Raw genomic sequence first — 46,555 nt, forward strand, 5'->3', positions numbered from 1 at the left:
CGCGCATCCGGCGATCTATCGCGATCTGGTCTCCGACGACCTGCGCACGCACCTGCAGGCGGTGCAGGACTTCCTGCGGCTGTGTTTTGCCACCCAGCCTCCGGCGCCGGTGTTTGAAACCTTGCTGGCCAACGCGTCGCTGGCCTCGTGGGATATGCAACGGGCCGTGCAGGGCATGTCGATCGACGTTGCCGGCCTGCAACGCACACAGCTGCCGGTGCTGTTGATGTACGGCGCGCGCGATGCACTGGTGACCACCGGGCCGACGCTGGCGCGTGCACGGCAGCTGCAGCCGCGTGCGCAGACGGTGCTGTATCCCGATGCCGGGCATGCCCCGTTTCTGGAAGACAGCCCGCGCTTCAATCAGGATCTGCTGCGCTTTGTCGAACAGGCCGTCAACACCCACTGACGCGGCGTGACGGCACGCGCGATCCGTATGGTGCGCTGCGCTGTGCCGTCGACCCGCGCAGCGCCCGTTGCCGCCGCGCAGGTCGGCACGCCGATGGCGGCACACCCTGTCGCCATCGGCGGTTACAGCGTGGGCGACCTGCCGGCAGGTGCAGATCCGGTCGCCGGGTCGTACTGCGGATGGCCGGGGTCCATGCTGGGTGGCGTGGAGGCGTCGGGCCGCAGCGCGCTTTCGCGCCAGGCGCGCACCAGCAGGTCGCGCAGCATCGCCGCGCCGTCGCCGGCGGTGCGATAGACCATCGCGCGGCCATCGCTGCTGGACGCATCGTCGAAGGCGCCGGCCTTTTCCAGGCGATAGACCTGCTCGACACGGCCGGTGCCGATGTCGAGAAAGCCCAGGATCTGCTCGAACACATCGCCATCCTGGTGCGCCAGGGCCGGCATGCGGCTCAGCAGGTCCTGCGGGGTCAGCGCAATCTTCTCCACGTAATCGCTCTCGAACTTGCCGTGCACCTTTGGGTCGGTGCTGTAGCCGTGCGGGTTCGGCCCCTGCCAGCCGTCGTGATGGATGCTGTCGTGCTGCGGCTGCGCGCCATCGCCGATGTAGTGCGCAAACCAGCTGACGTAGAACGCGCAGTTGCGTTCGAGCTCTCGGGTGTCCTGGCCCTTGGCGCGCAGCGTGCGCAGCTGCCGCATGGTCGCCACGATGCGTTGGTAGCCTTCGGTGGCGGCGTACGGCAAGGTGCCGGCCCAACGCACGTTCATGCGCTGCGCCAGTTGCGGGTCGCTGCCGGCGATGCGCCGTTGTTCGTCGTACAGCGCCAGCACGAAGGCGTAGCGCGATCGCGGCGGGTGCTGCATGAAGGCGAACTGCTCGCGGAACCAGCCGTGATTGGGGTCTTCTTCGATCTTGAGGAAGGGTTCGCTTTCGCTGCGCCAGCCGTCCGGCAGCGTGGCGCCGTCGGCGATCACCTGCGCGTACTGCTTGAGGAAGACCGGGCCGTCGTCGGGCAGGGCCTGCACGGCGGCGCTGTCGATGGCGGCATGCGCGCGGTGGCCCCAGGCGGCGGCATCGCCGGAACACGTCGCTGCTGCAACCAGCAGCGCACAGGCAAGACGGGAAGCTGTCATGGCAGTCCTTGTGGCCTGCAGCGCGTCTGCGGCGCTACAGGCGATGGATCGGGAAATGGAGCGCTGGCATCGAGGCTGCGACACCCCGGACGCCGGCGCACTCAGAAGTGGTAGGTCACCACCAGCCGCGAGTTGCGCTCGTAGATCGGCCGGCCGTAGATCGGTGCGCGCGTGCCCTGGCCGGAGATGGTGTCGGTGCGCGGGTTGCCTTCGGTCAGCGCAAAGGTGTTGGTCAGGTTGTCCACCGACAGCTGCACGTCCCACGGCCCGTTGCGCACCAGGATGTTGGCCGCCAGGGTGTCGTAGGCGGCCAGCTCGGTGGTGTTTTCCAGGTCGGCGTAGCGCTTGCCCACATAGGCGTAGCGCAACGAGGTTTCCCAATCGAACGCACCGGTGGTGAACAACAGCGTCGGGCCGGCATTGCCGTACAGCTTCGGCTGGCGGTTGGGCATGTTGCCATCCACGTCGACCACGGCCACTGCGCCATTGGCCACCACTTCGGTCAGGTCGGACACCTTGGTGTCGTTGTAGGTCAGGTTGGCATCAAGACGTAGCCACTGCGCCGGCGTCCACACCGCCGCCAGTTCGATGCCGGGGTTGGTGACGCTGCCGCGGTAGTCCTTGGATTCGGCCGCGCCGGTCTGCGGATTCACCGCGCTGGTGCCGATGTTGTACGGGTCGTACTTGGTGTAGAAGGCGGTGGCGAACACGTCCAGCGTGTCGAAGTTGAGCTTGGTGCCGAGCTCGAACTGGTCGGCGGTGGGGATGTTGACGTTGCCTTCGTTGGCGCCCTCGCTGGGCGCGCGGTGCGCACGCGAGGCGCGGCCGTAGATGCCGACGGTGGGATTGATGTCGTAGTTGAAGCCCGCGGTCCAGTTGGTCACGCCCACGTCCAGCGCGGTGTGTGCGCGGGCCCCGGTGAACAGGCGCGCGGCATCGTCGGCCAGGGTGTCGGCCATGCCCAGGTTGCCGGTGCTGCGCAGCATGCTCCAGGCGCGGTAGCGGTAGCGCTCGTGACGCACGCCGGCTTCCAGGCGCAGCTTGTCGGTCACCTGCCAGGTGTCGGCGATGTAGGGCGCCAGCATGCTGGTATAGGCCTTGCCCTGGGTGCGGTCGGCGCCGTAGATCACCACGCCGTCCTTGGTCACGCCACCGACCACGTTGCCGGCCGCGTCGTAGCCGAGCAGGTCGATCGTGCGCGGGTTCTGCCGCATTTCCAGCAGATAGCTCTGGTAACGCGAATTGTAGGAACGCGCGTAGTAGGCGCCGTACACGCCGAGCGTGATGTCGTGGCTGTCGCCGCCCCAGTCGAAGCGGCGGTGCAGGCGCAGGTCGTCGGCGAACGAATCGGCGCGCACGTTCATGGCGCGGTACTGGCCCTGGATCACCAGGCCGTCGGTGCTGGCCGGATCGAAGCGGCTGCCGTCGTCGGTGTAGACGTAGCCCAGCGAGCTCAGGCCGGGAAACGCGGCGCTGGCGGCGGCGCGGCGGCTGTTGGCATACGCGGCGGCATCCTGCGGCGCATTGCTGGAATACAGCGCGTCGAAGGTCATGTTCAGGCGATTGACGATGGCCTTGTTGGACAGGCTCCAGCCGTTGTCGAAGGCCAGGTCCAGGTTGGCGCCCAGATGATTGAACTTCATGTGGCGGCCATTGGACAGGTCGCGCAACTCGCGCTGCGGCGCGCCGTTGGCATCGCTGGAGACGATGCTGGCGCGCTTCAGCTGCGCGCTGCTCAAGGTGCCGGTGAAGCGGTCGATCAACGGGTCCAGCGAACGCGCGGTGTCGCGCGGGTCGTACAGCGGGATCGGCATGTAGAACGCGTTCTTGTCGTCCAGATGCTTGGCGGTGAAGGTCAGCTTGCCGTGCTCCAGCGTGTGCGTGAGGTTCATGCGGAACTGCCCGCCCTCGTCGGCCGGAAAGCCCACGTCGCGGTAGCCATCGTTGCGCCGCACGAAGCCGCCGGCAGCCAGGTACCAGCCGTCGGCAAGCTTGCCCGACCAGTAGCCATCGAGCCGATACAGCCCGGTGTCGCCGACGGTGGTGCGCACTGCGCCTTCGGGGGTGTCGCCGCCCTGGCGGGTGACGAAATTGACGATGGCCGCGGCATTGGAAGCGAAGATCGGCGACGGCCCGCCGCGTACGGTTTCCACCGATTCGACCATCAGGTCCGGGCGCACCAGGCCTTCGGTCTTGTAGAAGTAGCCGTTGTTGTCCGGGTAGGGGCTGATGCCGTCTTCCTGGATCACCGCAAACGAGCCTTCGTCGGGAATGCCGCGGATGCGGTAGACGTTCTGCACTTCGCCGCCGGTGGATTCGGCATAGATGCCGGGCATGGAGCCGATCAGGCTGGCCAGGTTGAGCGGGGCCAGCTTGTCGATCTGCTCGGCGGTCAGCGCGGTGATCGCATACGAGGCGTCGAACTGGTTCTGGGCCTGGCCGGCACCGGTGACGATCATCCGGTCCAGCGAGAAGATGCCGTCCTCGCCCTTGCGGGTGGCAGGCGTGGCGGGTGCGGCCTCCTGCGCGAGCGCGGGGGTGGCCAGGGTCAGTGCAAGCAGGACGGCGAGCGGACGACGCGACACGGCACGACGCACTCCGGAGCGCGTCCGGATGTGGGTGTAGGGCATGGCAGGAGTGGGGTCAGCGGGGGAGCTGCCCACTGTCGCGGTGCCATGTTTCCGCAGCATTGCGTGTGCGCCCGATCACGCTAAGTTGGCGGACCCGCGTGCCGATCTGTGACGTGGCACGTGTTTTCAAGCGGTTTCAACCGTGTGCAGCAGGTTGCCGGCTGTGCGTCATTCGGTGCGCATCACCAAGCCAATCATTCCGCCCTCGGTGTCATCGCGCCGGTGCCAGCTCGGACATCGCAAGCTGCGCCACGCTGGCAGCCCCTTGTCGACGCTGTCTGGACCGGCGTGATCGTTGAGATCGGTGGCGATGCGATCGTGATTGACCGCAAAGCCTGCGTTACGCAGTGCCTTCGCCAGCGACACGGTGAAGCAATCGGGCGCTCGGCGCCGTCGCGCAGCGCCAGGGATGCGGAGCTGGAGAGGGGCGCTTGCTTGGAATCACCAAGAAGGCCCCCAGACTATGTGCCACCCATCCGTGTGTACAGTCGCCTTCGTGAGCACCTCATTCCCCCTGCCAGCACCGCGCAAGGCCCCGCAGCAAGCGCGCTCGCGCGCCACCGTGGAGGTCATCCGCCAGGCCAGCATCCAGGTGCTGGTAGCCGACGGACTACAGGGCTGCACCACCACGCGGGTGGCCGAGCGTGCCGGCGTGTCGGTCGGCAGCGTGTACCAGTACTACCCCAATCGGCAGGCGATGTTGATCGCATTGCTGCAGTGGCACCTGCAGGCGGTGATCGACGCGGTGGAACGGGCCTGCGCGCAACAGCACGGGCGCACGCTGGCGCAGCAGTGCGAGGCCTTGGTGCATGCCTTCGTGCAGGCCAAGCTGCAGCATGTGGACGTCTCGCGCGCGCTGTACGCCATTGCCGAACTGCATGGTGGCGCCGCGCTGGGGTCGCAGGCGCGCAAGCGCTCGCAGCAGGCGTTTGCCGCGGCGCTGGCCACCGCTGCGGATGTGCGCTTCGACGATTGCGAGGCGGTGGCCGAGATCGGCATGGCGGCCATCACCGGGCCGGTCAAGAGCCTGCTCGAGGAGGGTGCGCCTGCGGTGCGGATTGCGCCGCTGCAGGCGCAACTGGTGGTGTTGCTGCACAGTTACCTCACGGCCACCGGAGTTGCGCGATGACGGCGGTAGCAGTTCAGGACAGCAACGCGTTGCAGGACTTCATCGAGCGCCATCGGCGCCTGTTCGTGCTCACCGGCGCCGGTTGCAGCACCGATTCGGGCATTCCCGATTACCGCGATCTGCAAGGCGGCTGGAAGCGTCCGCAACCGGTGACGTTCCAGGCCTTCATGGGCGAGCTGTCCACGCGGCAGCGTTATTGGGCACGCAGTCTGGTCGGCTGGCCGCGCTTCGGGCTGGCGCAACCCAATGCCACCCATCACGCGCTGGCCGCACTGGAAGCGCGCGGCCAGCTGGAACTGCTGCTGACGCAAAACGTGGACCGCCTGCATCAGGCCGCCGGCAGTCAGGCGGTGATCGATCTGCATGGCCGGCTCGATGTGGTGCGCTGCATGGGCTGCGAGCGGCGCATGCCCCGTACCGAATTCCAGCTGCTGCTCGAGCACGCCAACCCCGGCTGGGCCGACCTGGACGCCGCGCAGGCGCCCGATGGCGATGCGGACCTGGACGATGTGGCCTTCGACAGTTTTGTGGTGCCGCCGTGCCCGGTGTGCGGCGGCGTGCTGAAGCCGGATGTGGTGTTCTTTGGCGAGAACGTGCCGCGCGAGCGTGTGGAGCGCGCATTTGCGCATCTGCAGGCGGCCGATGCGGTGCTGGTGGTGGGCTCGTCGCTGATGGTGTATTCGGGCTTTCGTTTCGTACAGGCCGCGGCCAAGGCCGGCCTGCCGATCGCCGCGCTCAACTTCGGGCGCACCCGCGCGGACGAGCTGCTCAGCCTGAAGGTCGAACAGTCGTGCGCGCAGGCGTTGGCGTTCCTGCACACCCCGTTCGATCCGCTGCGTGCACGCAGCGTCAACGACGCCAGTGCGCGCTCGGCATGACGCAGTGATCCATTGCAGCGGTTGTGCCCACGCGCGCGGCGCAGTGCAATGGGCATCCCCGTGTCATCTGTGGATGCCCCCTTGAGCCAGCTGTTCTCCCCCATTCGCTTCGGTCCGCTTGCGCTCGCCAACCGTATCGTCATCGCCCCGATGTGCCAGTACTCTGCACAGGACGGCCGCGCCAGCGACTGGCACCGCATCCATCTGGGCACCTTGTCGCAATCCGGTGCCGGCCTGCTGATCCTGGAAGCGGCCGCGGTGCAGCCGCAGGGGCGCATCTCCTACGCCGACCTCGGCTTGTACGACGATGCCACCGAGCAGGCGCTGGGCGAGGTGCTGGACTCGGTGCGACGGTGGTCGCCGATGCCGATCGGCATTCAACTGGCGCATGCCGGGCGCAAGGCCTCCACCGATCTGCCGTGGAACGGCGGCGAGGCGATCGCGCCGGATCACGCGCATGGCTGGCAGACCGTGTCCGCATCGGCGCTGGCGTTCCGTGACGGTCAGCCGTTGCCGCAGGCACTGGACGAGGCCGGCATCGATGCGGTGGTACAGGCCTTTGTCGATGCGGCACGGCGCGCCGAACGCCTGGGCCTGGCGCTGATCGAACTGCATGCCGCGCATGGCTATCTGATGCATCAGTTCCTGTCACCGCTGAGCAATCAGCGCAGCGATGCGTATGGCGGTTCGCTGGAAAACCGCATGCGGCTGACGCTGCGCATCTTCGACGCGGTGCGCGTGGCGGTGTCGGACAAGATTGCCATCGGCGTGCGCATCTCGGCCACCGATTGGGTGGAGGGCGGCTGGGATCTCGAGCAGAGCCTCGCCTTGTCCAAGGCGCTGGATGCGCGCGGTGCGCACTACATCCATGTCTCCAGCGGCGGGCTGGATCCGCGTCAGCAGATTCCGGTGCAGGCGGGCTATCAGATTCCGTTTGCGCAGCAGATCAAGGCGCAGGTCAGCACACCGGTGATCGGCGTGGGCCTGATCACCGAGCCGGCGCAGGCCGAGGCGATCCTGCAGGACGGCCAGGCCGATGCGATCGCGCTGGCGCGCGGCATCCTGTACGACCCACGCTGGCCGTGGCATGCCGCTGCCGCACTCGGCGCGTCGGTCACGCCCTCGCCGCAATACCTGCGCTGCGAGCCACGCGATGCGCGTGGCGTATTCGCCAGCTGATCCATCCGATAGACGTCATAACGAACAAGGACAACGCATGCCGATAGGATTTCTGGGCTTGGGGACGATGGGCCTGCCGATGGCGCACAACCTGCTGCGCGGCGGTTTCGAACTGTGTGTGTGGAATCGCTCGCCGGAGCGCGCGCAGTCGCTGCGCGAGGCCGGTGCCACGGTGGTGGATGCGCCGCGCGACGCCGCGCACGGCCCGTTGCTGTTTTCGATGCTGGCCGACGACAACGCGGTGCGTGCCACCGTGCTGGAGCAAGGCGTGCTGGACGCGCTGCCGGCCGGCAGCGTGCACGTCAACATGGCCACCATCTCGGTGGCACTGGCGCACGAGCTGACCGCCCTGCATGCCGAACGCGGCGTGGCCTATGTGGCCGCACCGGTGCTCGGCCGGGTCGATGTGGCCGAAGCCGGCAAGCTCAACATTCTGGCCGCCGGCGACGAGGCGGCGCTGGCGCGCGTGCAGCCGATGTTCGATGTGCTCGGTCAACGCACCTGGGAGATCGGCCGCACCCCCGAGCAGGCCAATGCGGTCAAGCTGGCAGCCAACTTCTGCCTGGCCAGCGCGATCGGCGCCATGGCCGAAGCCAGCGCGCTGGCACGCGGCCACGGCGTGGATGCCACTCAGTTCCTGGGCATGCTCACCAGCACCTTGTTCGCCGCGCCCGCGTACCAGGGCTACGGCCGCCTGATCATGCAGCGCGAGTACCTGCCCGCCGGCTTCACCGCCACCCTGGGCCGCAAGGATGTGGATCTGGCGATCCAGGCCGGCGCCGACAAGCAGGTACCGATGCCGCTGGGCGAGTTGCTGCGCGCCGGCCTGGACGAGGCCATCGCGCATGGCGACGGCAACGCCGACTGGGCGGTGCTGGCAGAAGTATCGGCGCGGCGGGCCGGGCAGGCCTGATCGCAACCCAGGCGCGCGCGTGGGTTCTGCGCAGCGTGCCTGGCCTTGCAGGTGACGCGCGATGCGTTTTGCTCACCTCAACATGCAGCAGACCTTCTAAAATGCCGGCTCGTGACAGCCGCCGCTCCAGGGAGGATGCGATGCGACACCTGCATATCACGCTCGGTTCGACCGAGCGCACACCGCGCGCAACGACCTGCGCCGGTGGGACACGATGACCGCCGTACCGGTCGTCGACCAGGGCCCGGTGGGCCCAGACCACCCCGAGCATCCGGACCACTATCTGTTCGCGCAGATCCGCGAAGCGGTGGCCGCGCTCGATGCCGAGTTGAACAAACCCACCGACGAGGCCAGCGTGCGCATGGCCGCGCGCCTGCTGCCGCTGGCCAAGCAACATGGCTTCGACCAGGTGGATTACGTGGTGCTCAGCCGGCACGTCGGCGAGGTGGGCGAGAACGTGTTTCTGGTGCGTGGCGAGCTCGCCGATCCGGCGCATCTGCGTGCGCACATCACCACCCAGGAAGCGATGGAGACCTCGGTGGAGGCATCGATGGCGCAACTGGACGAGATCAATCGGCGGCTGATGCTGCGCCTGCCGCCGCGCTGAGTCGCAGCGGAAAGTTACGGGCGCAAGCACTGCGCCCGCAGCCGGGCGCATTGGCTATCATTGTGCCGATGCGCTCCGACTACATCCTCACCCTGTCCTGCCCCGACCGCACCGGCATCGTCTATCGCGTGACCGGGCTGCTGTTCGATCTGGCCTGCAACATCCTCGACGCACAGCAGTTTGGCGATGACGAAAGTGGCCGCTTCTTCCTGCGCGTGCACTTCGACAAACCGCCGGGCACCGACATTGCCGGGCTGGAACGCCGCTTTGCGCAGCTGGCCGATGAATTCCAGATGGACTGGCAGCTGCACGATGCGCGCCGCCGCGCGCGGCTGCTGGTGCTGGTGAGCAAGCAGGGGCATTGCCTCAACGATCTGCTGTTCCGCATGCATAGCCGGCAATTGCCGGTGGATATCGCGGCGGTGGTGTCCAACCACGCCGACTTCGCGCCGCTGGCCGCCTCCTATGGCATCGCCTTCCACCATCTGCCGGTGAGCGCCGACACGCGCGCCGCGCAGGAAGCGCAGCTGCTTGCGCTGGTCGAGGCGCTGCAGATCGATCTGGTGGTGCTGGCGCGCTACATGCAGATTCTTTCGCCCGCGTTGTGCCACGCATTGGCGGGGCGGGCGATCAATATCCATCACAGCTTCCTGCCCAGCTTCAAGGGCGCGCAACCGTATCACCAGGCGCACGCACGCGGGGTCAAGATCATCGGTGCCACCGCGCATTACGTCACCGAAGATCTGGACGAAGGCCCGATCATCGAACAGGACGTGGCGCGCGTGGATCACGCGATGACGCCGCGTGATCTGGTGCGGCTGGGCAGCGATACCGAATCGCTGGTGCTTGCGCGTGCGGTGCGTCGCCATGTCGAGCACCGCATCGTGCTCAATGGCCATCGCACGGTGGTGTTTCGCTAGCAGCGTCGCATATCCCCACGGACGGTTGCAGTACGCGCAAGGGAGCGGTGGTCGGGCAAGGTCCGGCCAGCGAGCGCGCGGGACTGGTGCCACCGTCGCACTCTCCTCGCCGCTTCCTTTTGGAATTTTTTGCATGTCGCTAATCCCCGGCTCCAGCGCTCGCGCGCAACAGCACGCCACCCGCGCGGCGTTCTTCATTCCCGGCTTTGCTGCCGCGGTCTGGGCGGTGCTGGTGCCATTCGCCAAGGCCAGGACCGGCGTGGACGATGGCGCGCTTGGCCTGATCCTGCTGTGCCTGGGGGCAGGCTCGTTCCTGGCGATGCCGCTGGCCGGCGCGGTGTCGGCACGCTTCGGTTTCCGTGCGGTCATGGCGGTGACGTCGGCGCTGATCTGTCTCAGTCTGCCGTTGCTGGCGGTTGTCGCCGATCCGTGGTTGCTGGGCGCGGTACTGTTCGTGTTCGGCGCCGGCGTGGGCGCGATGGATTGCGCGATGAACATGCAGGCGGTGGTGGTCGAGCGCGATGCCGGGCGCGCGATGATGTCGGGATTCCATGCGTTTTTCAGCATCGGCGGGTTTGTCGGGGCCGGCGCGATGACCTTGCTGCTGTCGGCGCAGCTCTCCCCGCCGAGCGCGGCGGTTGCCGGGGTGATCGCCATGCTGCTTGTCGGCGCGCTGGCGGTACGCCACTGGCGGACCGAGCGCGTGGCGCAACAGGGGCCGTTGCTGGCGCTGCCCAGGGGCATCGTGTTGTTCATCGGCATCCTGGCGTTTGTGGTGTTCCTGGCCGAAGGCACCATTCTGGACTGGAGCTCGGTGTTCCTGGCCGATGTGCACCAGGTCGCCCCGAGCACCGCCGGCGTGGGCTATGCGGTGTTTGCATTGACCATGACGGTGACGCGCCTGCTGGGCGATGCGGTGGTGGAGCGCCTGGGGCGCATCCGCTCGATCGTGGTGGGCGCGCTGCTGGCCAGCGCGGGCTTCTGCGTGCTCACGCTGGTGAGCCCATGGCAGGCCTCGTTGGCCGGTTACGTATTGGTCGGCCTGGGCTGCGCCAATATCGTGCCGGCCCTGTTCTCGTTGGCCGGCAACCAGACGCGCATGCCGGAGAGCATCGCCATCACTGCGGTCACCACACTGGGCTATGCGGGCATCCTGGCCGGGCCGGCCATGATCGGTTTCGCCGCGCATGGCATCGGCCTGGTCGGCGCCTTGCTCGGTGTTGCGGTGCTGATGGTCGGTGTGGCGATGTCGACGCGTTGGTTGAAGATGTGAGTGTTGAGGGTCGCGCGCCTGTGGTCGCTGGAGTATCGGGAGTGCGTCGCGCGCAGGCACGCTCCTACGAGGGGGGATATTGATTACGCTTCGGTGGCTAGGTACTCGAAGCGATAGCCCACGCCGTAGACCGAGCGCACCCATTCTTCGCCGCCCACCTCGGCCAGCTTGCGGCGCAGGTTCTTGATGTGGCTGTCCACAGTGCGATCGGTGACGATGCGGTGGTCCACATACACGTGGTCCATCAACTGTTCGCGCGAGTAGACACGCCCCGGCGCTGCGCACAGCGTGCGCAGCAGGCGGAACTCGACCTGGGTCAGATCCAGGTCGCGCCCGGCCACGCTGGCGCGGCAGGCGGCCTCATCGATCAGCAATCCATGCGTGGGCACCGCATTGGGATCGTGCCGGTGGCGGCGCAGCACCGCGCGCACCCGTGCAATCACCTCGCGCGGGCTGAACGGCTTGCAGATGTAGTCGTCGGCACCGATCTCCAGCCCGAGCAGGCGGTCGATCTCTTCGGCGCGCGCGGTCACCATGATCACCGGCACAGCGCCGAGGCTGCGCAGCTCGCGGCAGATCTCCATGCCATCGCGATTGGGCAGCATCAGGTCCAGCAGGACCAGATCCGGCGACTGCGCGCGAAACGCGGCAATCGCCTGCGCACCATCGGCCACCCAATGATGCGAATAGCCGGCCGCGTGCAGATACTCGCCCAGCACTGCAGCCAGGCGCGGTTCGTCTTCGACGATGAGCACGTGTGCGTGCGGTGCTGTGGTGGTGTCGTCCATCAGTCCTCCAGGGCCGGCAGCCGCAGCGTCACGCGCAGGCCGCCCAGGGGCGAAGCGGTGGCGTGGATCTCGCCGTCGTGCGCGCCGACGATATTGCGGCAGATCGCCAGGCCCAGCCCGCTGCCGCCGCTGGCGCGATTGCGCGAGCCTTCCACGCGATAGAAGCGCTCGAACAGGCGATCGAGCTTGTCTGCCGGCACGCCGGGCGCGCTGTCTTCAATCACGATCTCCACCAGGTGCGTGCGCCGTGCGCACTGCACCCGCAACTGGCCGCCGGCATCGGTGTAGCGCAAGGCGTTTTCCAGCAGGTTGGATAGCAGCTGCTGCAGGCGACGCTCGTCGCCGTCGACATGCAACGGCGCAGTGATGCCGTGGGCCTGCAGCGTGAGCCCGGCTGCGGCAATGCGCGTGTGCATGCCGGCCAACGTGGACTGCAGCACCACGCTCAGATCGATCGGCGCGCGCCGGTAGGCCAGCGCGCCGACATCGGTGAGCGACAGGTCGTAGAGATCCTCGATCAGCTTGCCGAGCTGGCCGACCTCCTGGTGCAACGAGGTCAGCGATTCACGCGTCATCGGCCGGATGCCGTCCTGCAGCGCTTCCAGCTCGGCGCGCAGCACCGCCAGCGGCGTGCGCAACTCGTGCGAGACATCGGCCATGAAATCGCGACGCGCACGTTCGTTGTTGTCCAGTGCCTGCGCCAGCTGGTTGAAGTCGCGCGCGAGCTGGTCGAGCTCATCGCGCATGCGCGCCTCCAGTCGCGTGCCGTAGTCGCCGGCCGCCAGGCGATGGGTTGCCGCGGTCAGGCTGCGCACGCGCCGCAGCAAGGTGCGCGACAGCAGCCAGCCGAACAGCGCGGCCACCACGATGGACGCCGCGCCGACAGTCCACCACAGACGTTGCTGGGCCTGGTAGAAGCGCGCGTCGTTGGCGGTCAGCACCTTCTCGAAGGGCAGCATGCCCATCCAGCCCACCGTCTGCCCGTGCACCACGACCGGGCGCAGCGTGTCGGTGCGGCTGACGTCGGGGTTGCCGATGATCACCCGGTAGTCGCGATCCAGCAGCGCGAAACGAAACACCGCGCCGGTCTGATCGGAGATCGGTGGTGCGCGTGGCGGCAGGTTCTGCGGCAGCTCCGGGCGCATCAGCACGAACCAGGCGTCGGGATTGTCGCGGATGAAGTTCCAGTCGCCGTGCTTGGCGTAGTCGGCCTGCACGCGCGGCAACACTTCCAGCATCCGCTCGATGCCCTGCTCGCTGAGATAGTCGAGGAACTGCTTCCTGAGCAACAGCTGCCCGGCCAGGCCATTGATCAGCAGCACTGCAATGCAGGCGCTGAGGATGGCGAGGAAGAGTTTGGCGGTGATTCCGAGTTTCATCGAGGCTGGGACAACCTTGTTGCGAACGAGGTCAGGCGTGGGTGCTTGCTGCAGTCACGCCAGGTTGCAGCAGCGGCGCCTGCCGCTGCCGGTGTAGCGCATGTCGTGCACAACCGTATTGGGACTTCATTAAACCCCGAAAGCAAGCGCCTGCTGTCTGCCGATGCAAATCTTCAAATTTGCTCCATATTCGCAGCGTAGCGTGCGCATCCTCCGATCACTCCCGAGTGCGCCGTATGCGTTGCGTTGCTTCCTCCCGTTCTGCCGTGGTGCCGCGTCAGTGGCTGCTGACCGCCATGATCACCGTCGCGCTGGCGGCGTGTTCGCCTGCGCAAGCGCCGCAGCAGCGGCAAGTGGAAGTGGGCGTGCAACGCGTGGACGTGCAGCGCCTGGCGCTGGACCAGACGCTTCCCGGGCGCACCGTGGCCTATCAAAGCGCGCAGGTGCGCCCGCAAGTGGGCGGCATCCTGCGCAAGCGGCTGTTCACCGAAGGCGAGCAGGTGCAGGCCGGGCAGGTGCTGTACCAGATCGAGCCGGCGCCGTTCCAGGCTGCGTATGCGTCCGCGCAAGGCGAACTGGCGCAGGCCGAAGCGGCGGTGCTCTCGGCCAGGCCCAAGGCGCAGCGGTATCAGACGCTGGTCAAGCTGGATGCGGTCAGCCAGCAGGACGGCGACGACGCCACCGCCACCTTGCGTCAGAACGAAGCCGCAGTCACCGCGGCCAGGGCGGCGTTGCAGACCGCAAAGCTCAATCTGGATTTCACCCGCATCACCGCGCCGATCAGCGGCCGTATCGGCACCTCGAGCTTCACCCCGGGCGCGCTGGTCACCGCCGACCAGACCGATGTGCTCACCACCATCAACCAGCTCGATCCGATCTATGTGGATGTCAGTCAGTCCAGCGCGCAGCTGCTGCAGCTGCGGCGCAAGCTCGATGCCGGCCAGCTCAAGGCGGTCGATGGCAAGGCCGAGGTCAAGCTGTTGCTGGAAGACGGCACTGCCTACGCGCGCACCGGCACGCTGGAAGTGGTGGATACCGCGGTGGATGCCACCACCGGCACGGTGAAGCTGCGTGCGGTGATTCCGAACCCCGACCATTTGCTGTTGCCCGGCATGTACGTCAAGGCGGTGCTGTCGATGGCGGTCAACGAGCAGGCGATCCTGGTGCCGCAACAGGCCGTCACCCGCAACAGCAAGGGCGAGGCGGTGGCGATGGTGGTCGGCGCCGATGGCAAGGTGGCGCAGCGCGTGCTCAAGACCGGCGATGCGGTGGGCGATCGCTGGGTGGTCAGCGAAGGGCTGTCTGCGGGCGAGAGCGTGATCGTGCAGGGCCTGCAGAAGATCCAGGTCGGCATGCCGGTGAAGACGCGCGAGGTGAGCGCCACTGCGGCCGCGCCTGCAGCGGCGCCGAATGCAGCCGCTGCAGCCGTACCGGGCGCACCTGCTGCCGCTGCGCGTGCGGCCACGCCGACGCCTGCAGCGCCGGCCAGCGCCACGCCCAAGGCCGACTGAGGAACTCCCATGGCTCGTTTCTTCATCGACCGTCCCATCTTCGCGTGGGTCATCGCCATCGTCATCACGCTGGCCGGCGCGATCTCGATCTTCTCGCTGCCGCTGGAGCAATACCCGGACATCGCACCGCCCTCGGTGACGGTCAGTGCGACCTATACCGGCGCCTCCGCAGAGACCGTGCAGAACTCGGTCACCCAGATCCTCGAACAGCAGATGACAGGCCTGGACAATCTGCTCTACATGTCCTCCAGCAGCAGCTCGGCGGGCACCGCGCAACTCACGCTGACCTTCGAGTCCGGCACCGACCCGGACACCGCGCAGGTGCAGGTGCAGAACAAGGTGTCGCAAGGCGAGGCGCTGCTGCCTGACGAGGTCAAGACCAATGGCGTGACCGTGACCAAGTCGGCCAGCGGCAGCATGTTCATGGTGCTCGCCTTCACTTCCGAAGACGGCAGCATGGACAGCACCGACATCGGCGACTACATGGTGTCCTCGTTGCAGGACCCGATCAGCCGCCTCAACGGCATCGGCAGCGTCAACGTGTTCGGTGCCGAGTACGCGATGCGCGTCTGGCTGGATCCGGAGAAACTGCACACCTACGCATTGATGCCCTCGGATGTCAGCAGCGCGATCACCGCGCAGAACGCCGATGTCTCGTCCGGCGCGCTCGGCGCATTGCCGGCGCTGCAGGGCCAGCAGTTGAATGCCACGGTGACCTCGCGCAGCAAGCTGCGCACACCGGCGCAGTTCGAGAACATCGTGCTCAAGTCCGATGCCGGCGGCGCCACGGTCTACCTGCGCGATGTCGCGCGGGTGGAGCTGGGCTCGGAATCCTACGGCTCCAGTTCCAAGTTCAACGGCAAGGCTGCCTCGGGCATGGGCCTGCAGCTGGCGACCGGCGCCAATGCGCTGGACGCGGCCAAGCTGGTGGAAGCCAAGCTGGATGCACTCAAGCCGTATTTTCCGGCCGGCCTGAAGTACGAGGTCGCCTACGACACCACGCCGTTCGTGCGCATCTCCATCGAGGAAGTGGTCAAGACCCTGATCGAAGCGATCGTGCTGGTGGTCGTGGTCATGTACCTGTTCCTGCAGAACTGGCGTGCCACGCTGGTGCCGGTGATCGCGGTGCCGGTGGTGCTGATGGGCACCTTCGGGGTGTTGTCGCTGCTGGGCTTTTCGATCAACACGCTGACCATGTTCGCGATGGTGCTGGCGATCGGCCTGCTGGTGGACGATGCCATCGTGGTGGTGGAAAACGTCGAGCGGCTGATGGCCGAGCAGGGCATGTCGCCGCGCGAGGCCACGCACACCTCGATGGGCCAGATCACCGGCGCCCTGGTCGGCATCGCGCTGGTGCTCACGGCGGTGTTTCTGCCGATGGCCTTCTTCGGCGGCGCCACCGGCGAGATCTATCGGCAGTTTTCGGTGACCATTGCCGCGGCGATGATCCTGTCGCTGGTGGTCGCGCTGACCCTGAGTCCGGCGCTGTGCGCCACCTTGCTCAAGCCCATCGACAAGGGCGGCCATGTCTCGCGCAAGGGCGCGCTGGGCACATTCTTCACCTGGTTCAACACCCGCTTCGATCGCGGTACCGAACGCTACGGGCGTGGCGTGGAGCGCGTGGTCGGCCATCGCAAGCTCGGCTCGCTGGTCTACGCGCTGTTGCTGGTGGTGCTTGGTCTGCTGTTCTGGCGGTTGCCCAGCGCGTTCCTGCCCGAGGAAGACCAGGGCATGCTGATGGTGATGTTCAGTGCGCCGGCCGGTGCCACCCAGCAACGCACCCAGCAGTCGATCGACCAGGCCACCGCGTTCATCCTCAAGCAGCCGGAAGTGCAGGGCATCATGACCATCTCCGGCTTCAGCCTGGCCGGCAGCAGCCAAAACTCGGGCATGGGCTTTATCCGCCTCAAGGACTGGGCCGACCGCGAGGGTTCGGCGCAGGAGGTGGCCCAGCGCATCACCGGCGCGATGATGATGACGCTGCCCGACGCGCAGGTGTTTGCATTGACGCCGCCGGCCATCAACGGGCTGGGCACCAGTTCCGGTTTCACCCTGCAGCTGCAGGATGCCGCCGGCAACGGCCACGAGGCGCTGGTGGAAGCACGCAAGCAATTGCTGCAGCTGGCCAACGGCAATCAGAACCTGACGGCGGTGCGCTTCAACGGCCTGGACGATGCGCCGACCTACCGCGTGCAGATCGACGATGCCAAGGCCGGCGCGCTGGGCGTGGCCGCAGCCGACATCAACACCACGCTCTCCACGTTGATGGGCGGGCGCTACGTCAACGATTTTCTCAACAACAACCGGGTCAAGCGCGTGTACGTGCAGGGCGAAGCGTCCGCACGCATGCTGCCCGGCGATATCGACCGCTGGTACGTGCGCAACAGCGACGCCGCCATGGTGCCGTTCTCCGCGTTCGCCAGCAGCGCCTGGGCGTATGCGCCGCAGGTGTTGACCCGCTTCAACGGCAGCGAATCGATGGAGATCACCGGCAGCGCCGCATCCGGCATCAGCTCGGGCGATGCGATGACCGCGGTCGCCGGCGAAGTGGACGGCATGGGCAAGGGCGTGGGCTACGCCTGGTCGGGCATGTCGTATCAGGAGCAGGCGGCCGGCACCCAGACCTGGATGTTGTACGCGGTGTCGCTGGTGTTCGTGTTCCTGTGCCTGGCCGCGTTGTACGAGAGCTGGTCGATCCCGATCTCGGTGATGCTGGCGGTGCCGGTGGGCATCGTCGGCGCGCTGCTGGCGACCTGGATGCGCGGGCTGTCCAATGACATCTATTTCCAGGTCGGCCTGCTGGCAACGATGGGCCTGGCCGCCAAGAACGGCATCCTGATCGTGGAGTTCGCCAAGGAGCTGGAAGAGAAAGGCCAGCCCTTGATCGAGGCCACCCTGCACGCCGCACGCATGCGCCTGCGCCCGATCCTGATGACCTCGCTGGCCTTCATGCTCGGCGTGCTGCCGATGGTGATCAGCAGCGGCGCCGGCTCCGGCGGACGCCATTCGCTGGGCACCGGCGTGCTCGGCGGCACGCTGGCCTCCACCGTGCTGGGCATCTTCTTCGTACCGTTGTTCTACGTGATGGTGCGCAGCCTGTTTCCCGGCAAGGCGGCCGCGCACTCCCCCGTCGTTTCCACCTCCGAGGTAACGCCATGATGCGCACGACATCCCTCAGCCTGGCGGTGGCCTGTGCCATCGCATTGAGCGGCTGCGTCAGCATGGCGCCGCAATATGCGCGCCCGGATGCGCCGGTGCCCGGCGTGGTCGGCGACACCGGCAGCCCGCCTCACGGCGACAGTGCCGATGGCCGCACTACCGCTGCGGCTGGGCTGGACTGGCGGCAGGTGCTGGTCGATGCGCGCCTGCAACAGGTGGTCGCACTGGCGCTGGACAACAACCGCGACCTGCGTGTGGCCGTGCTCAATATCGAGCAGGCACGTGCGCAGTACCGCATCCAGCGTGCGGACCTGTTTCCCGCGGTGGACGCCACCGTCTCGCACACGGCGCAACGTGCTGCGGCCGCGACCAGTTTCACCGGCGCGCCGCAGATCATCCGCAGCGCCACCGGGCAGGTGGGAATCAGCAGCTGGGAGCTGGACCTGTTCGGGCGCATCCGCAGCCTCAAGAACGAAGCGCTGGAAACCTATCTGGCCAGCGAGCAGACCCAGCGCAGCACCCGCCTGAGCCTGGTGGCCGAGGTGGCCAGCGACTGGCTCACCGTGGCCGCCGATCAGCAGCGGCTGGCACTTGCCCAGCAGACCCTGGAGAGCCAGCGCAAGACGCTGCGCCTGACCGAATTGCAGCACGACAACGGCATCGTCTCCGGGCTGGATCTGGCGCAGATCCAGACCAGCGTGGAAAGCGCGCGCGCCGATGTCGCCAGCTTCACCACACAGCTGGCGCAGTCGCGCAATGCGCTGAACCTGGTCGTGGGCACGCCGGTACCGGCGGCGTTATTGCCGGCTGCCGATGCGATCGAGAGCGGCGTGGCATTGGCACCGTTGCCGGCGCAGCTGGAGTCGCGCGTGCTGTTGCAGCGCCCGGACGTATTGTCGGCCGAGCACACGCTCAAGGCCGCCAACGCCGACATCGGTGCGGCGCGTGCGGCGTTCTTCCCCACCATCTCGCTCACCGGCAATGTCGGGCGCGGCAGCGATGCCTTGTCCAGCCTGTTCGATGGCGACCACACATGGTCGTTCACGCCCAGCGTGAGCCTGCCGATCTTCCGCGCCGGCGCCTTGAAGGCCGAACTGGATGTGGCCAAGCTGCAGAAGGACATCACCATCGCCCAATACGAACTGGCGATCCAGACCGCCTTCAGCGAAGTGGCCGACGCGCTGGCCGAGCGCACCCAGCTGGACGAACGCATGGACGCACAACGCGCTCTGGTGGATGCGGCACAACGCGGTTTCACCCTGTCGGATGCGCGCTACCGCAACGGCGTGGACAGTTATCTGGTGGCGCTGGACGCGCAACGCTCGCTCTATAGCGCACAGCAGACCTTGATCAGCCTGCGGCTGACCGAAGCAAGCAACCGGGTGACCTTGTACAAGGTGCTCGGCGGCGGCGCCGATGCGCAATCGCAACCGCCACCGGTAGCGCAACAGTAGTCATGCATCGATGCGCCAGTGCGAGGGCACTTGCCTGCAGTTGCAGCTGTTTCTCACTGCAGCTGCAGGCGGCACTGCGCGCTCGGGTCTGGCACACCTGATGCCGTTACAAAGCGTCTGCAGACATTGCAGACATTGCAGACATTGCAGACATTGCAGGCGCTGCAGCACGCTCGCGCGCGTACTGCGATGGTGGGCTGCCGGTATGGCGGGTGAAGGCAACGCTGAAACTGCTTGCCGAGCCATACCCCACACGCTGCGCGGCTTGCGCTACGCCAAGCCCTTGTTCTGACAGAAGCGTCTTTGCCAGCGCCATGCGCCATGCCAGTAGATATTCCATCGGCGCCATGCCCATTGCCCGGTTGAAGCGCGCAAAGAACGATGATCTCGACAGCGCCGCTTCCTTGGCCAATGCATCGACCGTCCACGCATGCGCCGGTGCACCGTGCAGTGCACGCATTGCCGCCGCCAGCCGCGCGTCGGATAACGCGCGCACCAGTCCTGGCGTCGTGTCGCTCGCTGTCAGCGAGCGTAATGCTTCAATCAACAGCACCTCCAACAGCCGCGCAAGCACCACCTCGCGTGCGGGCCGGGTTGCACGTGCCTCTTCGCCAACCAGAGTCACCAGCGTGGTAAGTCGCGGCTCGCTGCGCACATGCACCAGCCGGGGCAGCAGCGACACCAGTAGCGCGGCATCGGGCGAGCCGAAGCTGCAATGCCCAATCACGATGCGAAGATCCGCCGGGCCGTCCTGCGCGCCGATACGGAAAGTGCCATCGCCCATGTTGGTCGGCACCGTGTGGGCCTGCCCGGTCGACGCCTGCAGGCTGGAGAGCGTGACGGCCAGCATGGCCGGTGCCAGCACGAAGTCGCCTGCTTCAAGAACACGCGCCTCGCCATCTTCGAGCGTCAGCCGGCACGTCCCTTCGATCACTGCGCAATAAAACGGGCCTGGCGCATCGGAGCGGTGTGCCGACCACGCACCGGCGCCCACGACAAGCTTGGAAAACCGTGCCGCCGGCCTGAGCAGCAGGACAACCTCGGTAAGCGGGTCGGGCAGCATTGGACTCTCGCAAATGAATCAAGCACTTTAGAATATCGTAAGTACGACATTCGACGCCTAACGTACATCCCTCACAACATCACCGAGGGCGCTTCATGCAAACCGTACTCATCACTGGTTGCTCATCCGGCTTTGGCTTGGCGACCGCCAATTACTTCCTAGAGCGCGACTGGAATGTGGTCGCCACCATGCGCACTCCACGCGAAGACCTGTTTCCTGCGTCGCCACGAATGAGGGTGTTGCAGCTCGATGTCACCGATGCCGCGAGCATCCAGACCGCGATCGCTGCGGCCGGCACGGTCGACGTTCTCGTCAACAATGCAGGCTCCGGTGCGCCCGCGCCGCTGGAGCTGGCAAGCCTGCAGTCGGTGCGTGATCTGTTCGAGACCAATACCTTCGGCACGCTTGCGGTAACCCAGGCGGTCTTGCCGCAGATGCGTGCGCGCCACGCAGGGGTCATCGTCAACGTGTCGTCGAGCGCAACGCTCAAACCCCTCCCACTGATCGGTGCCTACCGCGCAGCCAAGGCCGCGGTGAATGCGCTGAGCGAATCGCTGGCCGCCGAGCTGGAGGACTTCGGTATCCGCGTGCGCATCGTCTCGCCGGGCTCGTGCGGGGAGACGGAATTTCGTGCCAATGCCCGCGCGGGTCTTCGCGGTCTTGATGACGAGGTCTATGGAACGTTTATGCAACAGACGATGGCGCGCATGAGCGCATCCGCCGGCCCCGAAACGCAGTCGATCGATGTCGCGCAGGCCATCTGGCGCGCAGCCACCGATCCGGCCGCGCCGATGTTTATTCCTGCAGGCGCGGATGCAGAACTGTGGGCTTCCGAAGCGGCTTGGAGTGGCTAGTAAAACCTTTCGACCGCTGTACCGAAATCAAAAGCTGAGTCGGTCGAGTGCGCGGTGCCCTCACCGCTTGCGGGACACGCCGTGAACCCATCCCTGGGGGCTCGGTGGCGGCATCCATGCCGCCACACGGTCCCGCAATCGGCGAGGACACCGCACCAGAGAGTTGATCGGTATCTTTGTTTAAAACCCTGCACACCGACTATCTCGACTGGTCCTTGCCCGCCCACCGTCGCGGGACCTTACGCGGCATGGATGCCGCGTAAGAGCTAACAAGGACGTACTTGCAGCGTGTCCTGCGATGGTGGGCGGGCAAGGGCCCTGCAGCCAAGCCGTAGATCAGCAGCTCTACACCTGATCTATCCACATAGTCCAAGTGCATCGCGACACCATGCATAAAGCAACCAAGCCTTCGAACCCTAGCTCCGTCAAGGCGCGCTCCAAGCCTTGAGTCAAGAGCTAGGTGGGTTGAACGTGCGATGCCCTCACCGCTTGCGGGACACGCCGTGAATCCATCCGTGGAGGCTCCTCGGCGGCATCCATGCCGCCGAGAGGCCCGCAACCGGCAAGGACACCGCACCAGAGAGTTAGTCGGCTGCTTTCTTAAGAGCTTGTTGCTCGGCTTGCGGTGGCAAATCAACAGTCTGTGGCTTGTGTGTTGAAAGCCCGCCTGCTGCTCGGGTTGGGATGGAAAAATGGTGAGGGGTTGATCGAACGTACGGTGATTCGATCAGCGCAGTTCATGCACCGCTTGCAACCACGTACACCGACCATCTCAATGGGTCCTTGCCCGCTCACCGTCGCGGGACCTTACGCGGCATGGATGCCGCGTAAGAGCCTACATGGACGTACGTGCGGCGTGTCCCGCGAGGGTGGGCGGGCAAGGGCCTTGCAACCAAGCCGCAGATCATCCGCTCTAGAAACCGATGCACCCACAGCGTTCAATCATTGCTAGAACCGCATCACTTCGCCGCGTTGGCGTTCATCACCGCATTGCGGCTGGCATCCAGATACTGCGCCGGGTCGCGCATGCCGGTGGTGTGGCATTGCCCGGTGGTGTGGCCGCGATTGACGCCGCCCGGCAGCTGCGCGTTGACCTGCTCCACGGTGCCATCTTCCGGGTCGTTCAGTACCAGGTCCGAGGCCGCGTTGCAGTAGTCGTTGGTGTACCAGTTGGTCTTGGCGAACGAGGTCGTGTAGTAATTGACCTTGGCGCGCGCATCGGCCGGAATACCGGCCAGCCAGGCTTTGGCGCCGTCGTAGGTCATGTCGGTATTGGTGCCGCAACCCACGCCGAACCACGAGCCCACCGCCGCCAGAATGCCGGACAGATTGGTGCCCTGGTACGGCGTGCCGACCGACTGCATCACCCGCCCACCCGTAGCGTTATCCAGCCCGCTCCAGTAGTAGGTATACAGATGCAGCGCGGCCATGCCGCCCTGGCTGTGCGCCACCGTCGCGAACGAGGACCACTGACTGGCGAACTGCGCCAAGCGCTGTGCGAACTGGTCGTTGCTGCGGTTCTGTTTGGCATCAAGGAACGAGGACGCATTGGTGAACTGCGCCTGCGGCCACACGCCGTTGGAGCAATAGCCATGCACCAGCACCAGTTGCGACCCCGCGGCCTGCGGTTGCGCCATCGCAGTGGCACGGGCCAGCGTCGTCGGACGTGGCCCCATGCGCATGCTCTCGTCGATCGCAGCGGCAGAGCGCGCGATGCTGGCGCGGCGCAACGCGGGCAGCTGCAAGGGCAGCGTGTCGGCCTGTACCAGCGGGATGTAATGGTCCGGGTCTTCGATGCGCAGCCCGCGCAGCGTAAACGGCGCACGCGCGCCGGCACGCGTGACCCAGCGTTCGTCCAGGCTCAACGGCAGCTGGCCTTGCTGCGGCGTCAGCATGCCGCCGATCCACGCCACCGGCACGTCCTTGCCCTTGGCATCGGTGCCCCAGACCTGGCCAAACACGCGGTAATGCGATGGTGCCTTGCCGCGCGCGGCGATCGGCAAGGCAATGCTGAGCCGGGTGCCGTCGGCAGCGCGTGCGCTGAGTGCGTTGCCGAGCAGACGCAGGGAGGTATCCAGCACCGGCAACACATGCTCGCTGGTGCGCACGAACGGCTGCCCGGCCTGGTCGCGACCGCGCACGATCACCTGTGCGATCCAGGTGCCTTCGGCTGTCGGTTGGAACGTGCCGCCATACACGCCATCGCCGGCAGCGCCATCGTCGTGCTGTCCGTCATCGGCCATCGGCAGCGTGCGGATGCCGCCTTGCGGGTCGATCACACGCAGGCTCGCTGTCTCGATCTGCCCCGCCTGCGCGGCCAGCAAGCTCGCGCCGGCTGCATCGTTGCCGCTGAGCAACGCGTTGAGCGTCAGCGACTGGCCGACCTGCTGCCGACGATGGCGCGGGTACGAGGCCAGCTGCGTGCGCGCATCGCCTTCCATCAGCACATACCCGCGTTGCGCCACCGGCGCCGCCGATTGCAGCGTCAGCGCCCAGTTGCCGTTCTGCGCGGACTCCACCGCGTAACGCATGCCGCTGGTGCCGCTCTCGGCGCTGCCCAACAGTGTGCGTTGTGCCTGCAGCTGCGGTGCAACAGCAGCGGCACGTGCGCCGGCAACGCGTGGTGCAGTCACCGCCGCCTCCCACGGCTGATCGCCGGCCAGCACCATGAAACGCAGATGGCCGTTCTCCACCGGCAAGCTGCCTTGCCAGCGTGCAGACTTGCCGGCCGGCGCCAACTCCACCGGCAGCAAGGCGCTCTTGGACAGGATCGCTGACTCGGCCGGATCGGGCGCGCGCATCTGCGCGAACTCCTCCGGTGGGCCAGCCAGTTGTTTGGGTTGCAGCTCGGCCGCGGCAAGCGGCGTGGAGACCAGCGACAGGGTGCACAGCAGGGACAACAGCGACGGCTTCGGCATGGCGACATCTCTCCTTGAACGTTGCAGAAGCGATGCCGCCGCGCATGGCAACGGCATCGGATGCAGCGCCCCCTCGCCGCGATTCGCCGATGTTTATACCGCGCGCTTGTGACAGGTCTGCTGTGCGCTGCAACACCTCACGCGCAGCAAACAAAACGCCAAAACTAAAAAGTAAAGATTGTGATCTGGGTCTTAGACATGGCGAGGCCTGCAACGCATTGCTTGCTACAACGCACAGGTCTGCGGTCGATCTACAGCGCCGAATTCGGCGCGCCTCAGTCCGCCTAAACGCGCGCGGAGCGGGAGCGGTACTGCTCCACCCACGCGACAGTCTGCGCGATGCCGCTAAACGGGTAGAAGTGCATGCGGACCTCGCCGTGCGCATCAGTCAGGCCAGTGGCCAGCCGTTCCACAAAACGATCCGGCCCTGCGGTGCCCAACAGCTTGCCGAGCGAGATGCCGTATTTGGACAGCATCGATGCGCATGCGCCGACACCGCAGCTGGCAGCATAGCGTGCGAGCACCGCCACGCCGGCAGGACCGGGTACGCCCACACGTACGGGATGTGCAATGCCGTGCGCGCGCAGCGCCTGCAACCACGTCAGCACGATGTCGGCATCGAACGCGAACTGGGTGACGATCAGCGGCGCCATGCCGCGCTCGGTGATGCTGCGACACTTGCGCTGCAGCACCTCCCATCGATCGGCTGCAGGCATGCTTGGATGCCCTTCCGGATGCCCCGCCACGGCGATGGTCCGGATGCCGGAGCGCTCAAAGATCCCGGTATCGATCAGCGACAAGCTGTCCGGAAACGGCCCGAGCGGAGCAGGCGGATCGCCCGCAATCACCAAACAGCACTCGACGCCGGCGTCATCGACGGCGCGGCTGACAAAGGCATGCAGCTGCTCGCGCGAGGCGATACGGCGCGCGGATAGGTGCGGCATCGGCTGAAAGCCGAGTGCGCGCACCATCCGTGCTGCGGCCAGCCGCGCATCGTCGTCCTGGTTGGGTAGGTAGGGGATGGCAATGGTTGCGCCACGCGTGATCCGGGGCGCCGCTGCAGCCAGCCCGGCAATGTGCTTTGCGCTGACCTCCAGCGAATAGGCCTCGGTGATGGTGCCGGCGAGGCTGGGCGTGTCCGGGTCGATCAAGGGTGTTGCCGTCCTGTCGTGGTGATTGGCTGCGCCGCGGCGTCAGCCCCGATCGAGCGGGCAGGGGCCAGGGAGAACGTTGAAATTCCGGCGGCGTCCTGGCCCCCCCCGGCACTCAATCGTCCTGTTCCGCATCGCCGTAGAATTTCACGCCCAGTTGTATGCGATTGCGCCCGCTTTCCACGCGGTGCCGGTTGGTGTCGCGCAGCGAGTAGACGCAGCCGCAGTATTCCTGCTGGTAGAAGTTCTCGCGCTTGCTGATCTCGACCATGCGCGACGAACCGCCGCCCTTGCGCCAGTTGTATTCCCAGTACATCAGGCCGGGGTACCTGGCCGCAGCGCGCACGCCGCAGTCGTTGATCTGCTGCATGTTCTTCCAGCGCGAGATGCCCAGGGAGCTGGTGATCACCGGGAAGCCGTGCTCGTGCGCATACAGCGCAGTGCGTTCGAAGCGCATGTCAAAGCACATGGTGCAACGCACGCCGCGCTCGGGTTCGTTCTCCATCCCGCGGGCCCGCTCGAACCAGTTGTCCCGATCATAGTCGGCATCGACGAAGGGCACGCCGCACTGCTCGGCAAAGCGGATGTTCTCATCCTTGCGCAGCTCGTATTCCTTGCGCGGATGAATGTTGGGGTTGTAGAAGAAGATGGTGTAGTCGACGCCGGACGCCAGCATGGCCTCCATCACCTCGCCGGAGCACGGCGCGCAGCAGGAATGCAGCAACACCTTGTCGTGGCCGGCAGGCAGGGGGAGTGGTGTGCGGGTTGCGGTGGTATCCATCAGTGGGCTCCGGATGTCGTGGCGGTGCCATTGGCAGGCTGGCGGGCCAGTTCGATGAAGGCGCGCAGGTAGTCGACGGCGATATCGGCCTCGCGTGCGCCCAGGAAGATCTGCTTGGCGATGCCGCGCGCACCCAGTCGCACCGGCACCACGTCCATCCTGGCGGCGTATTCCTCCACCAGCCAGCGTGGCATGGCGGCCACACCGCGGCCACTGGCCACCATCTGCATCATGATGTCGGTGGTTTCGATGGCCTTGTGGCGCCTGGGCGTGACACCGGCCGGCAGCAGGAACTGGCTGTAGATGTCCAGGCGCTCGAGGTCCACCGGATAGCTGATGAGCACTTCCCGCGTCAGTTGCTGGGGCTTGACGTAGGCGGCCGACGCCAGCGCATGGCCCTTGGCCACGACCAGCACCTGCTCGTAGTCGAACACCGGCTCGAACCGCAGCCCGGGCTTGTACAGCGGGTCGGGCGTGACCAGCAGATCGATCTCGTAGCCGAACAGCGCGCCGATACCGCCGAACTGGAACTTCTGCTTGACGTCCACATCCACATCCGGCCAGGTGGCCAGATAGGGCGCCACCAGCTTGAGCAGCCACTGGTAGCAGGGATGGCATTCCATGCCGATGCGCAGCGCACCGCGTTCGCCCTGCGCGAACTGGCCCAGGCGCTCCTCGGCCAGGTCCAGCTGCGGCAGCACCCGGTTGGCCACCGCCAGCAGGTACTGGCCGGCCTGGGTCAGGCGCAGGTTGCGTCCCTCGCGCAGCCACACGTCGGTGCCCAGCTGTTGCTCCAGCTTCTTCATGCTGTGGCTCAGCGCCGACTGGGTCAGGTTAAGCACGCCGGCAGCGGCGGTCAGCGAGCCCTGCTGCTCGACCTGCTGGACGATGGTGAGATGGATGCGCTCAAGCATTCAGATGATCCGAATTCATGGATTGTTGAAATAACACCATTTTACTTCATTGAATACGAGCCCTAGCATCGGGGTTCGTCGTTTCAGGTCAACCCGCATGACTGTCAACGTGCCACACCCCCTCCGCGTCGTCGCGGTCTCCGGCGGGCTGCAGCGCCCCTCCAAGGCCGTCGCCCTGGCCGAGCACATGCTGGCGCTGATCGCCGCTGCCGTGCCGTGCGAGCAACATTTGGTCGAACTCGGGGCGTTGGCGCCGCAGTTCGCCGGCGCGGTCTGGCGCTCGCAGCTGCCGGCAACGGTGGAGCAGGAACTTGCGGCCGTGGAGCAGGCGGACGTGGTGGTGGTGACCACGCCGGTCTATCGCGGCTCCTACACCGGGCTGTTCAAGCACTTCTTTGACTTCATCCACCAGGATGCCTTGATCGACACCCCGGTGCTGTTGGCGGCTACCGGCGGCAGCGAGCGCCATGCGCTGGTGATCGACCACCAGTTGCGGCCACTTTTCAGCTTCTTCCAGGCGCGCACCTTGCCGCTGGGTGTTTACGCCACCGACCGCGACTTCCTGGACTACCGCGTGCACAACGAGGCCCTGGCCGAGCGGGCCAGGCTGGCGGTACAGCGCGCACTGCCGCTGATCGCATTGACGCGGCCGGCAGGTGCCATTGCCGCAAAAAACGTGGCCGCGGCCTGACGCCACCCGGCCACCGTTGCGCGGCGGGCCGCCACCCTTCGCCGGCTACAGGATCGGTTGGCAACTGTCCGCAGATCCAGAGTCCCGGCATCCATCCAGCAGGAATCCCCCCTGCGCCGAGACCTGCGCTCCTATTCAATTTCGGAAACAAGGCGTCAGCTTGCAATGACTCAGGAATTCACCTTCAGCATCAAACGTCAGCGGTTTGACGAGGACTACCGTCCCGCGGCCAACACGCGCAACACGACGAACTTTGCCAACCTGGCCAGGGGCCAGCGTCGGCAGGAAAACCTGCGCAACACGCTTGCGATGATCAACAACCGCTGCAACGACCTGGCGCATTGGGATAACCCCACCCGCGACCGCTACGCGGTGGAGCTGGACATCATCTCTGTCGAGATGAACATCGGCGAGAACGAAAGCGGCGATGCATTTCCGCTGATCGAGATATTGAAGCCCAGCATCCTCGACAAGACGAGCGGCGCGCGCATCGATGGCATCGCAGGGAATAATTTCTCCTCCTACGTGCGCGACTACGATTTCAGCGTGCTGCTGCCGGCGCACAATCAGGACGCATCCGGCTTCAGCATCCCGAATGATTTCGGTAGCCTGCACGGAAAGCTGTTCAAGCACTTCGTGGACTCGGACGCCTATACGGCGCGTTTCGCCAAGCCGCCGGTCATCTGCATCAGCGTCTCCAGCAGCAGGGTCTATCACCGAACCGGCAACCGGCACCCCGTGCTCGGCATCGAATACCGGCAGGACGAATTTTCCCTGACCGATCGCTACTTCGAGAAGATGGGCCTGCAGGTGCGCTATTTCATGCCTCCCAACAGTGTCGCCCCGTTGGCTTTTTACTTCTTCGGCGACCTGCTCAACGACTACACCAATCTCGAGCTGATCGGCACCATCAGCACTATGGAGACGTTCCAGAAGATTTACCGCCCGGAAATCTACAACGCCAATTCCGCGGCGGGGGCCATCTACCAGCCGAGCCTGAAGCACCAGGATTATTCCTCTACCCAGATCGTCTACGACCGGGAAGAGCGCAGCCAGCTCGCGGTGACGCAGGGCAAATTCACCGAGGAGCACTTCATCAGGCCCTACGGCAAGATTCTCGCGCAGTGGGTTTCCCACCACGCTGTCTGATCAACAAGAACGCAAGACACCACTCATCATGAAAAAGCTGCTCCCTACCTCCACCGCCGGCAGCCTGCCCAAGCCGTCCTGGCTCGCGCAGCCGGAGAAACTCTGGTCGCCCTGGAAGCTGCAGGGCGAGGAACTGATCGAAGGCAAGCAGGATGCATTGCGCCTGTCGCTGCAGGAACAGCAGCACGCCGGCATCGATATCGTCAGCGACGGCGAGCAGACCCGCCAGCATTTCGTCACCACCTTCATCGAACACCTCAGCGGCGTCGATTTCGAAAAGCGCGAAACCGTCAGGATCCGCAATCGCTACGACGCCAGCGTCCCCACCGTCGTTGGCGCGGTGAGCCGCCCCAGGCCGGTGTTCGTGGACGATGCTAGGTTCCTGCGCCAGCAGACCCGCCAGCCGATCAAATGGGCGCTGCCTGGCCCGATGACGATGATCGACACCCTCTTCGACGCGCACTACAAAAGCCGCGAAAAGCTGGCGTGGGAATTTGCCGTCATCCTCAACCAGGAAGCCAGGGAGCTGGAAGCGGTCGGCGTGGATATCATCCAGTTCGACGAGCCGGCCTTCAATGTCTTCTTCGACGAGGTCAACGACTGGGGTGTTGCCACTCTCGAGCGTGCGGTCGAGGGGCTCAAGTGCGAGACCGCCGTCCACATCTGCTACGGCTACGGCATCAAGGCCAATACCGACTGGAAGCAGACCCTGGGGTCGGAGTGGCGTCAGTACGAAGAGTCGTTTCCCAAGCTGCAGACATCCACGCTCGACATCATCTCGCTGGAGTGCCACAACTCGCACGTGCCGATCGACCTGATCGAATTGGTGCGCGGCAAGAAGGTGATGGTCGGGGCCATCGACGTGGCAAGCAATACGATCGAAACGCCGGAAGAAGTGGCCGCTACGCTGCGCAAGGCGCTGCGCTTCGTCGATGCCGACAAGCTCTACCCGTCCACCAACTGCGGGATGGCGCCTCTGGCCCGTGACGTTGCAAGAGGCAAGCTCAAGGCCCTCAGCGCAGGCGCGGACATCATTCGCGCGGAACTGGCAGCCCGCTAGCGCGCCGGTGCCGGCGCTGGGTCGGCGGCCGAAGCAACAGGGCCGCGGCTAGCGCCATCGTGCCGACGCACGTCGCCACCACGGCTCGCGACGCAACCACCAACAAGCCCCCGCCTGCGGGGGCTTGTTGGTCTTCCATCACGGTGCAGGGATCAGTAATTGACCTGCAACTGCAGCCGCAGCAAGTCGCCTTCCACCACCGGATACGGCGCGGTGGTGACGTCGGTGCGCTTCATCTTCGAGTAGGCGAACACCAGTTCCAGCGCATCCATCGGCTGCCACTCGACGCCGGCTTCCACTTCGTCCAGGCGCATGCGCGGCGCATTGGTGTCGAACTTGGAGCCGCCGCGGTAGGTCTGCCACTTCAGGTACGGCAGCAAGGTACCGTAGCTGCCATCGTGCTTGTACATCGCCTGCACGTAGCCGCCGCTCAGCGAGCGGGTGCGGATGCGCCGCTGTGCGACATCCAGCTCGGGGCCGCGGCCCACCGTCCACTCGGCCTGCAGGCCGAACGGCTGCGGGTAGTAGATGATGTGCGCGGCCACGCGTTGGTCGGTGTAGCCGTTCGGGTCGGTGATGGCCGGGGTGAAGCTGCGGCCACCGATGTTGACTGCCGCCGCGGTCGGCACGAAGCGGCCGCTGTAGGCATCGGCACCCACTTCCAGGTACTGGCCGTTGGCGAACTTGAACGGGTAGGTGGCGTGCACTACCGCATGCATGCTGTCGTTGCGCTCGGCGCGGTTGGCGCCCTGGCCGTTGTACACGCCGGCACCGATCACGCCGTAGTCGCCCGAGCCCTTCAAGCCCGACTTGACCAGGTCCTGGAAGCGGCCCTTGGCCACGGTGGGGCTGTAGTAGAACACCGCACCGATATCGCGTTCGTCGCGCAGGCCGGAGTTGAGCGCGTCGGCACGGTCCAGGGTGAGACGGTTCTGGCTGGACTGCAGGTTCTCCCAGCCGTACGGCATCTTCGACTGGCCCACGCGCACGCGGTACTCGCGCTTCTTGTCAAAGTAGATGTCGGCATACGCATCGCGCAGCTGCGCGAAGTTGGAGGTGGTCGAACCGGTCGGCGTGCTCGCAAAGTCCGGCTGGAAGTACAGCGACACGTGCTCGTTGAGATCGCCGCTCAGCACCAGGCGCGCACGCCGGATACCCAGGCTCTGGTCGTTGCCGATAAAGCGGTCGCCGGGTGCGCGCAGATCCTGCGCGTCGCCGCCGATGCCCTGGTTGTAGCGGATCTGCGTGTAGCCGCGCAGGCTCAGCTTGTCGTACCACTTCTTGCCGGCCTCGCCAGCCTTGGCCGGTGCCGCAGCCGGTACGGGTGCAGGTGCGGCCTGGGCGATGGCGGTGTCGGCAGGCACCGGCGCCGCAGGGGCGGGCGGCAGTGCCGGTGCGGCCGGCATCGCCGACGCCGGCAGCTTGCCGTTCTCGTCCACCTGCACGAACTTGCCCAGCTTGTCGCGGCCCGGGGCCGGCTCGGCGAAGATCTGCTTGGTCTTGCGGTCGACGTACAGCTCCAGCTCGGCGGCCAGCGTGCTGCCGCTGGCGGTCGCGCTGAGGGCGCACAGGACGGTGGCGAGATTGCGTTTTTTCATTGGTCCGGCTCGTGCAAGGGAAACGGGTCGGCGGCAGCGTCAGGCCGGCGCTGCCCGGCGGGCGGCGAACACGGCGCCGGCACGCCCACCAGGCGCCCGGTCGTCCTGACGGTGCGGCAATGCGTGCAGTTATATTTAGATTTGATGTCAGTTTGGTGACATCGGCGGCCCCGCGCAGCGCAACGCTGTGTCAGCTGCGTGTCTGGCGCGTGTCAGTTGTGCGACGTGCAGAAGGCGGGCCCAGCGGCGCGCTGCGCGGGCATCAGGCACGGATGTGACGCTTTGGTTGCTGCTGCCGGCCATCGGGCCTGCGGTGCCATGGGCAGATGGTGCCGCCAGGAGCAGCTGCCGACGCAAAGGCCGAAGCGCGTGCTGTGCACGGCCATGGCGTGCTGTCGTCGTCGCCAACGCGTGGGCAAGGGACGATGACTCAGAATCATGGCAAAGGCGGGTCATCGCCCGCCTTTGCCGGATCACGCACAGCGTGGCGTAGCGCCGCGCCGATGCTGCTGCGGGCTGTCGAGCAGCACCGTGCCAGGGCTCGGCTCAGCCGCCCGGCGTTGCCTGCAATGCCGCCGCCACCGCATCGCGCAGCGGGGTGGTCGGGCGGCCGATCAGCTGGCTCAGCGTGTGGCTGTCGTCGAACAGGCTGCCGCCGCGCGAGGAGGCCGAACACTGCGCCAACACCTGTGCGAATGCAGCCGGCAGCCCGATCTGCACCAAGGCCGCTGCGTAGTCGGCTTCGGGCAGGTCGTGATAGGCAACCGGCTTGCCCGACTGCTGCGTCACCTCGGCGGCATACTCGGCCATCGTGAAGGCCGTATCGCCGGCCAGTTCGTAGACCTTGCCGGCCTGCGGCGTGTCGGCGGCCAGCACCGCTGCGGCGGCCTCGGCATAGTCGGCGCGCGTGGCCGCACTGATCCTGCCCTCGCCGGCGCTGCCGATCACCGCGCCATGCGCCACCTCGGCCGCGATCGAGCCGGTGTAGTTCTCGGTGTACCAGCCATTGCGCAGCAGTACGTGCGGCACGCCGCTCTCGCGCAGCAGCGCCTCGGTGGCCACATGCTCGGGTGCCAGTGCCAGCGTGCTGGTATCGGCATGCAGCACGCTCGTATAGGCCAGTAACTCCACGCCGGCACGCTTGGCGGCTTCGATCACGTTGCGGTGCTGCGGCACGCGTTCGCCCACCGCATTGGACGACACCAGCAGCACCCGGCCCACACCTGCGAAGGCCTGATCCAGGCTCTGCGGGTCCGCGTAGTCGGCGCGACGCACGGTGATGTCGCGTTTTGCGAACTGCGCGAGTGACGCAGTATCGCGGGCCGTTGCTACGATCCGAGCGGCCGGGACACGCGCCAGCAATGCGTCGACCACCAATGCGCCCAGCTGCCCGCTGGCGCCGGTGACGAGGATCAGGGGGGAGGTGTGTGCCATGGTGAACTCCAGTAGGTATTGATAAGAGGTGTGGTCTACTATCTAGACTCTTGGTCCGCGCACCTATTGTCAGGGCCGTTCGAACCTCCGCAAGGAGGCAGTTTTCCACCCCCTGGTTACCGTGAGATATCCCAGTGAACGCGATTGCTCTGTTTCCGCCGCCGCCGTCCCTGCAAGGTATGCCGTTCGACGCCACCAAGTGCCCGGTGCGCGACGTGCTCGATCAGATCGGCGACAAATGGACCATGCTGATCCTGCTGACGCTGATCCCCGGCCCCTCCCGCTTCAGCGCCATCCAGCGCGCCGTGCCGGACATCTCCAAGCGCATGCTGACCCAGACCCTGCGCAACCTCGAGCGCAACGGCATGATCACCCGCAAGGTCTACGCGACCAAGCCGCCCAGCGTGGAATATGCCTTGTCCAAGCTCGGCGTGGCGCTGCTCGGCCCGATCTCGCAGCTGCTCAACTGGGCAGGCGAGAACCACGCGGCCATCCGCTCTGCACGCGAACGCTTCGATCATGCCCAGCAGCCGGCGGTTGCGCTGGATGCCGACGAAGCGCTGGCGTAAGCGCCGGTTTGCAGTATCGGCAAGCGAGCTGACGGCGCTGACTTCCGGGTGGGCGCCTCGACGCGTTGGAGGATCGCCTAAGCGCTTGCACTAGGCGCAGCGGTGGATGGATTTCCGCGTCTGCTAGATGTGCGTTGTTGAGGCATCGATACTCGGGCCCGGAAGCGTAGGCGGCTCAGTGGCGGACTCGCCATGCATCGCCGCTGTCGAGGGCACGCCCTGGCACCTGGACCCGAATCCAGAGTGACGACATCACAGCCACCACGGCCTGCCATGCATGCAGCAGCCCCACCGTCGATCTGTGAACGCGTGCTCACAAAATCCCGCGCCGGATAAACGACTGCCAGCGCAGCCACCCCACGCGTTACCCGCAAACCCTTGCGGCGTAACGGGCCTGGCGTGTGCTATCGCTGCCATCGCTAATTTCAATCGCAAGCTGGCTCAAGCGTCTGCACCGGCACCCGATAAGGGGCTCACCTTACCTCGCGAATCCGCTGCGCCATGCCCGTCTTCGGCACCCTGTCCGCCTCAACGCGACGCACCCTGGGCGCTGCCCTGCTCGCGCTGTGGTGCGGCTGGATCGCCGTGGCCTGGACCACGCCCCACGCGCAAGCCACCGACGTCGCCAGTGCATGGGCGCAGGTCCAGGCCAGCCTGCCGGCCGCGCAGCAGGCGCCGATGCTGATCGGCGTCGCAGGTGCCTGCGCCTGCACCGACCCGGCCGCCGATCGCGCCTGGGCCGTGCTCAGCAGCGCGGTACGTGCGCGTGGCGGCCAGGTGCGCATGCTCGACACCCCCGCGCTGCGTGGCAGCGGCTATGCCGTGTGGCTGCTCGGTGCCGACGGCCAACCGCGCTACGCCGGCCCCGCAGACGGCGGCGCCGTGTGCGGCACCGCCGGCACGGCGGATTGGTCGCGCTGGTTACCCGATGTCCTGGCGCGCACCCCGGGTGCCGCGCTGGTGTCCCCTTGTCCCTGTGCCGTGGAGTCGCTGTCATGATGGAACTGTCCGCATCGGCACCGCCGACCTCCACCTACGCCACCCGCCTGGCGATCAAGGCCGACCGGCTGTTTCTGTGGCTGGCCGTGCTGCAGAGCGTCGGCTCGCTGGGCCTGGCCTGGTACCAGGGCCAATGGACCACGTTTCTGGCGGTTACGCTGCCTAGCCTGTTGCTGATGGCCTGGCAAGTGCAGGCCAACCCCGGCACACGCCTGACCCGCATCACCAACGCGCTGGTGCTGATGGCCCTGGTCGCGGCCACCATCCAGCAGGCGCATGGCCTGGTGGAAATGCACTTTGGCGTGTTCGTGATCCTGGCGCTGCTGCTGTACTACCGCGACTGGCTGCCGGTGGTGGTCGCCGCAGGCGCCATCGCCGTGCATCACCTGGCGTTCTACTGGCTGCAATCGCGCGGCATGCCGGTGCAGGCGTTCACCGTCGGCAGCGGCTTCGGCATCGTGGTGCTGCATGCCGGCTACGTGATCGTCGAAACAGCCTTCGTCTGCGTGATGGCCATCCAGCTGCGCCGCCAGGTCGATGCCCTCGACCACGAGGCCGAAGCGCTGGCCGAACTGGCCGACACCCTGGCCACCGGCGCCACCTTGCCGCCGGCCATCCTGCAGCAGCCCTTCCGCAGCGGCTCGCTGGCGCAGGCGCTGGTGCGCATGAGCGTGCAGGTGGAAGAGCGCATCGCCCAACAGCAGCAGCTGCTGCTGGAAAATCGCCGTATCCGCCTGGCGCTGGATGCATCGGCAATGGCGGTGGCCATCGTCGACGGGCAGGGCGCTGCCATCTATCGCAATCAATCGTTCCAGCAACTGAGCACGCAGGTCGATGCGCATGTGCTGCACACCGCACTGGCCGATGCGGTGCAGCTGGGGCATGACGCAGGCAGCAGCAAAACGCGCGCGCTGGCGGCGTTGCAGCTGCAGGAAAACATCACCCCGGTCCGCGATGACGACGGCGCCTCGCTGGGCGTGGTGGTGGAGTGGCAGGACCGCACCCAGGACCTGGCGCTGGAAGAGCAGCTGGCCACGGTCATTGCCCAGGCTGCGCGTGGCGAGCTCGGTGCCCGTCTGCAGGGGAATGCAAGGAGCGGCACACTCGGCCAGCTGGCCGAGGGCGTCAACCAGTTCCTGGCCATCACCGACGACAGCCTGCAGGACATGCGCCGCATGCTGGCGGCGATGTCACGTGGCGATCTGACCCAGCGCATCGACCGCCACTGCGAAGGCGTGTTCGAGCAGATGAAGCGCGACGCCAATGCCACCGCCGACGAGCTGGCGCGCATCATCACGCAGATCCGCAGCTCCAGCACCGCGATCAATCACGCCGCCGGCCACATCCTGACCCGCAACGATGCCTTGGAGCAGCAGGTGCAGCGGCAGTCGGCCACCCTGAGCCGCACCGCTACCCAGATGCAGGCCGTGCTCGGCACCATGCAGGAGCACACCGCGCAGGCCGCCGACGCCGACAAGCTCACCGCCGCCGCTTCCGAGGCCGCACGCAGCGGCGGCGACACCATGCACCAGGCGATGGGCACCATGCAGCAGATGGAACAGGCCTCGCGCCGCATCCAGGACATCGTCTCGGTCATCGACGGCATCGCCTTCCAGACCAATATCCTGGCCCTGAACGCCGCCGTCGAAGCTGCACGCGCCGGCGAAGAAGGCCGCGGCTTCGCCGTGGTTGCGGGCGAGGTGCGCGCGCTGGCATTGCGCTCGTCCACCGCCGCCAGCCAGATCAAGACCCTGATCGGCGAATCGGTCACGCATATGCAGGCCGGCGTGCAGCAGGTACGCCACGCCGGCGAAGGCATGCAGCACATCGTCGCCACCATCGGCCAGGTCAGCAGCACGCTCAGCAGGATCGCCGTCGCCTCACAACAGGAAGCCGGCAGCATCGCGCAGGTGCATCACACCCTCGCCGGCGTAGACGCCGACATGCGCGACGGCGTCACCCGCATGCAGGACGCCAGCGCCGCCGCACGCGCCATGGGCGACCATGCCGCGCAGCTGGAAGATGCAGTGAGTGCGTTTGTGGCCGATGAGCGCGATGGCAGCGCTGAGGCAGCGCAGAGGCTGCGCGTTGCCTGATTTACATCAGCGTATCTGCTGTCCAGCAGCAATTGCCAGCGCCTCAGGCAACGCTGCAAGGCAGATGCTGTGGTGCTGACGCCGGCCGATTACTTGCGCAGCTCCCGCAGCTTGCCAGTGAACCAGGATTGGCTGGATACCGGCGCAGTGTTGCCGCAACGCACCTGATACGGCGTGCCCGACATGCTGCTCTTGGTGGCAGCAAGCTCGATGAAGGATTCGGTAGACGTCACCAGCCCCTTCTTCTGCAAGTAGTCGTACTTGCGCTGCAAGTGTTCACTGGCTTTGGGCGCAGCGTACCACGACCCATTGCGCGAAAACTCGCAGTTGGATTGCGCAAGGACCTTGAAAAGCTGATCGACCTCACGCGTGGTGGCGGGCGAAACCCCTTGGGCCGAAAGCGATGCACAGGCACCGAGCAGGAAAACTGCAAGACACGATCTAACGTTCATCGACCGAATGGTAGCGCATGCCAGCGCTTTGCCGACCGGCAGCGAGGAGCGGTACCGAAACAGCTGCGAATCCGCTGCCATGGCTGCATGTCACAGCGGTTACCAGGCGGTATCAACGTCGGCTCCGGCAGCACAGCGCAGTCGGCGAGCGACATGCGCGTGCCACCTCGTGCCGGCGTCAGATGGCACCACGCCGACGCGCCCAGGCAATGCCGAACACGGAGCCAAGCGACAGCCCCAGGCCGAGGCCTTGCGGCAGGTTGCCCATTGCTGCCCCGAGGGCAGCCCCCACGGCTGCAAAGATGCCAATGCTGATGCCGACCAATTTGGAATAGAGCTTGGTATCTGCTGGTTTCAACATGAGCATTCCTTCGTTGATAGTTGAAGCGATCCACCTGACGATTACATTGCGCAGGCGGGAACTGACGCGCACCACGCGTACCGATTCTAATGTCTTGGGCTCGCGTTGCAACTCCGGAACTCCGCGCTGCGTAGCGGAAGCGTGACATCACGCCAACAAACAAGGCTCATTTTCAGCACATGAGACGGCAATGCACGCTTGCTCAAGCGCATTCGGACTCGTTATAAAAGCGTTGCTTTGCGAGCTCGCACAGACCAGCGGCAACGCAGCAATGGAGTCATCAGGAAGAATGCTCAACATCGGGCGGCGCGTATCGCAGCAGCGTTGAGCCCTCGAAGTAATTCCCGTAGTACTCGCTCGCCCTCAGCCCCGGATTCGCCTCAAAATCGATGTAAGGCTCGGAACAATGCGGGCAGCGAAAAGGATTGAGGTAGGCGTAGCGGGACCCATCCGGTGCCAACGGTAATGCGTCTTCCAGCACAGCAAGCGCTTCGGCATCCGGCTCGGACAGCGCTGCAGGGCTGCCAGGCAGATGGCTATCGACGGTGATGGTGTACTTGCCGGACCCCGAGTAGAAGTATCCCGCGTTGCTAAAACCCGCGTGATAGGAGCGGATCAGGAACGAACGCTGGCAGTGGTCGCACTCACAGGAAAGCAGCACGTTGCCACCGGTGACTAATCCGCTGAAGTGCAGACCCCTTGCAAAAAGCCCCTTGCCTGCAAGTGCGGAACTGCTGACGCTGGCGCCCGGCAGAAAGAACGGCTGAAACCTGATCCCGGATGCTTGGCCATTCGCAAACGCATCTGGATCGAGCTGCTCGGTCTGCGAAATGACACAGTCTGCCTGGCACCCGAGGTTGGGATGCACGCGAACGGAAAAGTGGAACCACCCCGTCGCAGCACCGAGTTCATGTCGGTGCACCTCTCCCGCCGAGTCGGCAAACTCCAGGACGCTGTTGGCCTTCAACCACGCACGGGGCTTGAGCTCGCATGGGACATCGCTCTCGGTAACGTGGCACAACTCTCGCCCATCGGCGCGAACGATCAATAACGGAGCGGCTTTCTTCTTGAAGATGGAGAACATGCTTTCCTTGGCGGCAGTGCGTGAGTGACAGATTGGAACGCTGGGCGCGAGCGCAGCAGAAAAATGGTAGCTCTACCGAAGGTTCGGCGCTGCGCTCGCGGTGTTCCTCTTGAAGGCCATGCCTACACTGGCGGGCGCAGTCAACACGAAACCGAACTGCTGATAGAGCCTGTAGGCCTGACCATCCGCAATCAGGCTGACGTACGCCGATTCAGGGACTTCCTGCTCAATATAATTGGCGATCTCGCCCATCACAGCCTTACCCAGGCCACGGCCCTGATGTTCTGGCAAGACGGCAATGTCCACCACCTGATAGAAACAGCCGCCATCACCGATAACGCGCCCCATCGCCACCGGTTCGCCATCGCAAAGCACCTGCACGCTGAAGAGCGAGTTGGGCAGCCCGCGCTCGGCGGCTTCAAGTGCCTTCGGACTCAAGCCGCTTGCTTGCCGAAGATGCCGATACGCTTCGACAGTCGGTGTTTGATGCACAACGCGGTAGGGCGTTGAATGAGTCATTGCAAATCCCTGTAGCACCGAACGGCTACGCTCATTCGATTTGATAGGTGGATGAGGCTTGATTGAAATTCTAGGACGAATCAGCGGGAGAACCAATAGATGCGCTGTTTGCCTCGGTCACTGGAGCAAGCATTTCCAGGAGAGCTTTAGCCAACAAGCGAACCTGCTCCCAAGCGGGGTGCTGCATTGCTACAAGATTTACGGTGCGCCCCGAGCCTCCTGGTATGTCTCATTGACCGGAACAAGATGTGCCGCAGCCATAAATGCAAGAAGAGCAGATTCCTGCTGCTCTGTGAAGAAGCCAGTAACTATCAGGTTATGTCCGTACAGAGCATCATCTCGTAGCTCCCAAGCGGTGTTGTAGTCGCCCATCGCTTGGCTGCTCCTACTCTGGCTCGACCAACGCCTCTACAGTAAAGGGGAAAGCATTGTATGAGAGGTGTAATGCCTCAATTGCCGACATTTGTGGGGGATCAGACATGGATTTCAATAGCCCGGCTAAGTTGGACTGTTAGGCGTCTTCGGCTTGAGCGAATAGCTAAGTCGATCGGCGAATCGGCTTCGGCTCGAATGAATTGTCAGGCCGCATGCTGATACGTCACGGCGGCAAATCCAATGATTGCTGCAAGGATAAGCATGACAATCCATCCTGACCTCTGATGGAACGGCACTGGGTTGCACCCAATCTGCGCTTCCGCCGCCGAAGCGTTAACTATCCAGCCGTGGGAGCAAACGGGGCAAATGAGCTGGTACTGCTTGGAGATAACCCATCCGAAAAGATGGTAGAAGTGTCCGTACGTGTACTTGAGACGCAGTGTAAAGACTTGCTCTTGCTCGCACCTCTGGCAGTGCTCATGCTCTGCCAGGTCGAAGGTCAGCACTCGCTCGCCCCATCCCCAAAGAATCATCTGTCTCCCTCGAAATATCCTTAGCGGTCCAGCAACTGGATTAAACAGAACCGCGAACTGGATCCGGCTTGAACGACTTGCCCGGCGTCGCCACTAGTCACTGCTCCCGGCACAGCCAGAGTCCCCCGCATCGCAACCGGAAAAACCAGCGTCCTGACCAGCCGATGCGCCACCATCGGATGACAGATAGAGCGGGTCACTTGTATCGGACGACGTGGAGCCAGCTGCCTGAGAAGAAGCAAATGCCGCACAAACCACCGCGCCAATGACTGGAACAAGCCAGATGAGGGCAACTTGCAATGCGCGTTGTGATGGCGACAGCACCGAAACGCGAAGCACGGCAACCGATGCAACGATATTGCCAAGCGCAAGTACCACACCCAATAGAAGCATCAACTTCATCCAAACCTCCAAGTCGCCTGACTATTACCGGGGTTGCCCGTGTGGCGTAAAAACGATCCTCGCCGAGTCGTCCATTGCCGTCAATCGCTGCAAGCCTTTGCAACAAACGCTCGTTATACCAGCGCGGCTGCCCATGACCATGTGCTATGCCATAGTCAAGTTGATCCAATGTGAGATGCAGGACGACGGCCTGGTGCTCCACCTTTGTCCTCCTGCGCGAGAAGCAGTGAGCGCGCAAGGTGTGATGCTAAACGCGTTGCGCTTGATGCGGGCGTTGGTCTGCATGCTGCGCGACGCATCTGCTTAGTCCTTGGGTGCCACGCTGACGACCAGCTCGCCGTTGCGCATGCGGATGTTGAGTTTGCTGCCGATGGTGAAGCCCAGCTGCTCCAGCCAGCGGCCGCGCAGGCGCAGCGTGGGGATGCGTTGGTGGCTGTCGGGGTAGTAGCCGTAGCCGACGGTGCAGTGTTGCGGGGCACGCGGGTGGCCTGGGCGGCGCGGCTTGCTGGGATCGGGGCGGGGCTCGGGGATGGGGGTGCGCTCGAGGTAGCGCCGCGGCGTGATCGTTGGGTCGAGCGAGTGCCAGCCGATCTCGGTGGGCGGTGGCACCGTGGCGCGCTTGCGCGCTGGCTTGGGACTAGACGCGGATCGACGCATGGCAAAGCCCTCCTTGACGAACAGGCCCCGCCGCCGGGTGGCGACGGGATGTCGGGAGGTTAGAAACCGCGTACAGACGGCGGGCTTATTCCCCTTGCGGGTGTTGTATTGGCCGCCCTCCCGACGCAGAGCATCGCGTCGGTTGCACCCGCAGAATCTGCAGGCACAAAAAACCCACCGGTCTTTCGGAGGTGGGTACCGCTGTACGAGGAGTTTCTACGCTCCTTGAGGAAGAGATTGCTGCGTGTTTGTTGGGATGTCAACTGCCTCGACAAGCAGGGAGCCGATCAGCGTCCAACGAAGCCGTTGCCCATACCGATGAGACATCTGGAAAATAACCCCGCCCCCTTATTCTCAATTTTTAGCGGGCTGATGCACCTCAGACTCCGGGCGAAGAACGCGGTATCCGAGAAAGGCGCACAAGACAGCCATAGTGATGAGCAAGCCTTTGAACACCATAAAATTTCCAGCTAGGTCTAACGCCTGAGTTAAGCCGACTCACGTAGCGGTTTCGGCTTGCGTGAGTTGCTGTGGCTCAGCGTTGCTAGAACGTAGCCTGCTAGTGCGTACAACATAGAACGCAAGATACCCCACGGCTCGAGTAACTCACCGACATGCGCACCCAGTGCCAAAGACAGAGCCATGTCCGTCAGCTGTACTAGCAAGAATGCAGCACCTACCTGCCAGGCCCTACGAGTCGGGGCACCAGTGGCAAGGCGCCAATAGCAGACGACTGCGATAAGCCCAGTTGCAACACGCCTGAAAAGGCGGGCTCTCTCTACTAGTTGGTCGATCGTTGCCGGTTCGATCTGTGAATGAGCCACCCAGACTCCGCTGAGAACACCGACACCACTGGTCAAGATCATGAGTAGAGCAGACCAGCCAACGACGCGCTTCCAGTTCACAGCACTCTCCCCCTGAGTTCCAACACCGGAATCAAGCCGACTCGCGAAGCGGCTTCGGCTTGAATGAAGTGCTAGGCGTCAGCTTACCGCCCATTGGCACGACTAGCCTCCTGAAAAAGCGCAGCCAGGTTCGAGCTGGACATCTTGCTGAGCCTGTCATACGCGGATTTGGTGGCGGAATCGGTCCCAGTACCTTCGCCACGCAACTCAATGCCACCGTTCCCATTCGGCGTGAGGATAAAGACGAACGGCGCAGCGGGATTGGGCGCGCTAGCAGCGACCACTACGGAATGCCCGTCAGCGCAGCCATATATCAGCCACTCATTGCCTCCGAACTGCTTCAAGGCCGGTCCAATGTTGCATTGAAGCGCGGGTTGCTCAGTGGCAGGCACAGTCGACGAGCTAGCAGCGAGAAGTGCGATGAATAGAGTTGCGATCATGTCTGCTTTGCTGCCTAGCACCTGAGTTAAGCCGACCCGCGAAGCGGGTACGGCTTGAATGACTTGTTAGGCCCCGGACCTGCGCGTCACCAGCCAGCCAACTATGGAGCTCGCAAGCCCGCCCCAAACCACTCCGATTGGAAACTGCATGCCGATGAGGTATGCAACGCCAGCACCGATCCCCGAGCCCGCTAAAGCAAACCATGCTACTTTACGCTTTCGCGCGAGATAAGCGGTTTCCGCTATACGCTTTTGGCAAATCTGCTCCTGAGTACGCAGATCCGGCCCCAAAATGGTCTTCGCGATTGCGTCGGCTTGTGTCCTTTCCATCTTGCCATGACTCCTGACAGCGGCGAACGCCTGAGTTAAGCGACGCCGCGAAGCGGCGACGGATGGAATGGATTATCAGCCCTGCGCCCGTGCACCTTTGGCCTGCACGAACCGACCGATCACATAGACGACAGCGCCGCAAAGCAGCACCACGCCACCGATGTTGCGGACAATAGCTTGGAGATCTCTATCCGGAAGAAAGAACGAGGTAAAAGCTATCACTCCCAGGGCGACCAAGACCAGCGATCTGCCAATCTTTAAGTAGGGGTTGGAACGGCAAAATCGGGAGTCGCTCATGATCTTTGCCTCAAATGTCAGGTGCGAAAAAGCAGACGCAACGCCTGAGTTAAGCCGAACCGTATAGCGGTTTCGGCTTGAATGGATGGCTAGGCCGCAAGCCGGCGTAGCCTGTCCCACGACTGGCGAAGCCCCACAAGGTGCACTAGACCAATGGCGAAACAGGTCGCCGAGCTCACGACCCAGAACGTGAGGCTGTTGCCAGGGAAGTAGGCCATGACCGGGACAAACGCCACACCGCGAACGATGTAAATACCTGTGACCGCCGTAAGGACTGTTCGACGTAGCAGAAACGGCCGGAATACACCTGCGGCCGAGAGTGCGTACGCACTCCAAATGGCCAAGATGGTGGCGATTGCTAGCGTGACCACTGTGGGGTACCAGCTGCCTTCAGCGTGACGTTGCGCCATCTGCTCTCCGGCGCCCAAGAGGCGGAAGAGCGGTGCGCCCACTACCAAGCATGCAAGATGTGCCAGTGCTGCAACGCCACTCAGTGCGCCGCCGACGATGAGAAGCTTGTTGGTTGGGCCTTCCACGCGATCTCCCTTGCGGACTAACGCTTGAATTAAGCCGCGTCGCGAAGCGGCATCGGTTTGAATGAATTGTTAGACCGCTGCCTATTCACCTTGTCCCCTCATGTTGGTTATCTCAACTATCTCTGTGACAGTAAGGACATGTTTGCAGCGACCAAGGCCACCATAGCTACCTCTGGGACCAAGTCTGCCACGTAGGACAACGTGTGATGTACCCCACGGGCCACTTGCATCTTTCGCGGGAAGTTCAGCTTTTTGCATGGATATGCCGCTGAGGCACCAATCCTCCTTTTTGCCGTCAGGAGTGAAAATGGCGTTCTCGAAGTTGTAGAAGTATTCACCGCCATAGGCTGGATGTTTGGTGGACCCTGAGGAACAAGCTGTCAGTGATGTGCAAATCACCATTGTCAAAATTGCGAAATTCTTCACTGCTGCGCCCTAACGTCCGAATTAAGCCGAGCCACGAGGCGGCGTTGGCTTGAATAAATTCTTAGGATTCATCTGTGGGCCAAACCTCGACCAAGTCACCGTCGACAAAGCCGACACATGCTGCGGTCGCGATGCGAAGCATCGTTTGCCTGTGAGTTAGATGAATTCTCATTAAAAGATCTGACCTATTTAGTAACGCACCCCTGTGCTTGTTCCCCCGGTGCCCGCGACAGAATGTATGAGTACGAATTTGAGTCGCTGAATCGGCTTGAATGAACTGTCAGCAGTCATTACACGTACATTGCCCTAGTGCCAGGTTTGGAACTCGCTACGCGATCTGAAAATCCTGCGTAGAAAAATGGAATGTTGTGACCGGCGTCGCCAGCAATACGCCCGTGTACTTTGCTCCATGTGACTAACGCGATATGACTTTCTGGCTCTCCAACGATCAGAATTGGTTGGTCATACTCGTCGTGCCAGAAGAACTGGCCGCCGAATTGACGATAAACAACATCCAAGATGTAACAGCCAACGCGCTGAACGATTTCTGTGATCTGACCCTGCGGCAGGTCTGAGAAGTAGTTGCAGGCTTCTGCAAGTATCTCTTCAATAACCTCTAGGCTCTGGGAAGAGTAGTTCAATGCACCACCAGCGCGTTCCTGAAGCATCTCAATGCACTCGACAGCCAAGCGCTGTACTTCGCTCCTTGTATCACTCACCAACTTCTCTCCTATGACGGCTAACGACTGAACTAAGCTAGCCCGCAAACCGGGTCTGGCTGACTGAATTGCTAGGTACCGCCGACCCCTACAATAATGCAGATTGCCGGTGTGGTTAAGAACCAAACAACTGGTAGCCAGACGAGCTTACGTGCCCGGAGCCACAGCGGTTTGAGGTGGGGCGGGATAGTAGACGACGGTCGTGCGATCCAGCCTAGCTCACGAAGATTGTTGTGGTAGCCAGGACCAAGACCAGGAAATTGCGTGAGGTATTCCCAGGTGGCTCGATCAACTGCCAGAAGATCTCGACGAAAGCGGATGTTGAGTAGGGTGCCAGCGCCGCCGGCAAGTGCGAGACTACCCACGCTATAGAGCGTGGTCAGCCACTCTCGTGGACCGACCACACCGAAACGCAGCAAAAGAACCAGAGCTGCAAAGATTCCCCATGCAACAAATAGCCATCGAACTTTCATGCAGTGCCTGTCGCCTGAATTAAGCCGACTCGCGAAGCGAGTCCTGCTTAGATGAATTGTTAGACGTGCCTACGCAGACCAGCAATGCAGTGGGCTGCCGAGCACGCCATGGGCGCCGAGGTTGCTCACACTCTCACCCCAAAAGCAATAGAAGCGGCTCTGCTCTGGTTGGTACACGAGCCAGTAGCCTGCTTGATGAGCGACGCATTGACCCGAGACGCATTGACCCGAGATGACTTGGCCAAGCGCCATGTCGGGAAAGCCAGGCGCCATGACTGTAGCGCTAACGGGAAATGGTTTGCAGACGTTGCGCCGGATGCTATCCGCTAGCCCAGCAAAGTAGCTTTTGGCGTTGACGCCGGAATTGACGTACACACCGTAGTGTCAGATAGCTCGACCTACAGTTTCGCAAGTAGCGGGTTATTTTATTGTACATCTAACGCCTAAATTAAGCCGATCCGCGAAGTGACTTTGGCTTGAATGGGTTGTTAGGCGGCGCGCCTAAATAGCAAATGTGGGAATCTTCGAAGTGACCCTTTGGGTCATATGGTATCCTACAGCTTAGCTGTATATCATCTTGTTTCTTGTCATCCAAGATCATGAAATCACTATAGATTTTTCCATTTAGTGTGAAGCATGGACGGATTGGATACCCGTCAATCGACGCCCGAAATTTTCCCGACTGATCCGTCACGGCCGCGAGAGGAGCGGCACCGCAATCAGAATAATCATCGATGTTATGTGGAAGTCTCACCTCTATGCCTGGCGTAGGCTTTCCATCCACCGTGAATAATCCTTCAATCATGCGGCCTGGGTTATGGAAGCCACTGATCGCAATAGCAAATATGAGGGGGAGATATCTCATGTGCGGCCTACACCTGAATTAAGCTGCGTCGCTAAGCAACTTCGGCCTGAATGAATAGTTAGGCATCAGCGTCTCTACGAAAGGTAGCGCAAACTGATGCTCATTGAATACGGTCTTGTAGTGAGCAGGCATACTTAGCAGCTTATTGTGCAGATCTTGAAGTTCGTCCCGGACATCAGGCCTATCCCACAATGCCTTAGTGGCTTGAGCGCATAGCGTATGAAGGGTGTCGCCCTGTACGAGTACGCCAGGGAACTGGCGGCCAAGATGCCCAATCACCGGCATGTTTGATCGGTCTGAGAAAATTTCAACGCTCTCAACGTACATGATCTGATGCCTAAAGTTTGAGCTAAACCGACCCGCGAAGCGGGTTCGGCTTGAATGAATTGTTAGGCCTCATGCTGAGGCTCGGCCCGACGATATGCAACATGGGCCAATGGCTCCAGAGCTGTAGGCACGGGAACAGTAAGGTGCTGCTGGTCCAGTTGCCACTGCGCTGGAAAGTCAGCGATGACCTCGGCGGCGGAGCAAGAGCAACTTTCCCG

Annotated in this window: 40 protein-coding genes (1 of these 40 cut by a window edge); 18 read left to right on the top strand and 22 right to left on the bottom strand. The window is 64.3% G+C overall.

Going from position 1 to position 46,555, the window contains the following annotated elements; all coding sequences use genetic code 11:
- Nucleotides 1-409 carry the 3' portion of an alpha/beta fold hydrolase gene (locus AC1KVE_RS15625; RefSeq protein ID WP_481092903.1) on the top strand. The gene continues 527 nt to the left of window position 1, outside the view, so the window shows 409 of its 936 coding nt (coding positions 528-936); the start codon falls outside the window, past its left edge; its stop codon occupies nucleotides 407-409.
- Between the two features lie 122 nt (nucleotides 410-531).
- On the opposite strand, the gene AC1KVE_RS15630 is transcribed toward AC1KVE_RS15625, so the two are convergent.
- From AC1KVE_RS15630 to AC1KVE_RS15640, 3 genes are all read right to left on the bottom strand, one after another.
- Nucleotides 532-1,539, bottom strand: a complete 1,008-nt coding sequence (locus AC1KVE_RS15630) for a phospholipase C/P1 nuclease family protein (RefSeq protein WP_481092902.1) — start codon at nucleotides 1,537-1,539, stop codon at nucleotides 532-534.
- Nucleotides 1,540-1,640: 101 nt separating this feature from the next.
- Entirely contained in the window at nucleotides 1,641-4,124 is a 2,484-nt protein-coding gene (locus AC1KVE_RS15635) for a TonB-dependent receptor (protein WP_481092901.1), read from the bottom strand.
- Nucleotides 4,125-4,337: 213 nt separating this feature from the next.
- The gene (locus tag AC1KVE_RS15640; RefSeq protein WP_481092900.1) at nucleotides 4,338-4,535 is read right to left on the bottom strand and encodes a hypothetical protein; all 198 of its coding nucleotides are present in this window, start codon (nucleotides 4,533-4,535) and stop codon (nucleotides 4,338-4,340) included.
- 97 nt (nucleotides 4,536-4,632) lie between these two features.
- Here AC1KVE_RS15640 and AC1KVE_RS15645 point away from each other — a divergent pair, with 97 nt between their 5' ends.
- The 7 genes from AC1KVE_RS15645 (at nucleotide 4,633) to AC1KVE_RS15675 (ending at nucleotide 11,068) form a co-directional block, all read left to right on the top strand.
- Nucleotides 4,633-5,298 carry a TetR/AcrR family transcriptional regulator gene (locus AC1KVE_RS15645; protein WP_481093067.1) on the top strand — a complete coding sequence of 222 codons (666 nt, stop codon included), beginning with the start codon at nucleotides 4,633-4,635 and terminating at the stop codon, nucleotides 5,296-5,298.
- The gene (locus AC1KVE_RS15650; RefSeq protein ID WP_226427015.1) at nucleotides 5,295-6,176 is read left to right on the top strand and encodes an NAD-dependent protein deacetylase; all 882 of its coding nucleotides are present in this window, start codon (nucleotides 5,295-5,297) and stop codon (nucleotides 6,174-6,176) included. The genes AC1KVE_RS15645 and AC1KVE_RS15650 overlap by 4 nt, the downstream gene beginning before the upstream one ends.
- 60 nt (nucleotides 6,177-6,236) lie before the next feature.
- Nucleotides 6,237-7,355 carry an NADH:flavin oxidoreductase/NADH oxidase gene (locus AC1KVE_RS15655; RefSeq protein ID WP_226427014.1) on the top strand — a complete coding sequence of 373 codons (1,119 nt, stop codon included), beginning with the start codon at nucleotides 6,237-6,239 and terminating at the stop codon, nucleotides 7,353-7,355.
- Between the two features lie 37 nt (nucleotides 7,356-7,392).
- Nucleotides 7,393-8,268: an NAD(P)-dependent oxidoreductase gene (locus AC1KVE_RS15660; RefSeq protein ID WP_154831258.1), complete on the top strand. Its 876-nt coding sequence runs from the start codon at nucleotides 7,393-7,395 to the stop codon at nucleotides 8,266-8,268.
- Nucleotides 8,269-8,482: 214 nt separating this feature from the next.
- On the top strand, nucleotides 8,483-8,875 hold the full coding sequence (locus AC1KVE_RS15665) for an XVIPCD domain-containing protein (RefSeq protein ID WP_016901471.1): 393 nt from the start codon (nucleotides 8,483-8,485) through the stop codon (nucleotides 8,873-8,875).
- Between the two features lie 68 nt (nucleotides 8,876-8,943).
- Nucleotides 8,944-9,795, top strand: a complete 852-nt coding sequence (gene purU / locus AC1KVE_RS15670; protein WP_226427148.1) for a formyltetrahydrofolate deformylase — start codon at nucleotides 8,944-8,946, stop codon at nucleotides 9,793-9,795.
- 133 nt (nucleotides 9,796-9,928) lie between these two features.
- Nucleotides 9,929-11,068, top strand: coding sequence for an MFS transporter (locus AC1KVE_RS15675; protein ID WP_481092898.1), 1,140 nt, complete (start codon nucleotides 9,929-9,931; stop codon nucleotides 11,066-11,068).
- An 83-nt stretch (nucleotides 11,069-11,151) separates the two neighbouring features.
- On the opposite strand, the gene AC1KVE_RS15680 is transcribed toward AC1KVE_RS15675, so the two are convergent.
- The gene (locus AC1KVE_RS15680; RefSeq protein WP_481092897.1) at nucleotides 11,152-11,856 is read right to left on the bottom strand and encodes a response regulator; all 705 of its coding nucleotides are present in this window, start codon (nucleotides 11,854-11,856) and stop codon (nucleotides 11,152-11,154) included.
- Nucleotides 11,856-13,235, bottom strand: coding sequence for a sensor histidine kinase efflux regulator BaeS (gene baeS / locus AC1KVE_RS15685; RefSeq protein WP_481092896.1), 1,380 nt, complete (start codon nucleotides 13,233-13,235; stop codon nucleotides 11,856-11,858). The genes AC1KVE_RS15680 and baeS overlap by 1 nt, the downstream gene beginning before the upstream one ends.
- Before the next feature lie 236 nt (nucleotides 13,236-13,471).
- Between baeS and AC1KVE_RS15690 the strand changes: the two genes are divergently transcribed.
- The 3 genes from AC1KVE_RS15690 to AC1KVE_RS15700 are packed head-to-tail and all read left to right on the top strand — an operon-like array spanning nucleotide 13,472 to nucleotide 19,359.
- A complete protein-coding gene (locus tag AC1KVE_RS15690; RefSeq protein ID WP_065033093.1) occupies nucleotides 13,472-14,746 on the top strand; it encodes an efflux RND transporter periplasmic adaptor subunit in 1,275 nt (424 codons plus the stop codon).
- Between the two features lie 9 nt (nucleotides 14,747-14,755).
- Entirely contained in the window at nucleotides 14,756-17,905 is a 3,150-nt protein-coding gene (locus tag AC1KVE_RS15695; RefSeq protein ID WP_481092895.1) for an efflux RND transporter permease subunit, read from the top strand.
- Nucleotides 17,905-19,359: an efflux transporter outer membrane subunit gene (locus tag AC1KVE_RS15700; protein WP_481092894.1), complete on the top strand. Its 1,455-nt coding sequence runs from the start codon at nucleotides 17,905-17,907 to the stop codon at nucleotides 19,357-19,359. Before AC1KVE_RS15695 ends, AC1KVE_RS15700 begins: the two co-directional genes overlap by 1 nt.
- A gap of 106 nt (nucleotides 19,360-19,465) precedes the next feature.
- Here the strand turns inward: AC1KVE_RS15700 and AC1KVE_RS15705 are convergent, their stop codons facing one another.
- A complete protein-coding gene (locus AC1KVE_RS15705) occupies nucleotides 19,466-20,419 on the bottom strand; it encodes an AraC family transcriptional regulator (protein WP_435012514.1) in 954 nt (317 codons plus the stop codon).
- 98 nt (nucleotides 20,420-20,517) lie between these two features.
- Here AC1KVE_RS15705 and AC1KVE_RS15710 point away from each other — a divergent pair, with 98 nt between their 5' ends.
- Nucleotides 20,518-21,276 carry an SDR family oxidoreductase gene (locus tag AC1KVE_RS15710; RefSeq protein ID WP_481092893.1) on the top strand — a complete coding sequence of 253 codons (759 nt, stop codon included), beginning with the start codon at nucleotides 20,518-20,520 and terminating at the stop codon, nucleotides 21,274-21,276.
- A gap of 959 nt (nucleotides 21,277-22,235) precedes the next feature.
- Here AC1KVE_RS15710 and AC1KVE_RS15715 read toward each other — a convergent pair.
- From AC1KVE_RS15715 to AC1KVE_RS15730, 4 genes are all read right to left on the bottom strand, one after another.
- Nucleotides 22,236-24,194: a choice-of-anchor X domain-containing protein gene (locus AC1KVE_RS15715; RefSeq protein WP_481092892.1), complete on the bottom strand. Its 1,959-nt coding sequence runs from the start codon at nucleotides 24,192-24,194 to the stop codon at nucleotides 22,236-22,238.
- A gap of 284 nt (nucleotides 24,195-24,478) precedes the next feature.
- Nucleotides 24,479-25,345 (bottom strand): methylenetetrahydrofolate reductase, encoded by an 867-nt coding sequence (locus AC1KVE_RS15720; RefSeq protein ID WP_481092891.1) that lies wholly within the window; start codon nucleotides 25,343-25,345, stop codon nucleotides 24,479-24,481.
- 115 nt (nucleotides 25,346-25,460) lie between these two features.
- Complete coding sequence (locus AC1KVE_RS15725) at nucleotides 25,461-26,126, bottom strand: epoxyqueuosine reductase QueH (protein WP_039517469.1); 666 nt, start codon at nucleotides 26,124-26,126, stop codon at nucleotides 25,461-25,463.
- Entirely contained in the window at nucleotides 26,126-27,040 is a 915-nt protein-coding gene (locus tag AC1KVE_RS15730) for a LysR family transcriptional regulator (RefSeq protein ID WP_024938835.1), read from the bottom strand. The genes AC1KVE_RS15725 and AC1KVE_RS15730 overlap by 1 nt, the downstream gene beginning before the upstream one ends.
- Before the next feature lie 97 nt (nucleotides 27,041-27,137).
- Here AC1KVE_RS15730 and msuE point away from each other — a divergent pair, with 97 nt between their 5' ends.
- The 3 genes from msuE (at nucleotide 27,138) to AC1KVE_RS15745 (ending at nucleotide 29,940) form a co-directional block, all read left to right on the top strand.
- The gene (msuE, locus tag AC1KVE_RS15735) at nucleotides 27,138-27,731 is read left to right on the top strand and encodes an FMN reductase (RefSeq protein WP_481092890.1); all 594 of its coding nucleotides are present in this window, start codon (nucleotides 27,138-27,140) and stop codon (nucleotides 27,729-27,731) included.
- A 165-nt stretch (nucleotides 27,732-27,896) separates the two neighbouring features.
- On the top strand, nucleotides 27,897-28,880 hold the full coding sequence (locus AC1KVE_RS15740; RefSeq protein WP_016904546.1) for a DUF1852 domain-containing protein: 984 nt from the start codon (nucleotides 27,897-27,899) through the stop codon (nucleotides 28,878-28,880).
- Between the two features lie 28 nt (nucleotides 28,881-28,908).
- Nucleotides 28,909-29,940, top strand: coding sequence for a methionine synthase (locus AC1KVE_RS15745; protein ID WP_481092889.1), 1,032 nt, complete (start codon nucleotides 28,909-28,911; stop codon nucleotides 29,938-29,940).
- Nucleotides 29,941-30,092: 152 nt separating this feature from the next.
- Here the strand turns inward: AC1KVE_RS15745 and AC1KVE_RS15750 are convergent, their stop codons facing one another.
- Both AC1KVE_RS15750 and AC1KVE_RS15755 read right to left on the bottom strand, forming a co-directional pair.
- Nucleotides 30,093-31,538 carry an OprO/OprP family phosphate-selective porin gene (locus tag AC1KVE_RS15750; protein ID WP_047127880.1) on the bottom strand — a complete coding sequence of 482 codons (1,446 nt, stop codon included), beginning with the start codon at nucleotides 31,536-31,538 and terminating at the stop codon, nucleotides 30,093-30,095.
- Between the two features lie 546 nt (nucleotides 31,539-32,084).
- Nucleotides 32,085-32,972 (bottom strand): SDR family oxidoreductase, encoded by an 888-nt coding sequence (locus tag AC1KVE_RS15755; RefSeq protein WP_481092888.1) that lies wholly within the window; start codon nucleotides 32,970-32,972, stop codon nucleotides 32,085-32,087.
- A 134-nt stretch (nucleotides 32,973-33,106) separates the two neighbouring features.
- Here AC1KVE_RS15755 and AC1KVE_RS15760 point away from each other — a divergent pair, with 134 nt between their 5' ends.
- The 3 genes from AC1KVE_RS15760 (at nucleotide 33,107) to AC1KVE_RS15770 (ending at nucleotide 36,636) form a co-directional block, all read left to right on the top strand.
- Nucleotides 33,107-33,541, top strand: coding sequence for a winged helix-turn-helix transcriptional regulator (locus tag AC1KVE_RS15760; protein WP_046345376.1), 435 nt, complete (start codon nucleotides 33,107-33,109; stop codon nucleotides 33,539-33,541).
- Between the two features lie 501 nt (nucleotides 33,542-34,042).
- Nucleotides 34,043-34,540: a hypothetical protein gene (locus tag AC1KVE_RS15765; protein ID WP_046345378.1), complete on the top strand. Its 498-nt coding sequence runs from the start codon at nucleotides 34,043-34,045 to the stop codon at nucleotides 34,538-34,540.
- Nucleotides 34,537-36,636, top strand: a complete 2,100-nt coding sequence (locus AC1KVE_RS15770; RefSeq protein WP_481092887.1) for a methyl-accepting chemotaxis protein — start codon at nucleotides 34,537-34,539, stop codon at nucleotides 36,634-36,636. The genes AC1KVE_RS15765 and AC1KVE_RS15770 overlap by 4 nt, the downstream gene beginning before the upstream one ends.
- A gap of 89 nt (nucleotides 36,637-36,725) precedes the next feature.
- Here AC1KVE_RS15770 and AC1KVE_RS15775 read toward each other — a convergent pair whose 3' ends face one another.
- The 10 genes from AC1KVE_RS15775 to AC1KVE_RS15820 form a co-directional block, all read right to left on the bottom strand.
- Entirely contained in the window at nucleotides 36,726-37,169 is a 444-nt protein-coding gene (locus tag AC1KVE_RS15775) for a YfeK family protein (protein WP_481092886.1), read from the bottom strand.
- 97 nt (nucleotides 37,170-37,266) lie between these two features.
- Nucleotides 37,267-37,560, bottom strand: a complete 294-nt coding sequence (locus tag AC1KVE_RS15780) for a glycine zipper domain-containing protein (protein WP_245229724.1) — start codon at nucleotides 37,558-37,560, stop codon at nucleotides 37,267-37,269.
- A 169-nt stretch (nucleotides 37,561-37,729) separates the two neighbouring features.
- Nucleotides 37,730-38,533 (bottom strand): hypothetical protein, encoded by an 804-nt coding sequence (locus tag AC1KVE_RS15785; RefSeq protein WP_481092885.1) that lies wholly within the window; start codon nucleotides 38,531-38,533, stop codon nucleotides 37,730-37,732.
- Between the two features lie 72 nt (nucleotides 38,534-38,605).
- Entirely contained in the window at nucleotides 38,606-39,052 is a 447-nt protein-coding gene (locus AC1KVE_RS15790; protein ID WP_046345381.1) for a GNAT family N-acetyltransferase, read from the bottom strand.
- A gap of 1,001 nt (nucleotides 39,053-40,053) precedes the next feature.
- Entirely contained in the window at nucleotides 40,054-40,362 is a 309-nt protein-coding gene (locus AC1KVE_RS15795; RefSeq protein WP_146095357.1) for a hypothetical protein, read from the bottom strand.
- A 303-nt stretch (nucleotides 40,363-40,665) separates the two neighbouring features.
- Nucleotides 40,666-41,019 carry a SymE family type I addiction module toxin gene (locus AC1KVE_RS15800; RefSeq protein WP_481092884.1) on the bottom strand — a complete coding sequence of 118 codons (354 nt, stop codon included), beginning with the start codon at nucleotides 41,017-41,019 and terminating at the stop codon, nucleotides 40,666-40,668.
- A gap of 1,750 nt (nucleotides 41,020-42,769) precedes the next feature.
- Complete coding sequence (locus tag AC1KVE_RS15805) at nucleotides 42,770-42,991, bottom strand: hypothetical protein (protein ID WP_481092883.1); 222 nt, start codon at nucleotides 42,989-42,991, stop codon at nucleotides 42,770-42,772.
- 1,252 nt (nucleotides 42,992-44,243) lie between these two features.
- The gene (locus AC1KVE_RS15810) at nucleotides 44,244-44,672 is read right to left on the bottom strand and encodes a hypothetical protein (RefSeq protein ID WP_481092882.1); all 429 of its coding nucleotides are present in this window, start codon (nucleotides 44,670-44,672) and stop codon (nucleotides 44,244-44,246) included.
- Nucleotides 44,673-44,743: 71 nt separating this feature from the next.
- Nucleotides 44,744-45,145 (bottom strand): hypothetical protein, encoded by a 402-nt coding sequence (locus AC1KVE_RS15815; RefSeq protein ID WP_184457881.1) that lies wholly within the window; start codon nucleotides 45,143-45,145, stop codon nucleotides 44,744-44,746.
- A gap of 883 nt (nucleotides 45,146-46,028) precedes the next feature.
- Nucleotides 46,029-46,337 carry a DUF6959 family protein gene (locus AC1KVE_RS15820; RefSeq protein ID WP_481092881.1) on the bottom strand — a complete coding sequence of 103 codons (309 nt, stop codon included), beginning with the start codon at nucleotides 46,335-46,337 and terminating at the stop codon, nucleotides 46,029-46,031.
- Nucleotides 46,338-46,555: the final 218 nt, after the last annotated feature.

Source organism: Xanthomonas sp. NCPPB 2864, assembly GCF_056675615.1.

Coding starts and splice junctions, on each gene's coding strand:
- AC1KVE_RS15630 (WP_481092902.1), bottom strand. CDS start 1,539: ATGACAGCTTCCCGTCTTGCCTGTGCGCTGCTGGTTGCAGCAGCGACG.
- AC1KVE_RS15645 (WP_481093067.1), top strand. CDS start 4,633: ATGTGCCACCCATCCGTGTGTACAGTCGCCTTCGTGAGCACCTCATTC.
- AC1KVE_RS15650 (WP_226427015.1), top strand. CDS start 5,295: ATGACGGCGGTAGCAGTTCAGGACAGCAACGCGTTGCAGGACTTCATC.
- AC1KVE_RS15660 (WP_154831258.1), top strand. CDS start 7,393: ATGCCGATAGGATTTCTGGGCTTGGGGACGATGGGCCTGCCGATGGCG.
- AC1KVE_RS15665 (WP_016901471.1), top strand. CDS start 8,483: ATGACCGCCGTACCGGTCGTCGACCAGGGCCCGGTGGGCCCAGACCAC.
- purU (WP_226427148.1), top strand. CDS start 8,944: ATGCGCTCCGACTACATCCTCACCCTGTCCTGCCCCGACCGCACCGGC.
- AC1KVE_RS15675 (WP_481092898.1), top strand. CDS start 9,929: ATGTCGCTAATCCCCGGCTCCAGCGCTCGCGCGCAACAGCACGCCACC.
- AC1KVE_RS15680 (WP_481092897.1), bottom strand. CDS start 11,856: ATGGACGACACCACCACAGCACCGCACGCACACGTGCTCATCGTCGAA.
- baeS (WP_481092896.1), bottom strand. CDS start 13,235: ATGAAACTCGGAATCACCGCCAAACTCTTCCTCGCCATCCTCAGCGCC.
- AC1KVE_RS15690 (WP_065033093.1), top strand. CDS start 13,472: ATGCGTTGCGTTGCTTCCTCCCGTTCTGCCGTGGTGCCGCGTCAGTGG.
- AC1KVE_RS15695 (WP_481092895.1), top strand. CDS start 14,756: ATGGCTCGTTTCTTCATCGACCGTCCCATCTTCGCGTGGGTCATCGCC.
- AC1KVE_RS15700 (WP_481092894.1), top strand. CDS start 17,905: ATGCGCACGACATCCCTCAGCCTGGCGGTGGCCTGTGCCATCGCATTG.
- AC1KVE_RS15710 (WP_481092893.1), top strand. CDS start 20,518: ATGCAAACCGTACTCATCACTGGTTGCTCATCCGGCTTTGGCTTGGCG.
- AC1KVE_RS15715 (WP_481092892.1), bottom strand. CDS start 24,194: ATGCCGAAGCCGTCGCTGTTGTCCCTGCTGTGCACCCTGTCGCTGGTC.
- AC1KVE_RS15725 (WP_039517469.1), bottom strand. CDS start 26,126: ATGGATACCACCGCAACCCGCACACCACTCCCCCTGCCTGCCGGCCAC.
- AC1KVE_RS15730 (WP_024938835.1), bottom strand. CDS start 27,040: ATGCTTGAGCGCATCCATCTCACCATCGTCCAGCAGGTCGAGCAGCAG.
- msuE (WP_481092890.1), top strand. CDS start 27,138: ATGACTGTCAACGTGCCACACCCCCTCCGCGTCGTCGCGGTCTCCGGC.
- AC1KVE_RS15740 (WP_016904546.1), top strand. CDS start 27,897: ATGACTCAGGAATTCACCTTCAGCATCAAACGTCAGCGGTTTGACGAG.
- AC1KVE_RS15745 (WP_481092889.1), top strand. CDS start 28,909: ATGAAAAAGCTGCTCCCTACCTCCACCGCCGGCAGCCTGCCCAAGCCG.
- AC1KVE_RS15750 (WP_047127880.1), bottom strand. CDS start 31,538: ATGAAAAAACGCAATCTCGCCACCGTCCTGTGCGCCCTCAGCGCGACC.
- AC1KVE_RS15755 (WP_481092888.1), bottom strand. CDS start 32,972: ATGGCACACACCTCCCCCCTGATCCTCGTCACCGGCGCCAGCGGGCAG.
- AC1KVE_RS15765 (WP_046345378.1), top strand. CDS start 34,043: ATGCCCGTCTTCGGCACCCTGTCCGCCTCAACGCGACGCACCCTGGGC.
- AC1KVE_RS15770 (WP_481092887.1), top strand. CDS start 34,537: ATGATGGAACTGTCCGCATCGGCACCGCCGACCTCCACCTACGCCACC.
- AC1KVE_RS15775 (WP_481092886.1), bottom strand. CDS start 37,169: ATGGCAGCGGATTCGCAGCTGTTTCGGTACCGCTCCTCGCTGCCGGTC.
- AC1KVE_RS15785 (WP_481092885.1), bottom strand. CDS start 38,533: ATGTTCTCCATCTTCAAGAAGAAAGCCGCTCCGTTATTGATCGTTCGC.
- AC1KVE_RS15790 (WP_046345381.1), bottom strand. CDS start 39,052: ATGACTCATTCAACGCCCTACCGCGTTGTGCATCAAACACCGACTGTC.
- AC1KVE_RS15795 (WP_146095357.1), bottom strand. CDS start 40,362: ATGAAGTTGATGCTTCTATTGGGTGTGGTACTTGCGCTTGGCAATATC.
- AC1KVE_RS15800 (WP_481092884.1), bottom strand. CDS start 41,019: ATGCGTCGATCCGCGTCTAGTCCCAAGCCAGCGCGCAAGCGCGCCACG.
- AC1KVE_RS15805 (WP_481092883.1), bottom strand. CDS start 42,991: ATGAGCGACTCCCGATTTTGCCGTTCCAACCCCTACTTAAAGATTGGC.
- AC1KVE_RS15815 (WP_184457881.1), bottom strand. CDS start 45,145: ATGAAAGTTCGATGGCTATTTGTTGCATGGGGAATCTTTGCAGCTCTG.
- AC1KVE_RS15820 (WP_481092881.1), bottom strand. CDS start 46,337: ATGTACGTTGAGAGCGTTGAAATTTTCTCAGACCGATCAAACATGCCG.